General features: G+C 33.5%; 54 protein-coding genes (2 of these 54 cut by a window edge). 31 read left to right on the top strand and 23 right to left on the bottom strand.

Going from position 1 to position 57,671, the window contains the following annotated elements:
• Window positions 1-850, top strand: partial view of a T9SS type B sorting domain-containing protein gene (locus tag IWX84_RS11715; protein WP_196850935.1) — the 3' end only. It extends 1,235 nt beyond the left edge of the window; only the last 850 of its 2,085 coding nucleotides appear in the window; its start codon lies off the left edge, out of view; it ends in the stop codon at window positions 848-850.
• Between the two features lie 141 nt (window positions 851-991).
• On the opposite strand, the gene IWX84_RS11710 is transcribed toward IWX84_RS11715, so the two are convergent.
• From IWX84_RS11710 to IWX84_RS11700, 3 genes are read right to left on the bottom strand one after another with little or no spacing between them, the layout of a single operon-like run.
• Entirely contained in the window at window positions 992-1,846 is an 855-nt protein-coding gene (locus tag IWX84_RS11710) for a PfkB family carbohydrate kinase (RefSeq protein ID WP_196850934.1), read from the bottom strand.
• Window positions 1,843-3,324 (bottom strand): glycosyl hydrolase family 32, encoded by a 1,482-nt coding sequence (locus IWX84_RS11705; RefSeq protein WP_196850933.1) that lies wholly within the window; start codon window positions 3,322-3,324, stop codon window positions 1,843-1,845. The genes IWX84_RS11710 and IWX84_RS11705 overlap by 4 nt, the downstream gene beginning before the upstream one ends.
• A 1-nt stretch (window position 3,325) precedes the next feature.
• Window positions 3,326-5,524, bottom strand: a complete 2,199-nt coding sequence (locus tag IWX84_RS11700; protein ID WP_196850932.1) for an HAD-IIB family hydrolase — start codon at window positions 5,522-5,524, stop codon at window positions 3,326-3,328.
• A 167-nt stretch (window positions 5,525-5,691) separates the two neighbouring features.
• Between IWX84_RS11700 and IWX84_RS11695 the strand changes: the two genes are divergently transcribed.
• Window positions 5,692-6,087, top strand: a complete 396-nt coding sequence (locus IWX84_RS11695) for a T9SS type B sorting domain-containing protein (RefSeq protein ID WP_231385478.1) — start codon at window positions 5,692-5,694, stop codon at window positions 6,085-6,087.
• Between the two features lie 27 nt (window positions 6,088-6,114).
• Here IWX84_RS11695 and IWX84_RS11690 read toward each other — a convergent pair whose 3' ends face one another.
• On the bottom strand, window positions 6,115-6,768 hold the full coding sequence (locus IWX84_RS11690) for an SdpI family protein (RefSeq protein ID WP_196850931.1): 654 nt from the start codon (window positions 6,766-6,768) through the stop codon (window positions 6,115-6,117).
• 4 nt (window positions 6,769-6,772) lie between these two features.
• Window positions 6,773-7,027 carry an autorepressor SdpR family transcription factor gene (locus IWX84_RS11685; protein ID WP_196850930.1) on the bottom strand — a complete coding sequence of 85 codons (255 nt, stop codon included), beginning with the start codon at window positions 7,025-7,027 and terminating at the stop codon, window positions 6,773-6,775.
• A 106-nt stretch (window positions 7,028-7,133) separates the two neighbouring features.
• Here IWX84_RS11685 and bshC point away from each other — a divergent pair, with 106 nt between their 5' ends.
• The 3 genes from bshC (at window position 7,134) to IWX84_RS11670 (ending at window position 10,581) form a co-directional block, all read left to right on the top strand.
• Window positions 7,134-8,726, top strand: coding sequence for a bacillithiol biosynthesis cysteine-adding enzyme BshC (gene bshC, locus IWX84_RS11680; RefSeq protein ID WP_196850929.1), 1,593 nt, complete (start codon window positions 7,134-7,136; stop codon window positions 8,724-8,726).
• A gap of 54 nt (window positions 8,727-8,780) precedes the next feature.
• Entirely contained in the window at window positions 8,781-10,052 is a 1,272-nt protein-coding gene (locus IWX84_RS11675) for an acyltransferase family protein (protein WP_196850928.1), read from the top strand.
• A 109-nt stretch (window positions 10,053-10,161) separates the two neighbouring features.
• Window positions 10,162-10,581, top strand: a complete 420-nt coding sequence (locus IWX84_RS11670; protein ID WP_196850927.1) for a nucleoside-diphosphate kinase — start codon at window positions 10,162-10,164, stop codon at window positions 10,579-10,581.
• Window positions 10,582-10,722: 141 nt separating this feature from the next.
• On the opposite strand, the gene IWX84_RS11665 is transcribed toward IWX84_RS11670, so the two are convergent.
• Window positions 10,723-11,019, bottom strand: a complete 297-nt coding sequence (locus IWX84_RS11665; protein WP_196850926.1) for a DUF721 domain-containing protein — start codon at window positions 11,017-11,019, stop codon at window positions 10,723-10,725.
• The gene (locus tag IWX84_RS11660; protein ID WP_196850925.1) at window positions 11,000-11,443 is read right to left on the bottom strand and encodes a hypothetical protein; all 444 of its coding nucleotides are present in this window, start codon (window positions 11,441-11,443) and stop codon (window positions 11,000-11,002) included. The genes IWX84_RS11665 and IWX84_RS11660 overlap by 20 nt, the downstream gene beginning before the upstream one ends.
• A 263-nt stretch (window positions 11,444-11,706) precedes the next feature.
• Between IWX84_RS11660 and IWX84_RS11655 the strand changes: the two genes are divergently transcribed.
• Window positions 11,707-12,783, top strand: coding sequence for a serine hydrolase domain-containing protein (locus IWX84_RS11655; protein ID WP_196850924.1), 1,077 nt, complete (start codon window positions 11,707-11,709; stop codon window positions 12,781-12,783).
• Between the two features lie 190 nt (window positions 12,784-12,973).
• Here the strand turns inward: IWX84_RS11655 and ftsY are convergent, their stop codons facing one another.
• The 11 genes from ftsY to IWX84_RS11600 form a co-directional block, all read right to left on the bottom strand.
• Window positions 12,974-13,927, bottom strand: a complete 954-nt coding sequence (gene ftsY, locus IWX84_RS11650) for a signal recognition particle-docking protein FtsY (protein ID WP_196850923.1) — start codon at window positions 13,925-13,927, stop codon at window positions 12,974-12,976.
• A 128-nt stretch (window positions 13,928-14,055) separates the two neighbouring features.
• Window positions 14,056-14,208: a DUF4295 domain-containing protein gene (locus tag IWX84_RS11645; protein ID WP_196850922.1), complete on the bottom strand. Its 153-nt coding sequence runs from the start codon at window positions 14,206-14,208 to the stop codon at window positions 14,056-14,058.
• 88 nt (window positions 14,209-14,296) lie between these two features.
• Complete coding sequence (gene rpmG / locus IWX84_RS11640) at window positions 14,297-14,479, bottom strand: 50S ribosomal protein L33 (protein ID WP_017495179.1); 183 nt, start codon at window positions 14,477-14,479, stop codon at window positions 14,297-14,299.
• A 27-nt stretch (window positions 14,480-14,506) separates the two neighbouring features.
• Window positions 14,507-14,743 (bottom strand): 50S ribosomal protein L28, encoded by a 237-nt coding sequence (gene rpmB, locus IWX84_RS11635; RefSeq protein WP_024980263.1) that lies wholly within the window; start codon window positions 14,741-14,743, stop codon window positions 14,507-14,509.
• Between the two features lie 71 nt (window positions 14,744-14,814).
• Window positions 14,815-16,068 carry a competence/damage-inducible protein A gene (locus IWX84_RS11630; protein ID WP_196850921.1) on the bottom strand — a complete coding sequence of 418 codons (1,254 nt, stop codon included), beginning with the start codon at window positions 16,066-16,068 and terminating at the stop codon, window positions 14,815-14,817.
• 185 nt (window positions 16,069-16,253) lie between these two features.
• On the bottom strand, window positions 16,254-16,598 hold the full coding sequence (locus tag IWX84_RS11625; protein ID WP_196850920.1) for an Hpt domain-containing protein: 345 nt from the start codon (window positions 16,596-16,598) through the stop codon (window positions 16,254-16,256).
• Entirely contained in the window at window positions 16,598-17,209 is a 612-nt protein-coding gene (locus IWX84_RS11620; RefSeq protein WP_196850919.1) for a fumarylacetoacetate hydrolase family protein, read from the bottom strand. Before IWX84_RS11620 ends, IWX84_RS11625 begins: the two co-directional genes overlap by 1 nt.
• Before the next feature lie 76 nt (window positions 17,210-17,285).
• On the bottom strand, window positions 17,286-18,056 hold the full coding sequence (locus tag IWX84_RS11615) for a 3'-5' exonuclease (RefSeq protein WP_196850918.1): 771 nt from the start codon (window positions 18,054-18,056) through the stop codon (window positions 17,286-17,288).
• A 173-nt stretch (window positions 18,057-18,229) separates the two neighbouring features.
• Window positions 18,230-19,546 (bottom strand): dihydrolipoamide acetyltransferase family protein, encoded by a 1,317-nt coding sequence (locus IWX84_RS11610; protein ID WP_196850917.1) that lies wholly within the window; start codon window positions 19,544-19,546, stop codon window positions 18,230-18,232.
• 84 nt (window positions 19,547-19,630) lie between these two features.
• Window positions 19,631-20,818, bottom strand: a complete 1,188-nt coding sequence (locus IWX84_RS11605) for a glycosyltransferase family 2 protein (RefSeq protein ID WP_196850916.1) — start codon at window positions 20,816-20,818, stop codon at window positions 19,631-19,633.
• A gap of 196 nt (window positions 20,819-21,014) precedes the next feature.
• Complete coding sequence (locus tag IWX84_RS11600; RefSeq protein WP_196850915.1) at window positions 21,015-21,257, bottom strand: hypothetical protein; 243 nt, start codon at window positions 21,255-21,257, stop codon at window positions 21,015-21,017.
• A 277-nt stretch (window positions 21,258-21,534) separates the two neighbouring features.
• On the opposite strand from IWX84_RS11600, the gene IWX84_RS11595 reads away from it, so the two are divergent.
• The 7 genes from IWX84_RS11595 (at window position 21,535) to IWX84_RS11565 (ending at window position 26,220) form a co-directional block, all read left to right on the top strand.
• On the top strand, window positions 21,535-23,397 hold the full coding sequence (locus IWX84_RS11595) for an ABC-F family ATP-binding cassette domain-containing protein (protein WP_196850947.1): 1,863 nt from the start codon (window positions 21,535-21,537) through the stop codon (window positions 23,395-23,397).
• Window positions 23,398-23,534: 137 nt separating this feature from the next.
• A complete protein-coding gene (locus tag IWX84_RS11590) occupies window positions 23,535-23,798 on the top strand; it encodes a hypothetical protein (RefSeq protein ID WP_196850914.1) in 264 nt (87 codons plus the stop codon).
• A 3-nt stretch (window positions 23,799-23,801) separates the two neighbouring features.
• Window positions 23,802-24,092, top strand: coding sequence for a type II toxin-antitoxin system RelE/ParE family toxin (locus IWX84_RS11585; RefSeq protein ID WP_196850913.1), 291 nt, complete (start codon window positions 23,802-23,804; stop codon window positions 24,090-24,092).
• Window positions 24,093-24,145: 53 nt separating this feature from the next.
• Entirely contained in the window at window positions 24,146-24,607 is a 462-nt protein-coding gene (locus IWX84_RS11580; RefSeq protein ID WP_196850912.1) for an SRPBCC domain-containing protein, read from the top strand.
• A gap of 120 nt (window positions 24,608-24,727) precedes the next feature.
• Window positions 24,728-24,952: a hypothetical protein gene (locus tag IWX84_RS11575; protein ID WP_196850911.1), complete on the top strand. Its 225-nt coding sequence runs from the start codon at window positions 24,728-24,730 to the stop codon at window positions 24,950-24,952.
• Window positions 24,949-25,224, top strand: coding sequence for a type II toxin-antitoxin system YafQ family toxin (locus IWX84_RS11570; protein WP_196850910.1), 276 nt, complete (start codon window positions 24,949-24,951; stop codon window positions 25,222-25,224). The genes IWX84_RS11575 and IWX84_RS11570 overlap by 4 nt, the downstream gene beginning before the upstream one ends.
• Before the next feature lie 183 nt (window positions 25,225-25,407).
• A complete protein-coding gene (locus IWX84_RS11565) occupies window positions 25,408-26,220 on the top strand; it encodes an O-methyltransferase (protein WP_196850946.1) in 813 nt (270 codons plus the stop codon).
• A gap of 58 nt (window positions 26,221-26,278) precedes the next feature.
• Here the strand turns inward: IWX84_RS11565 and IWX84_RS11560 are convergent, their stop codons facing one another.
• Window positions 26,279-26,959, bottom strand: a complete 681-nt coding sequence (locus tag IWX84_RS11560) for a hypothetical protein (protein ID WP_196850909.1) — start codon at window positions 26,957-26,959, stop codon at window positions 26,279-26,281.
• A 347-nt stretch (window positions 26,960-27,306) separates the two neighbouring features.
• On the opposite strand from IWX84_RS11560, the gene IWX84_RS11555 reads away from it, so the two are divergent.
• The 11 genes from IWX84_RS11555 (at window position 27,307) to IWX84_RS11505 (ending at window position 43,743) form a co-directional block, all read left to right on the top strand.
• Window positions 27,307-27,993 (top strand): ABC transporter ATP-binding protein, encoded by a 687-nt coding sequence (locus tag IWX84_RS11555; RefSeq protein ID WP_196850908.1) that lies wholly within the window; start codon window positions 27,307-27,309, stop codon window positions 27,991-27,993.
• 63 nt (window positions 27,994-28,056) lie between these two features.
• Window positions 28,057-30,984: a M16 family metallopeptidase gene (locus tag IWX84_RS11550; protein ID WP_196850907.1), complete on the top strand. Its 2,928-nt coding sequence runs from the start codon at window positions 28,057-28,059 to the stop codon at window positions 30,982-30,984.
• 318 nt (window positions 30,985-31,302) lie between these two features.
• Window positions 31,303-32,160, top strand: a complete 858-nt coding sequence (locus IWX84_RS11545; protein ID WP_196850906.1) for a RimK family alpha-L-glutamate ligase — start codon at window positions 31,303-31,305, stop codon at window positions 32,158-32,160.
• Between the two features lie 105 nt (window positions 32,161-32,265).
• The gene (locus IWX84_RS11540; protein WP_196850905.1) at window positions 32,266-32,835 is read left to right on the top strand and encodes a cob(I)yrinic acid a,c-diamide adenosyltransferase; all 570 of its coding nucleotides are present in this window, start codon (window positions 32,266-32,268) and stop codon (window positions 32,833-32,835) included.
• 163 nt (window positions 32,836-32,998) lie between these two features.
• Window positions 32,999-33,220, top strand: a complete 222-nt coding sequence (locus IWX84_RS11535) for a DUF2795 domain-containing protein (protein ID WP_007138072.1) — start codon at window positions 32,999-33,001, stop codon at window positions 33,218-33,220.
• Between the two features lie 85 nt (window positions 33,221-33,305).
• The gene (secA, locus tag IWX84_RS11530) at window positions 33,306-36,659 is read left to right on the top strand and encodes a preprotein translocase subunit SecA (protein ID WP_196850904.1); all 3,354 of its coding nucleotides are present in this window, start codon (window positions 33,306-33,308) and stop codon (window positions 36,657-36,659) included.
• 445 nt (window positions 36,660-37,104) lie between these two features.
• Complete coding sequence (locus IWX84_RS11525; protein ID WP_196850903.1) at window positions 37,105-39,699, top strand: AAA family ATPase; 2,595 nt, start codon at window positions 37,105-37,107, stop codon at window positions 39,697-39,699.
• Between the two features lie 251 nt (window positions 39,700-39,950).
• Window positions 39,951-40,523 carry a helix-turn-helix domain-containing protein gene (locus IWX84_RS11520; protein WP_196850902.1) on the top strand — a complete coding sequence of 191 codons (573 nt, stop codon included), beginning with the start codon at window positions 39,951-39,953 and terminating at the stop codon, window positions 40,521-40,523.
• A 595-nt stretch (window positions 40,524-41,118) separates the two neighbouring features.
• Complete coding sequence (locus tag IWX84_RS11515) at window positions 41,119-41,925, top strand: hypothetical protein (RefSeq protein ID WP_196850901.1); 807 nt, start codon at window positions 41,119-41,121, stop codon at window positions 41,923-41,925.
• Between the two features lie 576 nt (window positions 41,926-42,501).
• Window positions 42,502-42,954: a hypothetical protein gene (locus IWX84_RS11510; RefSeq protein WP_196850900.1), complete on the top strand. Its 453-nt coding sequence runs from the start codon at window positions 42,502-42,504 to the stop codon at window positions 42,952-42,954.
• A 183-nt stretch (window positions 42,955-43,137) separates the two neighbouring features.
• On the top strand, window positions 43,138-43,743 hold the full coding sequence (locus IWX84_RS11505) for a hypothetical protein (RefSeq protein WP_196850899.1): 606 nt from the start codon (window positions 43,138-43,140) through the stop codon (window positions 43,741-43,743).
• A gap of 379 nt (window positions 43,744-44,122) precedes the next feature.
• On the opposite strand, the gene IWX84_RS11500 is transcribed toward IWX84_RS11505, so the two are convergent.
• Both IWX84_RS11500 and IWX84_RS11495 read right to left on the bottom strand, forming a co-directional pair.
• Complete coding sequence (locus IWX84_RS11500) at window positions 44,123-44,944, bottom strand: SDR family oxidoreductase (RefSeq protein WP_196850898.1); 822 nt, start codon at window positions 44,942-44,944, stop codon at window positions 44,123-44,125.
• Between the two features lie 84 nt (window positions 44,945-45,028).
• Window positions 45,029-45,214: a hypothetical protein gene (locus IWX84_RS11495; RefSeq protein WP_196850897.1), complete on the bottom strand. Its 186-nt coding sequence runs from the start codon at window positions 45,212-45,214 to the stop codon at window positions 45,029-45,031.
• A 615-nt stretch (window positions 45,215-45,829) separates the two neighbouring features.
• Here IWX84_RS11495 and IWX84_RS11490 point away from each other — a divergent pair.
• Window positions 45,830-46,357 carry a MepB family protein gene (locus tag IWX84_RS11490; protein WP_196850896.1) on the top strand — a complete coding sequence of 176 codons (528 nt, stop codon included), beginning with the start codon at window positions 45,830-45,832 and terminating at the stop codon, window positions 46,355-46,357.
• Window positions 46,358-46,660: 303 nt separating this feature from the next.
• On the opposite strand, the gene IWX84_RS11485 is transcribed toward IWX84_RS11490, so the two are convergent.
• Entirely contained in the window at window positions 46,661-47,329 is a 669-nt protein-coding gene (locus tag IWX84_RS11485) for a TrmH family RNA methyltransferase (RefSeq protein WP_196850895.1), read from the bottom strand.
• A 178-nt stretch (window positions 47,330-47,507) separates the two neighbouring features.
• Here IWX84_RS11485 and IWX84_RS11480 point away from each other — a divergent pair, with 178 nt between their 5' ends.
• The 5 genes from IWX84_RS11480 to IWX84_RS11460 all read left to right on the top strand — a co-directional run bounded on the left by IWX84_RS11480 (window position 47,508) and on the right by IWX84_RS11460 (window position 53,661).
• Window positions 47,508-48,203 (top strand): SIR2 family NAD-dependent protein deacylase, encoded by a 696-nt coding sequence (locus IWX84_RS11480; protein WP_196850894.1) that lies wholly within the window; start codon window positions 47,508-47,510, stop codon window positions 48,201-48,203.
• A gap of 144 nt (window positions 48,204-48,347) precedes the next feature.
• Window positions 48,348-49,694 (top strand): adenylosuccinate lyase, encoded by a 1,347-nt coding sequence (gene purB, locus IWX84_RS11475; protein WP_196850893.1) that lies wholly within the window; start codon window positions 48,348-48,350, stop codon window positions 49,692-49,694.
• An 11-nt stretch (window positions 49,695-49,705) separates the two neighbouring features.
• Window positions 49,706-50,314: a hypothetical protein gene (locus tag IWX84_RS11470; RefSeq protein WP_196850892.1), complete on the top strand. Its 609-nt coding sequence runs from the start codon at window positions 49,706-49,708 to the stop codon at window positions 50,312-50,314.
• 85 nt (window positions 50,315-50,399) lie between these two features.
• The gene (locus tag IWX84_RS11465; RefSeq protein ID WP_231385476.1) at window positions 50,400-51,200 is read left to right on the top strand and encodes a polysaccharide deacetylase family protein; all 801 of its coding nucleotides are present in this window, start codon (window positions 50,400-50,402) and stop codon (window positions 51,198-51,200) included.
• A 220-nt stretch (window positions 51,201-51,420) separates the two neighbouring features.
• Window positions 51,421-53,661 carry a cation:proton antiporter gene (locus IWX84_RS11460; RefSeq protein ID WP_196850891.1) on the top strand — a complete coding sequence of 747 codons (2,241 nt, stop codon included), beginning with the start codon at window positions 51,421-51,423 and terminating at the stop codon, window positions 53,659-53,661.
• 145 nt (window positions 53,662-53,806) lie between these two features.
• Here the strand turns inward: IWX84_RS11460 and guaB are convergent, their stop codons facing one another.
• Window positions 53,807-55,279: an IMP dehydrogenase gene (guaB, locus tag IWX84_RS11455; protein WP_196850890.1), complete on the bottom strand. Its 1,473-nt coding sequence runs from the start codon at window positions 55,277-55,279 to the stop codon at window positions 53,807-53,809.
• A 163-nt stretch (window positions 55,280-55,442) separates the two neighbouring features.
• On the opposite strand from guaB, the gene IWX84_RS11450 reads away from it, so the two are divergent.
• Window positions 55,443-57,671, top strand: partial view of a cation-translocating P-type ATPase gene (locus tag IWX84_RS11450; RefSeq protein ID WP_196850889.1) — the 5' portion only. The gene runs 318 nt beyond the window's last position; only the first 2,229 of its 2,547 coding nucleotides appear in the window; the start codon lies at window positions 55,443-55,445; the stop codon falls past the right edge of the window.

The following is a 57,671-nucleotide window of genomic DNA, read 5'->3' as shown; positions in this document are numbered from 1 at the left end:
AGGTTATGTAACAGTAGGCTGGTCACAGTCTGATACATCAGGTGATAAAACAGAAAACAAAAGCGGATTGCAAGACTTTTGGGTTGTAAAACTTAAATTATGTTCTAATGCCCTATCGACTAAAAGTAATTCACCTATTTGTTTGGGAGAAACGATACAACTAACAGCAATTGGTGGTGCCAATTATTCATGGACTGGACCAAATGGATTTACTTCCATAGAACAAAATCCAACAATTTTAAATGCAAATCTATCTAATGATGGCCAATATAGTTGCAGTATTACAGGAACTGGTGGTTGCGATGGTATAATTTCTACAAAAGTCATTATTAATAATACTATGTTACCTGCAGCTTCTTCTCCTCAATTATTTTGTGCAGAACAGAAAGCAACTTTAAGTACTATAGAAATTTCAGGGCAAAATATAAAATGGTATAATTCATTAACAGCTGGTCAAATTTTATCAAGTACTACACTAATTCAAAATGACACCAATTATTATGCATCACAAACCATAAATGGTTGCGAAAGCAGCAGAACTTTAGTAAATGTCCAATATACATTTTGTGAAACTCCAGATGAAAGTTTTTCAACAATAATGTATCCTAAATTCTTCACTCCAAACGGAGATGGATTAAACGATACCTGGAGTATTCATTTTTCTGATTTGGAAGTAGGTTTAACGGTTAAAATATTTGACCGCTATGGTAAACTCCTCAAAGAATTGATACAAAATGCCACGTGGAACGGAATGTATAATGGACAAGAACTTCCTGCAACAGACTATTGGTTTGTGGTTACCAGAGCGAATGGAAAAGAATATCGAGGTCATTTTAGTTTGAAGCGATAATGTTTATAAAAAACTTTTCCTCTTATTTCTAATAGCCAAAAATTGCGAATTACCCTAAATCTCCAGATTCTGAAATAAAACAACACTCTTTGTTCCAATATCTTCAAATTCCTAACGACAAATTTCAATTTTTGATTTACATTATTGATAAATAGTTTTGTTGCTTGGGATTGCTCCAGAAAATTGACAAATCTTGGCTGCAAAAATCAAAGAATTCTTCAATGCCTTTTGCACATCATTTTCTTTGAAATAAGAATTTAAAAAACAAGCCAAAAATCCATCTCCTGCTCCAATTGCGTCTTTGAATAGATTGTCCGAAACCATTTGGGTTGATTCTTGAATAATAGTATTGTCCCAGTAAACCAATGCCCCTTTTTTAGATTGCGTTCGAATAATTTTGATTATACTAAATGAATTTTTCAAGTAATCCAATAGCTGATCGTCTGTAGATTGTTTGAAAATTTCTTTCAGATACATCCATTCATCATCATTAACTTTTAAAATAGTAGTATTTGAAAGACAAAAATTAATTGTAGTTTCTGAATAAAAATCTCCTCTCAAATTCAAGTCACAAACAAAAATAGCTGATGGATTCTCTGTTTTGTATTGCAAAAAAGTGGTTTGGTTCTTTTCAAAATACAATGCCAAACTTCCATAAATAAAAACATCGACGGGCTTATCTATGGCAACATACTCAATATATTGCCATGCTTTTTCTGTTTCAATGGTATAATGTGGCTCATTTTCAATAAATTTAACACTTACAAAACCTGTAGGATGATTTTTATCGAAAGAAATTCCTTGTTCAATATTTTCATTTTTTGCAAAATCAAATATTTCATTACCAAAATCATCTTTTGCAATTTTACTAATAAAAGTTACTTGATTCCCAAAACGTTTTAAATGAATGGCTACATTAAAAGGAGCTCCCCCGATAACATTTTTGTCTGGCAGACAATCCATTAATACTTCGCCAAAAGCTATTATATTCTTCATAATTCGTCGGGGTTAGAAGTTGCATATTCATTTTCTGGTTCAGGAATTACGTGAATTATTGAATCGCTTAATGATATAATAGCGGAACAAACGTAGACGCCTATCTTTCCATCATTATATTTGAAATCTAATAAAGTCAATTTTACAACTTCATTGATTGAAAGTTCATAATAGTTTCCGTAACGAATAATCTTGAAATGGATTTGTTTATTTTCTAGAATTTCAAATTGATTTGTTTGAATATTTTCAAAAATAAAATTATTTTTCACGTCTTTTTCGTTAAATCCCCAAGCTCTAAATTGAACAAAACCATTTACAAAATCAATAGAAATATAATATCCCGTTCCTTCTCCATCACATTCAATTACAAAACCGGTTTTACCCATTCCTTCAACAGTCAATGTTCCTTCCCAAACAAAGTTATTTGCAGGTTTTTCAAAGCAAAAAACTTCGTAACCACTTCGACAGCTGCATTGCCATTTATTATCTTCAAAAAAAGTCAAATTTGCCGTAGGGTTTCCTAAAATAGCGTTTGGAAATGGAAAATTTTCTTGGGAAATTGTTTTTTGATACAGCGTTTCCCAGTAATGATAGGTTTTTAATAAAAGCCTACCATTATCGTCAACATCCAACTGTTTTGGGGGAGGTATCACACGATGAGTATTGACATTTCCACCAACAAAATAAAAATTATATATCAAAAAATGATCTCCTTCTTTTACAATTCTTGCCGCATAATTACCTTGTGGTAACAATACATTATCATGAAAAGCATGATACTCCCCTTTAAATTCTGAAGCAAACCAATAACGAATTTTAATATCTTCACGAATGGAACCCAACAAATAATGATTTCCTTTTATTTCGACCACAGCGGGACATTCAACATCATCGTATACATAAGAAATGTGCAACGGCTTTTGCAGGATGAAGCCATTTGATTCTTTTTTTGCCATACCTATACATCCTCTTCGATAAGTAGGTCCTACTGCACTTCGAGCACAAATCAATAGATAATCTTCTCCTTCAAATCGATATTTAAAAGGATCCCTAAAACTTAACCATTCACGGGGATTATTCTTTGAATTTTCATAATATGGAGCTTGACTTTTAAGAGGCAGGCCATATTTATTTTCTTTCGTCCAATGAATTAAATCTGATGAAACAGCCCTTCCAATTTGTTGCTTAATTCCTTTGTCTCTGCGTTTTAGCCCTGTGTAATACATCTCGTATCCTTCTCCTTCAAAATTTTTGCTAACATGCATTGTCCATAACATATCATCATCCCATTCTCCGGGTTCTCCAACCCACAAAGCATTTTTCACTCTTTTCCAAGAAAGACCATCTTTGGATATTGCATGTGCAATGTAGTCATGATTAGGAATAATCAAATGAAATAAATGATGGACTCCTTTTTCATCTATAAATACATCAACATCTCCTATTTCCCAATTACTAAAACCTGAACCTGAATACATATTATTTTATTATTTTATAATGTTTTAATCCCTCTAGAATACCCGAGGAAGCGGAACTTTTAGCTACATATATTTTTTTAGTTGTTTTATATTCAGCTAATTCTAAACTTCGATTGCCTACAATAATTCCTTTAACCGAACTTCTAAACATATCAATGTCATTTCCTGAATCGCCTGCAGCAATTACACTTGATAAAGGGATTGCCCATTTATGGCATAAAAACTTGATGGCATTTCCTTTTGATGCTCTTTTAGGTAAAAAATCAATAAACTCGCCATGACTTGGAATAATATTTACCTTATACCATCCTGTCCCTAAAACTTTAATTAATTGGTCGTGATTGTATTTTTCCTTATCATAATAATACGAAATTTTAAAAGGATTTTGAGCTACTTCTTCTTGCATTTTTAACCAAGGAATACCTTTTAAACGATTTACAATATCTTCTCTTTTCCAACGACCCGCCAAAAATGTCGACCAACCTTTGTCTAAAATATAATCTTTCCCGTTTGTATAATAAATTTCAGTACCAACTGAACAGATAATAAAATCGGGCAAGGGTAATTGTTCCTCTTCAATAACTTTTTTAACCAAATCTACATTTCGCCCTGATGCAAGAGCAAATGCCATTTTTTCAGTATTATTAGTTAAATACGTTTTCAATTCCTTTAACCCCGGATTATTCAATTTTGGATGAATCAATGTTCCGTCAATATCCGAAACTAATAAATTTTCGACTTTTCTTTTTAATCGTTCAATATTAATATTGGGGTAATGCTGCTTTTTGATTCCTGAACCAGATGAAAGCAATAAATTTTCATTAACTAATGCAACATATTGATTGACGTGACTTAACCAACTATAATGTTTTTGAATATTAATTGCTCCATTATTTGAATAATATTTCCATAGATTTTCGTTGGTTAAAATATTCCTTAATGATTTTTTAATTTCATCTTCATCCAAAGGATTTACTAATTCTCCATTTTGACAAGTAGGAATAATCTCGGATGGACCTCCATTTTTAGTAACAACCACAGGTAAACCAGAACTTGCGGATTCAATTATTGTTAGACCAAAATTTTCATGCAAGGCCAAATTTACAAAGACTCCTCTTTTTTCAGCAGCAAAACGATAAATAATTGAAACCTCATTTTCCACATCATGCTTTTTAGGAATTGCCATTTTTCCATACAAATCATACTTGTCCATCAATAATAATAAATCCGTTAAAACGTCTTTTTCAGAATCTGGCATTTGCGTAATATCTTTACGTATCCCTGCAAAAATTACCAAATTAGCAATACTTTGCAGTTCTTTGTCTTTGCCATAAACATCAATTAATGTATGAAGGTTTTTATGACGATCGGGTCTCGAAAGAGCTAGAATAATAGGTTTGTGCGGATTTGTTAAAAATTTAGAAATTTTTTCTGACACCCAATATTTTCTTTGTTTTTCCTCCATTTGCTTATCAAAATCTTCTTCAAGATGGTAATATGGAACAAATTTCGTGGTGTCAATCCCGGGAGGAATTGCATGGTACTTTCCTAAATTAAAATTTTCATAAGGTTTATATGTTTCGATTTCTTGCTCGGTAGATGTAATAATAAATTCTGATAATTCTAGTGTCTTTTCCTCTGCGGCAATTCGCTCTTTAAACTTAAATTTTCTTTCACGTTCTTCTTCAAGCATACCGCTTTCTTGTAGTTTTTTCTGTTTATAAAAACCCAAAGAATGTCCCGTATGTGCAAATGGAATATTTAAAATTATTGACAATTCACTTGCAACATATCCTGCATCTCCATAATGGGAATGAATCCAATTTGGAAATATATCATGAAGTTTAATATGTTGAACGACACCATTGACATATGTATCCAAACCTGCCCATAATTGTTCTTTTGGCCTGTATTTTTTTCCCAAAAAAGGAATTCGTCTGATGTCAAATTTTTCATTAACGATTTCAATAGGCACTGCATATTCTGAAGAAAGATTTTGATCATCAATTAACCTTGTAAATAAATGAACATACTCTACATCCTTATGTTGTGATAAAAACTCGGCAAGTTCATAAACATACTTTGTTTGTCCGCCATTATCAGCATCTCTCCCAATCTCAAGACCTGTACCTTTAATAAGTCCATGAATATTGATTAATGCAATTCGTAATTTTCTCGTCTTGTTTTCAATTGCTTGCATCTTGTAATATAAGAAAAAATTAAACAATTTAGAGTCCAATTTATAAAAATAACAGGATAATCAACAATTCTGTAATTAATTATAAGAATTATTGAGTTTATGAACGATGATAATGATGCTTCCTAAAAAGCAGTAAAAATCATAGAATACACATATCCGTAACCCTTTTGTCAAACACAATTCCTCTTCAAAACGTTAACACAAATTATGCATCGCAAACTATAGACAATTGTGAAAGCAATCCAATTTTGATAAACGCCCGAATTTCAACAGATGCAGATTGTGATTTAACAATTGATAATTCATCATTGTCATATCCTAAATTTTTCACCCCAAACGGAGACAGTTTCAACGATATTTGGAAAATCAAATTTTCTAATTTGGAAATAGGTTTAACCGTTAAAATATTTGACCGCTATGGTAAACTCCTCAAAGAATTGATACAAAATGCCACTTGGAACGGAATGTATAATGGTCAAGAACTTCCTGCAACTGACTATTGGTTTGTGGTTACCAGAGCCAATGGAAAAGAATACAGAGGCCATTTTAGTTTGAAGCGATAAATATTCATCGCTTCAAACTTCTTAAAATTATACCAGTGTTTCTATTCCTTTAAATTTCACATAAGAATAGACCATCGGAACAATCACAATTAGCCCAATTATAAATAAGAAAACAACTAGATTAATTTCATTTGGAAGAATAAAAGCTCCAACCATAATCAGTAAGCCTCCAATAAACCATAGTTTGCTTGCAAAAGTATGCGTAGATTTCCAAACTTCTTTATTTTCTAAAGTCCATGGCGTGCGAATGCCTAAAAAATAATTCGGTTGAATCACTTTAAAATAATTCCCCATGACTACAATTAAAATTCCAATAAGGGCAAAAATAAAATTGGGTTTAGCGATAGTTTGGCTTTGTGATGAATACACAATAAACATAGCCAGAAAAGACATAAACAAAACAAGGGCAAATTTGAGTTGATAATACTTCCCTCCCATTATATCCATTCGTTTTTTAGGATCGATTTTAGGAATTATAAGCATCAAAAGGTAGGTCAGAACCGGCAAAAGAAATACCATTCCTATCAAAGTATATTTATCTCCCCAATGATCAATTTCTCCTTCGTAATTCCAATGCGTTGGAATTTTTTCCGGTAGTTTATTCCACAAAAATGTCAAATAAATGAAAGGGATTAAAACAATTCCGATAATAGGTAATTCTCTTCTTAAAGTTAAGTTCATGTTTTTATTTTTTAAAAGTTAATATCCATTGCAAAACATCTTCCATTATAGTAGTGTTAATAGAATAAATTACGAATTGCCCTTTTTTCTCTGAAGTAATTAAATCCGCTTGTTTTAAAATATCCAGATGATGCGAAATACTGGGTTTTGAAATATTAAAATGAGCCGCGATTTCACCGGCAGTCAAATCTTTAATTTTCAACAACTCTAATATTTCCCTCCTCGTAGCATCGTTTAAAGCTTTAAAAATGGCATTCATTTTCGTTAGTTAATTATATATTTAGACAAATGTCTAAATACTTTTTTAATTTAGCAAATATTTGTTCCAATATTTTTTGGTAATTTAGCATCAAATAAATTTCAATATGCCAACCGACAGTATCAGCTATCAAAATTCAGGATATTTTTCTTCTTTGATGAATGATTATTTAGATCAAAAAAGTAATTTACACTCTTTATACCACAGATTTCCCAAACTAGAAAATTTTGAAGATCAAATCCTTGAAAAGCAAAGCAACTACGACAATAACAACAGATCCGTTTTAGTTTCCGCTTTGCAAAAACAATATGCTTCTATCTCATCTTCTGTTTTAACGAAACAAAATATCGAAGTTTTAGCGCTTCCCAACACATTCACCGTAACAACGGGCCACCAGCTAAATTTATTCAGCGGACCTTTGTATTTTTTGTACAAAATTATTTCGACCATAAATTTAACAAATGAATTAAAAGCAAAATATCCTTCTTATAATTTTGTTCCCATTTATTGGATGGCAACCGAAGATCACGATTTTGAAGAGATTAATTATTTCAATTTCAAAGGAAAAAAATTCAGATGGAACACCGAAAGCACCGGTCCTGTTGGAAGATTATCGACTAAAGGTTTAGAAGATTTCTTTGACGTATACGCACTCGAATTGGGTTCCAGTACAAACGCAGAAGCGATAAAAAAATTATTTAAAGAATCGTATCTCAATCACGATAATTTAGCGGATGCTACAAGATATTTGGCCAACGCACTATTTGGATCATATGGTTTGGTAATTCTGGATGCAGATAATTCCGACTTAAAACGAGCTTTTATACCTTTTGCAAAAGAAGAATTATTGCATCAAACTTCGCATCAATTAGTCCTTGAAACAGCTGAAAAATTAAAAGAATATACCGTTCAAGTTAATCCCCGCGAGATAAATTTATTTTATATCGAAGATAATATACGAGAACGAATTGTTCTTGAAAATGGAAAATACAAAGTAAACCACACCAAGATTGAATTTTCGGAAACTGAAATTTTAGAATTACTGGAAAATCATCCGGAGAAATTCAGTCCAAATGTGATTATGCGTCCATTGTATCAAGAAGTGATTTTACCCAATTTATGTTACATTGGCGGAGGTGGAGAAATTGCCTATTGGTTAGAATTAAAATCTTTCTTTGATGCTGCAAAAGTGACTTTTCCAATACTTTTATTAAGAAACTCAGCGCTGCTAGCCACCGAAAAACAAGCCAAAAAAGCGGAGAAGTTATATTTAAATTGGACTAATTTATTTTCAAAACAAGCCAATTTAATCAACAGTAAAACCAAAGAATTATCGGAGTTTCCAATAGACTTAACGCCTATAAAAGAGCAGTTACGAAAACAATTTGAAGCGCTTTTTGAAATGGCAAATCATACCGATGAATCATTCATGGGAGCAGTAAAAGCACAAGAAGTAAAACAAACTAAAGGATTGGAAAATCTGGAAAAACGTTTGCTTACAGCACAAAAAAGAAAATTAAGCGATGTTTTGCAACGCATCACCAATTTACAAAATGATTTGTTTCCAAATCAAAGTTTGCAGGAACGCCAAGCAAATTTTTCCGAATTTTATTTAGAAAATGGAGAAAACTTGATTCCGATGATCATTAATCAATTGAAACCTCTGGAACAAAATTTCGATATAATTTTATTGCCATAGACTTTAATTTTCATCAAGACACGGAGTACTATTAACCATAACCAACCAAAAAAGATGACCAAAGAACGTTTAATTTCACTGGATACATTTAGAGGATTTACAATTTTATTTATGACAATTGTAAATAATCCTGGAAGTTGGACTTCGATTTATCCCCCTTTGGAACACGCGGAATGGAATGGTTGCACCCCCACCGATTTGGTCTTTCCTTTCTTTATTTTTATAATGGCGGTAGCCATATCTTTTGCAATGCCAACTAAACAGTTTGACAGCGCTACTTTTAATAAAATAACAATACGTGGATTACGGATTTTTTGTTTGGGATTATTTCTTAATTTTTTTGGTAAAATAGAAATTTTGGGTCTGCAAGGAATTCCATTATTGTTGAGTCGATTAGTAATAACTATTGGAGTAAGTTATGCGCTTTTGGGCAATTTCAGTCTGAAAATCAAGACCTATTTGACACTTTTTGTTTTTGTTGTCTTATTGTTTCTAGCTTACAGCGGTATCGAAGCGTATCAAGAAGTTAGAATTCCCGGAGTATTACAACGAATCGGGATTGTGTATTTTTTTGTTTCTCTTTTGTACTTAAAAACGAATCAAAGAACACAACTTCTAACCGCAGTATCACTATTGCTGCTGTATTGGGGATTAATGGCTTTTGTACCCGTTCCGGGAATTGGAGCAGCAAACTTTGAAAAAGGGACCAACTTAGGTGCTTGGTTAGATAGTGTACTATTAGAAGGACACATGTGGATTTTTTCAAAAACTTGGGATCCCGAAGGCATATTAAGTACAATTCCCGCAATTGCTTCAGGAATAATCGGGCTACTTATTGGACAATTGATCAACAGTTCTTTACCAAAGTTGGAAATTGTCAAAAAGATGGCTATAGTAGGTTTAACAGTTACATTATTGGGGCTACTTTGGAACATCGTGTTTCCTATCAACAAATCACTTTGGACCAGCTCCTATGTTTTATATACTTCTGGATTGGCAATACTGTGTTTAACCGTTTCATTTTATTTAATTGAAGTTGCAAATTATAAAAATTGGACAAAGCTATTTTTAATTTGGGGAGTAAATCCAATGGTTGTATTCTTTTTCTCTGGTATTATTCCGCAAGGATTGAGAATGATTCAATTTCAAAACCCTCAAATACCAACAGAACAAATTAATCTTCAAAAATATCTGTATACTTTTTGGATTGCACCATTTTTCGATAATCCTTTATTGGCATCCTTGGTCGGAGCTTTAATTTATGTTGGAATTTGGTCTTTCATTTTGTGGTTATTTTATAAAAACAAGCTGATTTTTAAAGTATAAATAACAAAAATAGCACTTATAACAAATAAAAGCCTCATAACTGCTGATTTAATAATTTCAATTCAAAAAAAAGTCTATTTTTGCACAAAATTTAAAAAAAGAAAATAAAATGGCTACTAATAGAACTTTTACAATGATTAAGCCTGATGGCGTTGAAAACGGACACATCGGAAATATATTAGCAATGATCACAACTGCTGGTTTCAAAATCGTTTCTTTGAAATTAACTCAATTAACTGTTGCTGATGCACAAGCATTTTATGCTGTTCACGCTGCAAGACCATTCTACGGTGAATTAGTTGAATTCATGACTCGTGGTCCTATTGTTGCTGCTATTTTAGAAAAAGACAACGCTGTTGAAGATTTCAGAACATTAATTGGTGCTACAAACCCAGCTGAAGCTGCTGAAGGAACTATCCGTAAAGCATACGCAACTTCTATTGGAGAAAATGCAGTTCACGGTTCTGATAGCGATGAAAATGCAGCTATCGAAGGTGCTTTCCATTTTGCTGGAAGAGAGCAGTTCTAGATTTTAGAATGTTGATTAACGATTTTTGATTGCAGATTTAAAAATCATCACATAAAAAATTCCCGTTTCCAAAAGAAACGGGAATTTTTTATATCTACTAAAATCTGAAATGAAAAATCTGCATTCTTAAATCAAAAATCTTTATCTCAAAACTACGTCCTTAACCACGTCACGACGCAATTCTTCGTTGATCATCGCGACAATTTTGGATCTTCCATGACTTAATTCTTCTCTCAAAACCGAAGAAGTCAACTCTACATATAAAGTCGAACCTTTCAAAACTACATTTCTGGTATAACTATTAACACCGTTCCCCATCAGGTTTTTCCAAGCATCCTTTACGTCAATCTGGTCCATTCCTGGCTGCAGTTTGTTTACTTGGATGATTTGTTTCAAAACATCCCCTATCGTACTTTGATTATTTAGTCTTTTTGCCATCGCCCAGAAGATTTATTGGTCCAGTTTTCTTATAATGATATTCCTTTTTCTCCGCGTTTTTCAGCACCATTTCTTCATCCGAAAGTGAGACTAATTCCTCGCTCCACTTTGTAAACGGAGTCGAATAATCCAGAAAAACTTGATCCGCTGCAAAACGTACCGTTACATTTTCATAGGTGTTATTTACCAAGAAAGTACCATCTAATTGCGGCATAACTTTCTTCCGCATTCCGCTGTTGTTCTTGCCTATTTGGAAAAAATCATAACTTTCATTCATCCCATAATCCTTATCTTTCCCTTGGTCAAAAACTACTTTTTCGATTTCCCAATACCCATTAATTTTAGAAACATCAGCGGGTTTTATCTTTTGCTGACAAGCAACAAATAACAGTGAAATAAATAAAATTCTAAAGGTATTTTTCATATAATTATTATTTTTAGGAGCAATTTCCTGCTGTCCACTATATCTTTTTCTTGTCATTCTTCCTTCGTCAGAATCTCAAGAAAAAGGATGCCTCCCGACACTTCGGGATCATCAGGGCTAGGAAATTCGAAACAAAATAAAGTTTTCGTTTCGAAGACAAAGTTAAACTTATTAAACGCAAAGAAAACAAAAAAAGTAAAAACGAATTAAACTATTTTATATATTTTTGGTCTTAAACTAATTAGAAAAAAATCATTCGTAAGATGCCAAAAATAATCTATAGTTTTCTAATCCTATTCCTATGTATCAGCTGCAATTCTGAAACGTCAGAACCCACGCCAACTACTGTACCAACAGAAACAATTTATTTTCCACCAGTAACAGGTACTAGTTGGGAAACAAAATCCATAGCTAGTTTGGGATGGAAACAAGCTGCCGTTCAACCGCTTTTGGATTATTTAGAACTAAAACATTCAAAGGGTTTCATTATTCTGGTCAACGGAAGAATTGTATTGGAAAATTATTTCAGTGGCCATTCAGCATCTACCAATTGGTATTGGGCAAGTGCCGGAAAAACATTGACTTCAACAGTTACAGGAATTGCACAACAGGAAAATCTAATAAACATCAACAATAAAGTTTCTCAATATATTGGAACGGGTTGGACAAGTGAGACTTTAGCACAAGAAAACTTAATTACCTGCAAAAACTTACTCACCATGACTTCCGGCATTGAAGATATTGCCAATGGCGATGCTGTTTCTCCTGCAAGTCTTCAATACAAAGCCGATGCAGGAACGCGTTGGGCCTACCATAATGTATATGTAAAATTGCAAGACGTGATTGCTCAAGCTTCGGGACAAACTTGGACGAATTATTTCAATGCCAAATTAAGAGACAAAATAGGAATGGATGGCGCTTGGTTTCAATCTGGAAATAATTCGGTTTATGGAAGCACAACAAGAAGTATGGCTCGTTTTGGATTGTTAATGTACAATAAGGGAAAATGGGAAAACAACGTTATTCTAAATGAAACCTATTTTAACGAAGCAACAAATACCTCACAAACAATAAACCTTGGATACGGCTATTTATGGTGGCTAAACGGAAAAGGCACTTATCATTTACCGCAATCACAAGCAACGTTTCCCGGAAGTATTATTCAGAGTGCTCCTAACGATATGTTTATGGCTTTGGGTAAAAATGACCAAAAAATATATGTCGTTCCCAGCAAAAATATGGTAGTGATTAGAATGGGCGATGCGGCCGATAATGTAAATCTTGCTTTATCAGATTTTGATTCTGTTTTATGGCAAAAAATAAATGCTTTGTATCAATAATAAATTACCTGTTTTTTATTCTTTTTACCATTCCAACAACAAAGAATATCAAACCAAATACCAACAAAAAGTAATAGAGTTCGCGGTTTTTATCTCTAACAAGATTAGCCAAAACAAAAGAAATGATGCTCACTAAATAAAGGTACATCGTTGGTATATTTTTAAAAGAAGAAAAATTCATTGTATTATATTATTTAAAAAAACTATCTACAAATTCGTATTTATTAAAAACCTGCAAATCTTCAATTCCTTCGCCTACGCCAATGTATTTAACAGGAATTTGAAATTGATCCGAAATACCAATTACTACTCCACCTTTCGCAGTTCCATCTAGTTTAGTAACCGCAAGTGAAGTCACTTCGGTAGCGGCAGTAAATTGCTTAGCTTGCTCAAAAGCGTTTTGACCTGTAGAACCATCCAAAACTAATAAAACATCGTGTGGCGCATCACCAACAACTTTTTGCATTACTCGTTTCACTTTGGTTAATTCGTTCATCAAATTAACTTTATTATGCAAACGACCGGCAGTATCTATAATTACTATATCGGCATCTTGAGCAACCGCTGATTGCAAAGTATCAAAAGCGACTGATGCAGGATCACTTCCCATATTTTGTCTTACAATGGGAACACCTACTCTATCTGCCCAAATTTGTAATTGATCAATCGCTGCGGCACGAAAAGTATCTGCAGCACCTAAAACTACTTTGTAACCCGCTTTTTTAAATTGAAATGCTAACTTTCCAATAGTCGTTGTTTTACCAACTCCGTTTACACCAACTACCATTAAAACATAAGGTTTCGTTTGAATTGGAATCACAAATTCAGTTGCTTCACCAGAGTTGGTTTCAGATAATAAACTCGCAATTTCTTCTCTAAGGATTTGATTAAGTTCATCTATCCCTAGATATTTGTCTGCAGCTACACGACTTTCGATTCGAGTAATTATTTTTAATGTGGTGTTTACTCCAACATCCGAAGCCACAAGAATTTCTTCCAGATTATCTAAAACGTCATCATCAACTTTGGTCTTTCCAGCAACCGCTTTGGTCAATTTTGAAAAGAAAGTTGTTTTTGATTTTTCCAGACCTTTGTCTAATGATTCTTTTTTCTCTGGGGAAAATATTCTTTTAAAAAAACTCATTGTATAAATAGTATTAAAAATGAAGTATTTAGACTTAAATAGCCAATACGATTTTCTAACGGTAAATATAGAAAATAAAAAAGCTACTTCCGAATGAAAGTAGCTTTTCTATATACTGCTATTGTAAATTACTTCTTTTTCAAGAACTCATCTACTGCTTCCGGAGTCATAATAGATTCTACGAATGTATATGCTCCTGTTACTGGAGATTTCACCATTTTGATGGCTTTTGATAATCTCTTAGAAGATGTCTGTAACGTTGCTACTGTTTTCTTTGCCATGACTAATTATTTTTTTATTTGAAATTTCTAAAAGTAAAAATCTCTAATTAATGTATTATTTCAAATTTTTAAAAGTAAAAACTTCTAATTATTTAATTTCTTTGTGAACAGTTACACGTTTCAAGATTGGATTAAATTTCTTAATCTCTAATCTGTCTGGAGTATTTTTTTTGTTCTTTGTTGTGATGTATCTTGAAGTCCCTGCAACACCTGATGTCTTGTGTTCAGTACATTCTAAAATTACCTGGATTCTATTACCTTTCTTTGCCATCTTGCTATTTTTTTATTTTGGAAGGGATTATTTGATAAATCCTTCTGACTGAGCTTTTTTCAAAACCGCAGCAATTCCATTTTTATTAATTGTTTTTATCGTAGATGCAGCTACTCTTAGAGTAATCCATCTATCTTCTTCTGGAAGATAAAAACGCTTTTTAACTAAGTTTACAGAAAATTTTCTCTTAGTTTTGTTCATAGCGTGAGAAACGTTATTTCCTACCATCGCTCTTTTACCTGTAAGGTCACAAACTCTTGACATTATACTATCTTTTATCGTTATTCAAATCGAGGGTGCAAAGAAAAGAAAAATAAACCTATAATGCAAAATATTTAATGCACATTTTTCAAAATTTCTTTCTGTAATATTTCTAAACTCTTGATTACAGTTCTATCTATCACTTTTTCACGTGGTTGCCCAAAATTAAATTCTTCAACAATTATATCATTTGGCGTAGCCAATGCGATAAAAACGGTCCCAAGTTCCCTATTTGAGTCTCCTTTTGACGGTCCAGCGTTTCCTGTTGTCGCAATTGCATAATCTGTTTTCATCATTTTTTTTATACTGATTGCCATCGCCGAAACCACCTCTCGGCTCACCACAGAATGTTCTTTTATGAGACTTTCCGGTATACCTAGTACATTGATTTTAGTTTCTGTCGCATAGGAAACTACGCTCCCTTTAAAATACTGAGAGGACCCAGCAACAGAAGTTAAAACTTCAGCAATCTTTCCTCCGGTACAACTTTCGGCCGTTGAAATGGTTTTATTTTGTTTTGTCAGAATTCTACCTACGACAACTTCAATCGTTTCGTCTTCATCAAAACCCACGATAATATCGTGAATGATGGCATCCAAAGTTTTTACATTTTCATCAATAGCCGCTTCTAACTTTTCTTTGTCAGTACCACGTGCTGAAAGACGCAAACGAACCCTTCCCGGAGCAGGCAAATAAGCCAATTTTAAAAATTCAGGAAGGTTATTTTCCCAATCTTCAATTCGCTCTGCAACAAGGCTTTCACCTTGACCGTAGGTAAGAATTGTTTTATGGATAATATAAGGACGCTTGTACTCTCGAACTACTTTCGGGATGATTTCATTTTCTACTAAATACTTCATTTCATAAGGTACTCCTGGAAGTGAAATGAAAACGGTGTTTTCTTTTTTCATCCACATACCGGGCGCTGTGCCAACTTGATTATGAAGCACCGTGCATTTAGATGGCACAAGAGCTTGGTCTTTGTTAACTTGCGAAGCTTTTCTATTCATCACGCGCTCAATTAACTCAATCACGTGGCTTTCGACTTCTTTATTAACTATTAATTCATCTTCGAAATAATCGCAGAATGTTTTTTTGGTAATATCATCTTTTGTTGGCCCAAGACCGCCAGTAATAATCACCAAATCTACCGTATTTTGAAGTTTCGCAAAAGTATCAAGAATGTGTTGTTTATTATCACTTATCGAAATCATTTCGTGAATCTCCACTCCTATTCGATCTAATGATTTTGCAATAAAACCCGAATTAGTATCGACAATTTGTCCTATTAAAATTTCGTCACCTATAGTAATTATGGTTGCTTTCATTTTTTGAAGTTACTGGAGTTTTTTTTTGAGAGTTTAATTTTAAAAAGGAACATCTAAATTAGCACATTCCGTTTTTGCGTGAGGGATAAAAGTGAAAATCCTCTCTCGTCTCGTTCTTAAAACGAGACGAGAGAGATTGTAACGTATAGCCCGACCCGACCTTTTGGGAGGGTCACGCCCAAATTTTACAAATCGAAGTCTTTCTTGATTTCTTTGATAGCATCGTTAATCTGAGTCTTGACGCTTTTAAAAGTCTCTTTTATTTCTTTCTTTTTGCCTTCCGCTTTTGTCCAAGCTTCAATTTGCAGAATTTCTTCAAAAGCGACATTCAAACCTAGCAAATCGAGCGTAGGTTTGATTTTGTGAGCATAAGCATAAGCATGTTTATGATCTTTCTTTTTTATTCCTTCTTTGATTTGCATTAAATCTTCTGGAACTTCGGTTACAAACAAAGTCAGAATTTCATTTACAAATTCTGGATCGTTATCTGAAAGTGCGTACACTTTGGAAAGGTTATATTTTAAAGCCATTATTTTACTTGTATTCTAAAGAGTTGTTGTCCTTCTAAAAATCCTTCTAAAACATCGTCCGGTTTTACCGCAGCAACTCCTTCTGGAGTTCCTGTGAAAATAATATCGCCAATTTTCAGTGTAAAAAACTGAGAAACATAAGAAATCAGTTCGTCAATTTTCCATAACATAAAGCTGGAATTACTTTTTTGTACCGTTTCATTATTGTTCGTTAATTCAAATGTAAGATTTTCTAACGAATTAAATTTATTTTTCGGTAAAAATTCTCCTATAACTGCCGAACCGTCAAATGCCTTAGCTTTTTCCCATGGCAACCCTTTTGCTTTTAATTTATCTTGCAAATCGCGAGCGGTAAAATCGATTCCAACACTAATCTCGTCATAATATTTATGAGCAAATTTAGGTTCTATATATTTTCCAACTTTACTGATTTTTACAATAATTTCGATTTCGTGATGAACATCTTCCGAAAATTCAGGGATTACAAACGGATGCTGCTTCAATAAAACAGCCGAATCCGGTTTCATAAAAACCACAGGTTCTGTTGGTCTTTCGTTCTGTAATTCTTCTATATGGTTGGTATAATTTCTACCGATGCAGATTATTTTCATAAATTTAGTTTTCAGTTTTCAGTCGCAGTTTTCAGTCGCAGCTTAAAAATTGAAAACTGAGACTGCGACTAAAAACTTATTTCGTATTCAATTTTCTAAGCTTAATTGCCGTTAAAACTTTCTTGGTATACAAAGGAAAATCGGCATTTTGAATCCAACTAAAATAACCTGGCTCTGTTTCTAAGACCTTATCAACTTTCACTCCTTTGTGTTTTCCAAATGCGAAAATCTCTTCGTTATCTTTATCAAAAGCGATCATTCCCGCAAAATCAGCAATCTTTTTTCTGGTTGAAAATTCTGAAAGCAATTTCATGTCATTTTCCAATTCTGGATAACGATCTAATTGTGCTTTTAGGATTTCATAAGTTGCCATAGTATCTGCTTCTGCCGAATGTGCATTTTCCAATCCTTTATCACAATAGAATTTTAAAGCTGCTGACAAGGTGCGTTCTTCCATTTTGTGAAAAATAGTTTGAACATCTACCGAAACTTTTCCTTTCATGTCAAAATCTACTCCAGCACGCAATAATTCTTCCGCCAACAACGGAATATCAAAACGATCCGAGTTAAATCCCGCCAAATCACTGTCTTTAATCATGGCATGAACCTGCGAAGCTAATTCAATAAATGTTGGCTCATTGGCTACTTTTTCATCTGTAATTCCATGAACCGCGGTTGTTTGTGCAGGAATAGGAATGGTAGGATTCACTAACCATGTTTTGCTTTCTTTGTTTCCGTTAGGGAAAACTTTGAATATTGAAATTTCCACAATTCTATCTTTTCCGATATCAATTCCTGTAGTTTCCAGGTCGAAAAAACAAATTGGTTTACTAAGTTTGAGTTCCATTTTATATTTTTATAATAGTACAAATGTAAATTTTAAACACGAAATTCACGAATTATGACAAATTAATTTCACTCAAAAAAATAAGGTTTTTTGAGTGATAAAAAAGTTTTAAAAAACAAAACCCGACAGATTTTTTTTCAAAATTTGTCGGGTTTTTACGTGATTATTTATTTTTATAAATCTCTGTTTACATCAAATGCTTCTAGGTATTCCGCTACTCGTTTCACAAAACTTCCTCCCAGCGCACCATCTACAACTCTATGGTCATAACTGTGCGATAGGAACATTTTTTGACGAATTCCTATGAAATCACCTTCCGGAGTTTCAATAACCGCTGGCATTTTACGAATCGCTCCAAGAGCTAAAATCCCAACTTGCGGCTGATTCAAAATTGGCGTACCAAACACACTTCCAAAAGTCCCCACATTAGTAACGGTATAAGTTCCACCTTGCGTATCGTCCGGTTTTAACTTTCCTGCTTTTGCACGACCACCTAAATCGTTTACCGCTTTTGCCATACCAACTAAATTTAATTGATCTGCATTTTTTATTACTGGAACAATTAGATTCCCGTTTGGTAAAGAAGCTGCCATTCCTAGGTTAATATTTTTCTTTTTGATGATAAAATCACCATCAACAGAAATATTCATTCCCGGATAATCTTTGATGGCTTTTGCAACTGCTTCCATGAAAATAGGAGTGTAAGTTAATTTCTCCCCTTCTCTTTTTTCGAAAGCGACTTTATTTTTTTCTCTCCATTTTACAATATTCGTAACATCGACTTCAATAAACGATTGTACATGCGCCGAAGTTTGTACGGAAGCGACCATATAACCCGCGATTAGCTTGCGCATTCTGTCCATTTCAATTACCTCATCACCACCGCTTACGGAAACCGGAGCTGCTTTTTGAGCAACTGGAGCTTGAACAGGTTTTGGAGTTTCAACTGTTTTTACAGGAACAACAACAGGTTGATTACTTCTATTTTTTACGTGTTCTAAAATGTCATTTTTAGTAACTCTTCCTTCTTTTCCAGTTCCAGAAATAGCTTCTAATTCTGCAACAGAAACGCCTTCTTCTTTAGCTATATTTTTCACCAAAGGAGACAAGAACTTTTCAGAATCTGAAAAATTAACTGGTCCCGAAGTTTCGGGAGCAACGCTTTCTTTAGCTGCATCAACCGTTTTTGCTACTTCAGCAACCGGCTCTTGAGCAGCAGCTTGTTTTACAACTGGAACCAACTCACCACCTTCGGTTTCAATGATTGCAATAGTTTGACCAACCTGAACTAAATCATCTTTTCCAAATAATTGCTCAACCAAAATACCGGAAACTTCACTTGGCACTTCACTGTCAACTTTATCAGTTGCTATTTCAAGTACCGCTTCATCAGCTTCAATTTTGTCTCCAACTTCTTTTAACCAGTTTGTAATGGTTGCTTCTGCGACGCTTTCTCCCATTTTAGGAAGTTTTAATTCAAATCTTGCCATATTGTTAACCTAAAAGGTGATTTTTGTTTTCAGTTTGCGAAATTACTAAATATTTTAAATATAAATTACATTTAATGTAATTTTTCACTCTATTTTTACAACCGTTCCTCTTTCTCTGGAATTATCACTTCCTATTAAAAAATTAGCACCTTTAGGAAGAATCTTAAAGGTTAATCCTTTGTTTTTTAATGATTCCATAAAATGGATACTCTCTTTGAAGGAAACAAAATCGTTGTCCAATAGAATTTCAGTTCCTGTGTTACCTAAATTCCATGACGAAATTACCATTTTTTCTGTTTTCAAATCATGAAAAGAAACTTTTTTTTGAAAAATTAAAGCCAGTTTAGTTGCTAATTCGGTATTAGAAGAATAAAAAACAAAAGATTTTGGTCTTGTTCTTATTTTGGCTCGACCTTGAAACATTTTAACAAAAGAAAAAAATACAATTCCTGTTTTCATAAATAAAGAAAAGACAAAGGATCCCGTCCCGAGACTTCGGGATCGAGTACTAAAATGCTTTTTATAAAAAAACTGCATGGCTTCCTGAAACCGTTTTATATAAATCCCGTCCTTAATTGTGCTTTCCCCTTTATAATGTATTACTGAAGTTTCATGGAAATAATAATTCGATTTTCCTTCTTTCAAAACTCGATACGACAAATCAATATCGTCTGAATACATGAAACAATCCTCATCAAATCCACCTATTTCTTGATAAAGATTCCGCTTCATAAACATAAAAGCTCCCACCAAAATATCGACTTTTCCAGTTTCATTTTCCGATAAATGCTGTGCATAGTACTTACCAAACCATTCAAATTTGGGACTTATTTTATACAAACCCAGAACTTTGGTAAATGCTACAAATGGCGTTGGGACACCTCTTTTGCTTTCGGGCAGAAAATTCCCGGTTCCGTCGATGAGTTTCACACCTACAATTCCTAAATCTTTTTGCCGTTGGGCGAAAGCCAAAACTTTAGTAAATGTATCTTCAGCAACAACAGTATCCGGATTTAGAATGCAAATATATTCTCCTTTGGCAACAGCAACGCCAATATTATTGCCTTTTGGGAACCCTAAATTGGACTCGTTTTCAATAAGTTTTATATTGGGAAAACGCATTTTCATCATTTCGCAACTGCCGTCCTGAGAATTATTATCGACGACAATAATTTCACTGTCAATGTCTGAAAGCGCACTTTGCACACTTACAAGACAGAGTTCCAAAAAATAGCGAACGTTGTAGTTGAGAATAATGACGGATAATTGCAAATTCTATTTTTTGAGTTATACTTTATATCGAAAAAGCTTAAATAACAATCAACTATTTTTCGATAAATATTTTAAACTCCAAATCTAACATTATGATTTTTAATAATTCGTTTGATTCAAAATTTTAATTTTAAATCAAACCAATTTACAAAATGGGATGTGTTTATGAAGATTAATTCCCATTCCAACATTTATCTCATTCCAGTTTTTTACTGTTCACTTCAAATGTTGAGTACGTTCCTATATTCCCTTCTCTAAATAAGCGCAATGGTTCTTGATTTTCAATACTGTTTTCATTTTCAAAAATAGGATTCCCCACCAAATCATATCCCACGACATTATTATCGTCTAAAAAGGTTTTAATGCTTTTTAAAATTTTAATATCGTCAATGCTTATAATTCGTTCGATAAGATTCATTTTTAATTTTTCTGGAATCATGACTGTTTAATTTTATTCTCGAATTTACAAATTATTTAAAAAAAGAGAACCAAATATTTTCATAAAAAAATAATAAAAAATTAATTTGCAACTCAAATTAATTCGGTTCCTTTTAAAAGCTTTTTTATTGCGAAACTAAAAATCTGAAACAAAATGAATAAATAAATGACTACAAATATTTATAAATGAACCATTTCCATCAATACTTTTTACACTCACGGTCACAGGATTGCAACAACTTCATTTAAATAGCTTACTTTTGCAAAAAATTACACTTGTGAATTACTTATCTGTTGAAAATATCTCGAAATCTTTTGGGGAAAGAACGCTTTTTGAAAATATTTCTTTTGGGATTAACAAAGACCAAAAAATCGCCTTTATAGCCAAGAATGGCTCGGGAAAAACCACTATTATGAGTATCATCAACGGTTTAGATGAATCTGATACCGGACAAGTCGTTTTGAGAAAAGGAATTAAAATGGCTTTTTTGTCGCAAAACAATAATTTGCAGGAAGAACTGACTATTGAAGAGAGCATTTTCGCATCAGATAATGAGATATTGAAAGTCATTGAAGCCTACGAAAAAGCATTGGAAAATCCCGAAGATGAAGAAGCCTACCAAAAAGCTTTTGATGGAATGGACCAACATAATGCATGGGATTTTGAGACGCAATACAAGCAAATTTTGTTCAAATTGAAGTTGGAAGACTTCAAACTGAAAGTGAAGAATCTTTCGGGTGGACAGAAAAAACGTTTGTCGCTGGCTATCATTTTAATCAATCGCCCTGATTTATTAATCTTGGACGAACCTACGAATCACTTGGATTTGGAGATGATCGAATGGCTGGAAACTTATTTTGCCAAAGAAAATATTACGCTGTTTATGGTGACGCATGACCGTTTCTTCTTGGAGCGTGTTTGCAATGAAATCATTGAACTGGACAACGGAAAACTATATTCCTATAAAGGAAACTATTCGTATTATTTAGAGAAAAAAGAGGAACGCATCGCTTCCGAAAACTCTAGTGTGGATAAAGCGCAGAATCTTTTCGTAAAAGAATTGGAATGGATGCGTCGCCAGCCGAAAGCGAGAACGACCAAATCGAAATCGCGTCAGGACGATTTTTATGACATTAAGGAAAAAGCACAAAGTCGCCGTCGCGAAAACAAGGTGGAGCTTGAAATAAATATGGAGCGCATGGGAAGCAAGATAATCGAGCTTCACAAAATTTCCAAAAAATTCGGGGATCATGTGATTTTGGATAATTTCAGTTTCGACTTTCAGCCGGGAGAACGCATTGGAATCATTGGGAAAAACGGAACCGGAAAATCGACTTTCTTGAATTTATTGACTGGAACGCTTCCGCTTGATGGTGGAAAAGTAGTGATAGGTGAAACGATAAAATTAGGATATTATACCCAAAGCGGGATCAACCCAAAACCGGGACAACGCGTAATTGATGTCATTAAGGAATACGGAGAATTTATTCCATTGATGAAAGGGAGAATGATTTCGGCTTCACAATTGTTGGAACGTTTTCTTTTTGACGCCAAAAAACAATATGATTTTGTCGATAGATTAAGCGGTGGAGAATTAAAGCGTTTGTACTTATGTACGGTTTTGATTCAGAATCCAAACTTTTTGATTCTTGATGAGCCTACAAATGATTTGGATATTGTGACGTTGAACGTTTTGGAAAGCTTCCTTCTGGATTATCCTGGATGTTTGTTAGTGGTGTCGCATGACCGATACTTTATGGATAAAATTGTGGATTACTTATTCATTTTTAGAGGAAATGGTGTGGTTGAAAATTTTCCTGGAAACTATTCTGATTTCAGAGCCTACGAAGACAGTACGGATGTAGCGCAAAAAGAGGAAAACAAAGCCGAAAAGAAAGATTGGAAACAAAATAATCCAACAGGAAACCTAACTTTCAACGAGCAAAAAGAATTTCAGAAAACAGAAAAAGAAATTAAGGATTTGGAATTTCAAAAAATTGCGATAGAGCAATTATTTTCGGACGGAAAAGTACCTGACAATGAAATTGAGAAAAAAGCAAAAGAACTCGAAAACATCATTAACAAAATAGAAGATAAAGAAGAACGCTGGTTTGAATTGAGCGCGAAAATTGAGGCATAGAATTAGTATTCAGTGTTCAGTCACAGTTAGCAGTGACGTATATTAATGCTGTTTAGTTTATAGACCCACAACAGAATTTCGATTTTGTTGTGGGTTTTGTATCTTTGTATATATTTGTAATTACAAAAAAAGAAATCATGACTTTGATATTAGATAGTACTTCTGCCAAAAAAATTTCTTTGCTTAAAGAACTGGCCCTACAATTGGGTGTAAAAGTTACCGAAGCGCCTAATACTAAAATTGTTAAAGCAAAAGCTTCAAAAACAGAATCCGTACTCAGTGCCGAACAAAAAAGAAGTATTGATGCAGGACTTGACGACATCAAATACGGGAGAGTACACACCCACGAGGAAGTGCAAGAATTGACCAAAAATCGTTTTCCGCATTTATTCAACAAGTAAAGCATGCGCACAGTTATTTGGACAGAACAGGCAAAACTTGATTATTGGGAGAATATCGACTATTTACAATACCGCTGGGGACTGAATGTAACGCTTAATTTTATGAATAAAGTAGATGAGGTGATAGCCATTTTAGAAATAGGAAATACTGCTTTTAGACCAACTGTATACAAAGATACTCACGAAGTTCCAATCGTAAAACAAATCAGTCTCATTTACAAAACGGATAATAAAAACCTTAATTTATTACGCTTTTGGAATAATTATCAAGACCCTAAAAAATTAAAATTATAAAAAAAATGTGTATCGTTACTTCAGGACGGGACAGAACTTAAAATATATTCTTGATGGAAAAGCTAATTATTAAACGAAAATTTAATGCTCCAATTGAAAAAATTTGGAACGAGTTTACAACAGCCGAACTGTTGAAAAAATGGTGGTCACCAGATACAATGACTTGTTCCTATATGTCTGTTGAGTTGAGAGTAGGCGGTTTATTCCGATTTTGTTTTAAAGATTCCAATGATAAAGAATTTTGGGGACGAGGAACGTACCAAAAAATTAACGAACCCACATATCTTTCTTACTTAGATACATTTTCTGACGCTGACGGCAATGCTGTACCTCCATCCTACTTTGGAATGGAAGGAGATAAAATAATTGAGTCTCTCGTAGAATTTGAATTTTCAAATGAAGGAGCAACGACTGCTATGAAAGTCACAATGGACAATTATTATGATAGCGCTATGACTGGGGATATGATTAAAGGCTGGAACAGCATGTTTGATAAACTTGCAAATAACCTATAATTTTTTAAAACCTCGCTAAACGACTGTAATAACTTGACAATCGCAATGAGAAGCAAAAAACACAACAAAATCTAATTTTGCTGTTGTTTTTGTATCTTTGTAATTATAAAAAAAGAAATCATGACTTTGATATTAGACAGCACCTCTGCCAAAAAAATTTCTTTGCTAAAAGAACTGGCTCTGCAACTTGGCGTAAAAGTTACAGAAATGCCAAAAAAGAATGTTGGGAAATCAAAAATACCAAATGAAGTGTCTTTAAAATCTATGGCAAAAACGGATAAAGGTATTGGACTGACAAAAGCCAAAAGCCCTAAAGACATGATGCAACAGATTTTTTCTAAATGAGCTACTGTTTAGAATATTCTGGACAATTTAAAAAAGATGCAAAACTTTGTAAAAAAAGAAACTGGAATCTTAACTTACTAGAAAATGTAGTTGAAATTTTGTTGATAAATGGAGAACTCCCTCCTAAAAATAAGCCACATACTTTAAGTGGTAACTATTCGGGATTTTGGGAATGTCATATTAAACCAGATTGGCTATTAATCTGGAAACAAGACGATCAAAATAAAACAATTTACTTAGATAGAACGGGGTCTCACTCGGATTTATTTTAATATATTAAAGATTCATTTCTAAAACTATTTTGAGTTTTTAATTCAACAAGAATAGCAACTTGTTTTTTCGACATATAATATCAGAGTCAAATTCTGTTGTGGTTTTTTGATTTAAAATCCCACATTTGTTAAATGGGTTTGTATCTTCGTGCTTCCGTTTTGAAACTCCGTGTAATCCAAACTATGCTATTCCAAATAAAATCCTACCTACAATTCCGTTGGCATTCTAAGAATGAACACGCCGTACATTCTCCTTTTATATTCACTTTGATAACCAAATGCTTTTACGACAAAAAACCAAAACCGGAATATGCTATTTTAAAAGAATATCGAAATTCACTTTTAGAAAATAAAAACAGTATTGAAGTAACTGATTTTGGTGCGGGATCGAAAGTTTTCAAATCCAATAAAAGAGAAATCTCCAAGATTGCAAAAACTGCAGGAATTACTGGAAAACGCGCTGAATTATTGTTTAGAATAGTCAATTATTTCGAGCTTGACTCGATTTTAGAAATAGGGACTTCGTTAGGATTGGCTACTGCTGCCCTATCTTTAGGTAATACGAACGCAAAAATAACCACACTTGAAGGCTGTCCGGAAACGGCGAAAGTTGCTCAAGAACAATTTAAAAAATTCAATTTCAAGAATATAAATAGTGTAGTTTCTGAATTCACCAGTTATTTAGAAAAGTGGAAGTTACCCTTAAACACTAAAACTGAACACTACAATCTGAACACTGAACACTTTTCCTTAATCTACTTCGACGGCAACCACCAAAAACAAGCAACATTAGATTATTTTGAATTATTACTTCCAACTATTACGAACGAAACGGTTTGGATTTTCGATGACATTCATTGGTCAAAAGAAATGGAAGAAGCTTGGGAAATTATTAAAAATCATCAAAAAGTAACGGTAACCATTGATACGTTTCAATGGGGATTGGTTTTCTTTAGACGAGAGCAGCCTAAAGAACATTTTATTATTCGAGTGTAATACAAAAAAAAATGACAGCCATCCCTGACTGTCATTTTTCACTCTAATTAACAATTATTTATTGTTTTGCATCTCTCATTTCTTCAGATTTGGCTCCCATTCTATTTACTTTCAACATTGGAGCAAATTTAAATTTCAAACCAGCAATTTTTCTGTTGTCACTAGAAGAAAGACCTTCTTTTTCAACTGTATTTTTTCTGCTGTCTAATGCTTCATACATTACTTTAATCTCATCCCAATCCTCACGAGAATAGCTGTCCTTATTATCTTCGGCGGTATGAATAAATTGTTGATAAACACTATGGATATTATCCTTATTTACCCAACTAAAATTCATATCATCTCCAATTTTTCCTTGACCAAACAAAGCATTTCTCAATTTTTGTTTTGAATTAACTGGAGCAGGTGTTGCAGCTTCTGTTACAGCATTCATATCGGCTTGCATTTTAGCTTTTAATGCTTCATACTTCGCTTTACTTGCATCTATTCTTTCTTGTGCTTTTTCTTTATCTTTTAAATTTTCCAAAGCAGCTTCTGCATCACTAATTCTCATTTGGTATGAAGCATCAATTGCTTCCCAATTTGTTTTAGCGTCAGCTTCCGCAACATTTCCTAATGAATCAACATATACAACATATGTATCTACTTTTTTCTCTGCTTGTTCCGCTTTTTCATCCTTACATGATGTAAATCCTAATGCGATTACCATTGCTCCTAATAATAAATTTTTACCTTTCATATTTTCTTGATTTGATTTAATAATTAACATTTCTTACACAAATATAAATAAAATTAAACAATACTCAACAAATAACCAAAAATTATGTAAATATCAAAATAAATTGTGAAATAAAAACAGATTAAGTGTAAATTATATAACTTTTAACTAAAATTTTATAAAGCTTTTAGCCGGCATTCTATATATTGAAAAACCGCAATTTTTTATTTATTTACTGTTAAGCTATTTTAATTCTTCTTATTTGAAATCAAAATGTAACAAATTGTAAAAAACAACTACTTATTTGTAATCCAAAAGTCTTTTGTACTTTTAAAATCTAAATTGCATCTCTAAAATCTAAATTCTCAATGGCCAACCCATTAATTAAAATATCCAATATAAAGCGGGATTTTGTTCTCGGAAACGAAATCGTATATGTCCTTAAAGGCATTGATTTAGAAATAAACAAAGGTGAATATGTAGCATTGATGGGGCCTTCCGGCTCGGGAAAATCAACTTTAATGAATCTTTTGGGTTGTTTAGACACGCCAACTTCCGGAACTTATATCCTAAACGGAAAAGATGTAAGTAAGATGAAAGATGATGAATTGGCTGAAATTAGAAACAAAGAAATAGGTTTCGTGTTCCAAACTTTCAATCTTTTGCCCAGAACAACGGCGCTGGACAATGTAGCTCTACCTATGATTTACGCAGGATTTTCTAAATCCGAAAGAAATAAACGCGCTACCGAAGTGCTGGAGCAAGTAAACCTCGCCGACAGAATGGATCACCAACCCAACCAACTTTCGGGCGGACAACGCCAGCGTGTCGCAATTGCCAGAGCTTTGGTGAATAAACCTTCCATCATCCTTGCCGATGAGCCTACAGGGAATCTGGACAGTAAAACATCGCTAGAAATCATGAAACTTTTTGGAGATATTCATGCGAATGGGAATACCGTAATTCTGGTAACGCACGAGGAAGAAATTGCTGCTTATGCGCACCGAATCATTCGTTTACGAGATGGAATTATAGAAAGCGATACTACTAAATAGAAACAATTGTCAATTACACTTTTATACACTATACCAAATTCAAACTAATTAAAAAACCAAATTATGTCGAAAACAATTAAGATGCTTTTAGCCTTAGTACTGTTTACAACTGTCACTTTTGCTCAAAATCAATTCGGGTGGAAGCAAGCAACAAGTAATGGTTACTCCTACAAGTACGTTACAAATGACCCTGCAAAAGCAAGGTTTTATACTCTTAAAAACGGGTTAACTGTTATTTTGAGCCCAACAAAAAAAGACCCTAGAATTCAAGCTTATGTTGCCGTAAAAGCAGGAAGCAAGAATGACCCTTCTACAAATACAGGATTAGCTCATTATTTAGAGCATATGCTTTTTAAAGGAACCGATAAATATGGTACTTTAAACTGGGCAAAAGAAAAACCAGAGTTAGATAAAATTGATGCATTGTACGAGCAATACAATAAATCGAAAGATTCACTTCAAAGAAAAGCAACTTATAAAAAAATTGACTCCATTTCAGGCGTTGCGAGCAAATATGCAATTGCCAATGAATATGACAAATTAATGAGTGGAATGGGCGCTCAAGGGACTAATGCGTTTACCTCGTTTGAACAAACCGTTTATACTGATGATGTGCCTAGCAGTTCCTTAGACAAATATATAACAGTGCAAGCAGAACGTTTCAGAAACCCAATATTAAGAATCTTTCACACCGAGCTTGAGGCAGTTTACGAAGAGAAAAATAGAGGTTTAGACAGCGATGGTAATAAAGTTTTTGAAGAATTATTTGCTAACTTATTCAAAAAGCACAATTACGGGATTCAAACAACAATTGGAACTATAGAACATTTAAAAAATCCTTCTTTATTAGAAATTAGAAAGTATTTTAATAAAAATTATGTTCCTAATAATATGGGAGTTATTATGTCTGGTGATTTTAATCCAGATGAAGTAATTGCAAAAATTGAGAAAGCGTTTGCTTATATGCAACCAAAACCAATAGCTAAATATACTTTTGAAAATGAAAGCCCAATAACAGCTCCAATTGTAAAAGAAATTGTGGGACCAGATGCTGAGAATTTAACGATCGGATTTAGACTTCCCGGAAACAAAGACAAAGATGTTATTATTGCTGATTTAGTTGGTCAAGTACTTACGAATGGAAAAGCAGGACTTTTAGATTTGAATCTTGTTAAAAAACAAAGATTACTTAGAGCTAGTGCTTTTACCTATACTTTAATTGACCACGGAGTACTTTATTTATCAGCTGCGCCTACAAGCGGACAAACTTTAGAAGAAGTAAAAACTTTAGTATTAGCTGAAATAGAGAACCTTAAAAAAGGGAATTTTGATGACAACTTGATTAATTCAATTATCAACAACATCAAAAAAAGCAAAATTTACGAAACAGAAAAATATTCAGACAGAGCGAGTTCTTTGATGAATGCTTTTACTTCAGAGCTAGACTGGAAGGATCAAGTTGCCTATGTAAACGATTTATCTAAAATTAAGAAAGAAGATATCGTTGCTTTTGCCAATAAATATTTAGTCGAAAACTATGTTGCGATTTTAAAAAGAAAAGGTGAAAAACAGAATAATGCAAAAATCGAAAAACCACAAATCACTCCTGTAGAAACCAATGCCGACAAACAATCTGCTTTTGTAAAAATGGTTAGCGAAATGCCTAACAATGCCGCTACTCCAGTATTCTTAGATTTCAACAAAGACATTCAAAAATCTAAACTTGGAAAAGCTGAAGTACTTTATGTCGCTAATACTGACAATTCAATCTTTCGCTTAAAATACCGTTATAAAATTGGCTCTTTAAACGACTTGAAACAATCTTTAGCCTCCCAATACATTCAATTTTTAGGAACCGATAAAATGTCTGCTGAAGAAATATCTAAAGCTTTTTACAAAATAGCTTGTAGTTTCAGCATCAATACCGGAGAAGAATTTACAACGGTTTCAATAGAAGGTTTACAAGACAATTTTGAAAAAGCAGTCGCATTATATGAAAATGTAATTCAGAACGTCAAAGCAGATGAAGTCGCTCTAAAAGCACTTAAAGCTAGAATTTCTAAATCAAGAAAAGATGCGAAAGCCAATAAAGGTGCAATTCTTCAAGGGCTAACTAGTTATGCAATGTTTGGTGCTAAAAACAAGTTTAACAACAGTTTAAGTAATGCAGAACTTGAGGCATTAACTTCTAAAGAATTAATGGAAAGAATTAAAAACCTAAATAACTACGAACAAACCGTTATATATTATGGTCCAACTCCGCTTACTGCATTAGTAGGGAAATTAAAAACTTTACATACGGTCCCTGCAACATTTACTGCAACAAGTCCTTTAAAAGAATTTAAACAAACCACGCAAACTCAAAATCAAGTGTTATTTACTGATTATGATATGGTTCAAGCCGAAACGAGATGGATTAGAAACACAGAAAACTATGACACAAACAAAAATACTATTGTCAACGTTTTCAACAACTATTTTGGTGGCGGAATGGGTTCTTTAGTATTCCAAACAATCAGAGAAAGCAAAGCATTAGCGTATAGTACTTTTGGATATTATATTGCTCCACAAAAGAAAGAGCAAGAATATTACATGTTAGGTTATGTAGGTAGCCAAGCTGATAAATTCAAAGACGCGACTGTAGCTATGAATGAATTGTTAAATCAATTACCCGAAGTTTCTGGCAACTTAGATTTAGCTAAAAGTCAAGTTAAAAAAGACATTCAAACAGAAAGAATTACACAAGACAACATTATCAACACTTACCTTGCTAACAAGCAACTAGGCGAAACGTCCGATGTAAGAAAAAAACTATACACCTCTGTAGATAACGTTACTATGCAAGATTTGAAAGCTTTTCATAAAAGTTATTTATCTGAAAAACCATATACTTACGCTATCGTAGCTTCAGAGAAAAAAGTATCGATGGATGATATGAAAAAATTAGGTGAGGTAAAGAAAATTTCATTAGAAGAACTTTTCGGTTACTAATCTTTCTATAAACATTACTAAAAAAGACTATTCGTAAAAGAATAGTCTTTTTGTTTTCATAAACTTTTTGCACACGAATAAAACCGCTGTATATTAGCCTCATTAAAACGCAGCTCATAGAAAATGAAAGTGTCAACAATATAGGGTAATAAGGGAACAACAGCACTTTTTGGAGCTTTTTCCGGCTATCCGTTACAATCTTTTCTTAAAGCTTCCAGCCTTCAGAAGGCTGGAAGCTTTAAATAAAGGATTTCCACTGCTATCCGGGCTAGGCAATCCAAATCACAACAACATTTAAAATTCCAAATAATACCTAATATGAAAATCGCTTTACTAACCTGTGAAAAACTCCCCGAATTAACTCCTGCGGACCAACTTTTAATTCCAGAATTAGCCAAACATGATATTGTGGCAAAACCGGTAATTTGGAGCGACAAAACCATCAACTGGAAACAGTATGATTACTTGATCTTTCGCAATACCTGGGATTATTTCGAAAAAGAAACCGAGTTCAACCTTTGGCTTGACCAAATAGAAAAATCAGGGATTAAAACTCTTAATTCGATTGAGATCATCAAGCAAAACAAACACAAGTTTTATTTGCGCGAAATGGAAAACCAGGGAATTTCAATTCTACCAACTGTTTTCATAGACAAAACAAATTCGCTCAACCTTGCTGAACTCATTCCTTCACATTGGAAAAAAGCAGTTATAAAACCAGCCTTTTCAGCCGGCTCTTATCTTACTGAAGTTTTCGATGTTGCTAATATCGAAAAAGTCAATGCTGATTATAAAGATTTAGCACAGGAAAAAGAACTGCTATTACAGGAATTCATGCCCGAAATTCAAATCGTGGGCGAAACCTCTTTTATATTTTTCAATAAAAAATTCTCTCATGCAGTCAATAAAAAACCGGTAGAAGGCGATTTTAGAGTTCAATCACAGTTTGGAGGAAAATATATTTTGGTACAACCCAGCCAAGAATTAATTGAAAAGGCACAAAGAGTTGTGGATACATTTGATGAAAATTTATTGTATGCCAGAGTTGATGGAATCATCATCGATGATGAATTATTCTTAATGGAAATCGAATGCATTGAGCCTGATTTATATTTTGATATCAGTGAAGGCGCTCTGGAACGATTTGTTGCTTCAATAGTCGAATTAATACAGTAAATTTGACATCTAAAGAATTTTGAATATTCAACTTGGAATCTAGAAATTCAATATTAAAAAAACCTCAGAACCTAAAAAACTCAGAATCTAAGTACCTAAAAAAAAATGAAAGTATATACAAAAACGGGAGATAAAGGAACAACGGCACTTTTTGGCGGAACCAGAGTTCCAAAAGACCATGCGCGAATAGAAAGTTATGGAACGGTTGACGAATTAAATTCCCATATTGGATTAATCCGCGATCAGGAAATGAATGTTCATTACAAAGATATTTTAATTGAAATTCAAGATCGATTATTTACTGTTGGAGCAATTCTCGCCACACCACCCGAAAAAGAAGTGATGAAAAACGGAGAACTTCGTTTAAAAAAGTTAGGCATCATAGAAACTGATATTGAATTATTGGAAAATGAAATTGATGCAATGGAAGAGGAACTTCCGCCAATGACTCATTTTGTACTTCCTGGAGGACACACAACTGTGTCATATTGTCATATAGCGCGTTGCGTTTGTCGTCGTGCAGAACGACTAGCGGTACATTTAAGCCATAATGAACCCGTTGCCGAGATTGCAATTAAGTACCTGAACCGACTTTCTGACTATCTTTTTGTGTTGGCACGAAAGTTGTCCCATGATTTGAACGCTGAGGAAGTTCAATGGATTCCGAGAAAGTAGTATTCAGTTTACAGTTGTTAGTTTGCAGTGAAATACTGAACACTAAATCCGGACCACTGACCACTAAATTAAAACGTTCTTAACTTTTTATTAAAATAAATCATTTTTTACTTGTCTTTTTCAGTAAAAAATTTATTTTTGCACAAAACTAAATCGACAACAGATGTATTGGACATTAGAATTAGCCTCATATTTAAGTGACGCACCGTGGCCTGCTAACAAAGACGAACTTATTGACTACGCTATTAGAGCAGGAGCTCCATTAGAAGTAGTAGAAAACCTTCAATCTATCGAGGATGAAGGCGAGATATATGAATCAATGGAAGAAATTTGGCCAGATTATCCTACCGATGAAGATTATCTTTGGAATGAGGATGAATATTAAAAGGTAAACCAATAAAAAAGTCTCAAAAGAGGCTTTTTTTTGGTTTAAATTTACAGAATTACACAAATAGAAATAAAATCATATCATGAGTTTCATAAACAGTATTATTAAAGTCTTTGTTGGGGACAAATCTCAAAAAGATGTAAAAGCTTTACAACCGTATCTTAACAAAATTAAAACTTTTGAAACTAGCTTAATGTCATTATCAAATGATGAATTGAGAGCTCGTACCGCTTTTTTCAAAGAGAAAATAAAAGAAGCTCGCGCTGATAAAGACGCGAAAATTGCTTCATTAAAGCTGGAAGTTGAAACCATTGAAGATATTGATAAAAGAGAAGATATCTACGTTGCAATTGATGCTCTTGAAAAAGAAGCTTACGATATTTCGGAAAAAACATTATTGGAAATTCTTCCTGAGGCTTTTGCAGTTGTAAAAGAAACAGCAAGACGTTTTAAAGATAATACACAAATAGTGGTAACTGCTACTTCCAAAGACAGAGAATTATCAGCTACAAAAAGTTATATCACCCTTGATGGTGAACAAGCTATATGGGCAAATACGTGGAATGCCGCAGGGAAAGAAATTACTTGGGACATGATTCACTATGATGTTCAATTGATTGGTGGAATGGTTTTGCATGAAGGAAAAATTGCTGAAATGCAAACGGGTGAAGGAAAAACATTAGTGGCAACTTTACCGCTGTATTTAAATGCTTTGACTGGAAACGGTGTGCATTTAGTAACCGTGAATGATTATTTGGCTAAACGTGATAGTACTTGGAAAGCGCCTTTATTCGAATTTCATGGTATGTCTGTAGAATGTATTGATAATTATCAACCGAGTTCTGAAGGTAGAAAAAAAGCATACGATGCTGATATCACTTATGGTACCAACAACGAATTTGGTTTTGACTATTTAAGAGATAATATGGCACATTCGCCAGAAGATTTAGTTCAAAGAAAACACAATTATGCGATTGTCGATGAGGTCGATTCTGTTTTAATTGATGATGCAAGAACGCCGCTTATTATTTCTGGTCCGGTTCCACAAGGAGATCGTCATGAATTTAATGAGTTAAAACCAAAAATTGAAAACTTAGTAAGCCTACAACGTCAATTGGCTAACGGCTTTTTATCTGATGCTAAAAAATTAATCAAAGAAGGAAATACCAAAGAAGGTGGATTCAACTTATTAAGAGCATATAGAGCATTACCAAAAAACAAAGCACTTATTAAATTTTTGAGTGAAGAAGGAATTAAACAATTGCTTCAAAAAACCGAAAATCAATACATGCAAGACAACAATCGTGAAATGCACAAGATTGATGAAGCTTTGTATTTTGTAATTGAAGAAAAAAACAACCAAGTAGAATTAACGGATAACGGAATTAAATACTTGTCTTCAGATTCTGATGATACTAACTTTTTTGTTCTTCCAGACATTGGAACTGAAATTGCAACTATCGAAAAGAAAAAATTAGACAAAGATTCTGAAGCAGAAGAAAAAGAAAAATTATTTCAAGATTTTGGTATAAAAAGTGAACGTATTCATACTTTGACACAGCTTTTGAAAGCGTATGCATTATTCGAAAAAGATGTAGAATATGTAATCATGGATAACAAAATCATGATTGTCGATGAGCAAACAGGTCGTATCATGGATGGTCGTCGTTATTCTGATGGATTACACCAAGCAATTGAAGCCAAAGAAAATGTAAAAATCGAAGCAGCTACTCAAACATTTGCTACGGTAACTTTACAGAATTACTTCAGAATGTACAACAAACTGGGCGGTATGACTGGAACAGCTTCAACTGAAGCTGGCGAGTTATGGCAAATCTACAAACTGGATGTGGTAGAAATTCCTACTAACAGAGGAATGGCGAGATTAGACAAAGAAGATTTTATATACAAAACTACTCGTGAAAAATTCAACGCGGTAATTGAAGATGTAACCGAATTGTCAAAAGCAGGAAGACCAGTACTTATTGGAACAACTTCTGTGGAGATTTCGGAATTATTAAGCCGAATGTTAAAAATGAGAGGAGTTGCGCATAATGTATTGAATGCAAAAATGCACAAGCAAGAAGCTCAGATCGTAGAAGAAGCAGGAAAATCAGGGGTGGTAACCATCGCTACTAACATGGCTGGTCGTGGTACCGATATTAAATTATCTCCAGAAGTGAAAGCAGCTGGTGGATTAGCGATTGTAGGTACGGAACGTCACGATTCACGTCGTGTTGACCGTCAGTTACGTGGTCGTGCAGGTCGTCAAGGTGACCCGGGAAGTTCTCAATTTTATGTGTCTCTTGAAGACAACTTAATGCGTTTGTTTGGTTCTGAAAGAGTGGCTAAAGTGATGGACAGAATGGGATTGCAAGAAGGTGAAGTTATTCAACATTCGATGATGACAAAATCTATCGAGCGCGCGCAGAAAAAAGTTGAAGAAAATAACTTTGGTGTTCGTAAACGTTTATTGGAATATGATGATGTTATGAATGCACAACGTGAAGTAGTGTACAAACGTCGTCGTCATGCTTTGTTTGGAGAGCGTTTGAAATTGGACATCGCCAACATGCTTTATGATACTTGTGAATTGATTGTTGACGAGAATAAAGCAAATAACGATTTCAAAAATTTTGAATTCGAATTGATTCGTTATTTCTCTATTACCTCTCCAGTTTCTCAAGCGGAGTTTAGTAAATTGACAGAAATGGAATTGACCGGTAAAATTTATAAAGCAACTTTAGAATTTTATACGGAGAAAACAGAAAGAAGCGCCAGAGAAGCATTTCCAATTATAAAAGATGTTTACGAAGATAAAAACAATCAATTTGAGCGTATTGTAGTTCCATTTACGGATGGTCTAAAAACCTTGAATGTGGTAACTGATTTAAAGAAAGCATACGATACCAAAGGGAATCAATTGGTTGCTGATTTCGAAAAAAATATCACTTTGTCTATTGTTGATGAAGCGTGGAAAAAACACTTACGTAAAATGGACGAGTTGAAACAATCGGTTCAACTAGCCGTTCACGAACAAAAAGATCCATTGCTTATTTACAAACTGGAAGCGTTCAATTTGTTTAGAGCAATGCTTGACAACGTAAATAAAGAAGTTATATCATTCTTGTTCAAAGGTGACTTACCAGCGCAACAGAATCAACAAATTCAAGAAGCTAAAGAAGTTCGTCAGACAGAAGACTATCAATTGAGTAAAGATGAAGTTTTAAATTCCGATGAGTTAGCCGAAAAAAATCGTGAAGCGGGACAAACCCAACAGCGACAAGTAACAGAGACTATCGTGAGAGATATGCCAAAAATTAACCGTAACGATACTGTTAGCATACAAAACGTAGCTAACGGACAAGTACAAGAAATGAAATACAAAAAAGCCGAAAGCTTAATCGCTTCAGGACAATGGGTACTGGTAAACTAACCGTCCTTTATTTCTTAACAAGCAAAACTCCACTGCGCAAGTAGTGGAGTTTTTTTATGCCCTGAATTTTATCCTGAATTTATTTCTGAATCTTTTTCAGAAGCCACTCCCGCCCTACGCTACAAAGCATTTGGCACCCCACCCTTTTTCTAGGTGCTTGCAGGAGCTTCTGTTAGTCGCTCTGCCACCACCAGAAAAAAGTGGTTGGCTACCTGCATGCGTTTTTCGCTACGGTCAGGGCTAGGGGTTTTGTGATGAGTTAATTACTAATTTCAATTTATAAGATTTTTCAGCGAATTATTTATATATTTGAAAATAAATAAAGTCTGACGTTTATCAGACCTATCTACCCAATCTAGGGGTGATAAGTCGCATTTCAAGACTTATATACAAGTTAGCGGTAAGCATAAGAACCAAACGTGACCCCAAAACCAGATTTAGAAAAATGTCAGTATATCAAGAAATTTTAAATTGGTCATCAAGTAGACCACTATTCGTTCAAGACGCTTTACGAAGAATAATAACATCGACAACGCTAACTCAGACAGACATTGATGAACTTGTTGAGTTAGTTAAAAAAGATTGCGGAGAAGCAACAATTACTTTAAATTCAATTCCTCTTGACAATACTCATATACCAGCAATAATTACAACTAGTGGAAATTATCCAAAACTTATTGGTCTTAACAATCCAATAAACATTGGTGCTTTACATAATCAAGGAAATTTACAATTTCCAAACACAGGCTTATCTGTTATTTATGGTAACAATGGTTCGGGAAAATCAAGTTATTCACGTATTTTGAGAAAACTTTGTTGGAGTAGAAGTCCAAATATTACATTAAAAAAGAACGTATTCAATCAATCAACAAACCAACAACAAGTTGATTTTATTTTAGAGGATAATGGCTCAAACATTAATTTTACTTGGACTGAAAACAGTCCAAGTAATCCTATTCTCAATTCAATTTTTGTTTTTGATAATGATTGTGGAGACATATACATAAACAACGAAAATCCCACAGAATATAAACCTGTTGGAATTGATGTTTTGGAAAAACTAATTTCAACTTTCGGAAGTATTCATCAAACTTTTGGATCATTGGTTGCTTCTTATAACACTCAAAAGCCAACATTACCACAGAATTTAATTCAGACAATAACATCCCAATGGTATGGAACAATAGAAAATTTGCAACGTGCCAATGTTGATTCTTATATTCAATTTTCACAAACAGAAATTGAAAGAAAGCAAGAGCTTACAAACTTAACAACTGCACAAAACCCTCAACTGAATATTACAAATTTAACCAATCAACGAACACGAATTAACGGCTACATACAGCAATTCTTACAAATTGAAGCTTTATTCAACGAACAAAACATAAACGAAATAAGAGAGTATAGAAATACTTTTGGAAGTGTAAATCAAGCGTATCAAATTGCAACAGCAGAATTACAAAATGTAAACACTTTAGAAGGATTTGGGACAAATCCTTGGCGAACTTTGTGGGAAGCGGCAAGAAATTACGCTCATAGTTCAAATCTTTCAGATGGTCAAAACTTCCCGTCCTTAGTTTCGTTGGAAAAATGTGTTTTGTGTCAACAAGAACTTGACGAAACTGCACAACAAAGATTGTCAACTTTCAATCAATTTGTGTTAAATGATGTTTCTACACAGTTAAATTCAATTAACTCAACAATTCAGCAAAAACTAAATTTATACAATTCATTGGTTGTTCCATCAATCGAAAACTTTGCAGAGCTAGAGCAGTTAAATCCAAATTTCAGAGACAACTATAATCAATTTTCTAATTCTATCGCCACACTCAGAAATTTAGTTACTACGTTTTTACAAAATGGTGGGGAACTAAACCTTAGTTTACAAACTCTGACACCAAGTATAACAAGTTTAATTCCTATAATTGATGCAAGGATTGAGCAGAATAATCAACTTTTACAAAATAGAAATGGATTAGTTTCTGAACTTAATGAACTAACCACAAAAGAATTTTTATTCAACAACAAAACGACAATTCTTAAATATTTTGATGAGTACCACTATAAGTCTTGGATATCTCGTTGCCAATCGCAACTTACAACTAATACTATCTCACGTAAAATTGGCGAACTAATGGAAAATCAAGCTGTGAGTTTACAACATCAAGAATTTATTTCTCATCTCAATTTTTTCAATCGTGATTTAGCAAGTAAAGTTTTAATTTCAAGAACAAGAACAAGCCAAGGAAATACATTTCAAAAATGTGGTTTAAACGGCATTACAGATTCAATAAATGTTATTCTAAGTGAAGGCGAACAAAAAATTATTGCATTATCAAATTTTTTAGCAGAATGTACGATTGATAATCGCTTGAATACAATAATCTTCGATGACCCTGTTACATCTTTAGATATGGACTATAGAGAATTAATTGCAAATAAATTTGTTCAGTTGTCAGAAAACCGACAAATAGTCGTTTTTACTCACGACTTGTCATTTTTACGTTTGCTTATTGACACGCATAAAGCAAATACGACAACAGATTGCACAATAATCGGAATTGACAAATACAACGGAATTAGTGGAATTGTAACAGACGAAATACCATACTTAGCTAAAAACGTTCAAGAAAGAGTTGATTCAATCAGAAGAATTTTGAACGAACACGATACTCTAACTTTAACAGATGCCCACGGTAGAGAAACAAAACTTGATTCAGCACGGAAAAGATTTAGAATGTTACTGGAGCGTTCCGTTGAAGAAGTCTTGTCAAACAAAACTTACGAACGTTTTTCAAAAAATATACATTTAAAAAAAGGCAACTTATCAAGTTACATTGTTACCGAAAAATCAGATGTAGATTTTCTTTTGAATCTATTTGGCAGATATTCCATAACCGAACACGATGGCGGAACTTCAACAATTCCTCAATTACGAAGTAAAGTAGAAATTGAACAAGATATAACAGACTACTCTAATTGGAAAAACGATTTTAAAACAAAGCAAAGGACATTTCAAACTACAAATGCCTACAGCTAACACGATGTTTTGCGAGATTTGGGTATTTGGCTTAATTTAAAGTTGGTTTTGCACTTGGAAAACTTGTGTTTAACCGAAAAATAAATCTTAATTTAGTCCCAAACCTCGCAAAGACCCAAAACGTTGTGCAATATTTGTAACGAACTAAAAAAATTTACAATGACAAACTTAATGTCGTAAAAAAGACGTAAAAAAACCGCTACAAATTAAACATTAATATCATAATTTTGAATAATAATTAAAAATAAATTATGAACTCAATAGGAAAAAAAATTAGCGAAGAAAGAAAACTTAAAGGTTACACTCAAGAAGATTTAGCTGAATTTTCAAAAATTAACTTACGTACAATTCAAAGAATTGAGAATAACAAAAATGAACCTCGAGGAAAAACTTTAAACTTAATTTGTGATGTATTAGGAATTGATATAAATGAGTTAAAAAAAATAAAAGTAGATTCAAATAATAAAAATATTTTTGACATTACAATAAATTTAGTTTTTTATATTCTTTTGAATTTGATAATAATGTTTATGATAGGTTACTTAACATTAGATTCCGAAGCAAATTTTAATAGTAGAATTGGAGCATTTCTATTAAGTTTTTTTGTGCCAATTTTTATTGTTTTTTTGACACCCTTAATGAGTAAAAAAGAAAGAGTATTGAAGTTTGGTATAGGCTATTTTTCATATATAGTGATGCTTTTGTCAATACAAGGTATAAGACAAGGTCTTCAAAGTGGAATTAGAACAGGTTTATTCTTTTGCCTATTAATAGCTATTGGTGTTTTATATTATGGAAATGTATTTATTAAAACAGAAAAATAAAACGTCGCACAACAGCGAAAGGTTCGTTGGGCTTGAAAAGCTAACAATGAACCCGATCGCGCTGATATACCACAGTCGTTAGCGCAGTTTTGCAAACTGTGCCCGCAAAGTTGAGCAAACAATAAAAATAACACAAAAAATGTCTAAAAAGGATAAAGCAACAACAACCGCAGATGCTTATTTTAGTCCTTTAGGAAATTATGCTGCATTAGAAAATGAATTAGAGGTAGTTTTATTAGATTTATTTTAGTTGCCAATTGAAATGGGAACAGTTTGCAAAACTGCGCGAACGAATGTCTGTAAATAATAGCGATTGGAAATCTTCAACTTGATTGATCCAAATGAGTTAAACCAGTACCTAAAAGTATTGACCGTGTTTTCAAACTGTATTAAAGCCTATTTAAAGGCCTTTTGCCACTTGAAATTATTCACGAATCATTGTCAGCCTCTTTTTAAAGAGACTTTTTTTTGTACGACAAATCAACTATATTTACAAACTCACAACGCAGTTTGAGAAACTTAGAAGGTTTTTAGACGAACTGACGTTACAGGCAAGTTGAACCAAAAAACCGCATAGAAAACACAAATATTTAAAATGAAAAAAATCATTGCTACTTTACTAATATTAAGTTTTAATTTAACTTTTTCTCAAGATTACTTCGAAGGTAAAAACTTGTATTGTAAATCTGAAAATCCCGAAGCAATGAAGCTTTTTAATTTAGGCATTGAAACTTTATATTTAAATAAATCATTAGACCCGAAATATCTCAAAATAACTTCAAATATTTTCTTTAAAGCATACAAAACTGATAAGACATTTTGTGATGCGATTTTTTTTACAGGATACACTTTGAGATTATTAAATGACGAAAAGGCAATAGCTTGCTATATAATGGCAGACAGTTTATCAAATAAAACATTAGAGTTTAAAATTAATTTAGCTTCCGAAGGATTAAGATTAGGTCGAGATAAATCATTAAAAATTGCTCGAAAAAAGTATAATGAAATAATTACTTTATTTCCTGAAAATCCAGAAGGTTATTATGGTTTTGCATTAACTTCTCCCGTTTTCGGAGATGTAGATAAAGGTTTAGAAAATATAAATATCGCAATTGAAAAATATAATTTATTAACTCCTAAATTAAAAGATGAAGTAATATTTTTAAAAGCCATTTTATTATCTCAAAACAAAAAATATGATGAAGGTTTAGAATATTTAGAAAAATGTTATTCAACTTATAAAAAAGATGAAAACTTTAAAATTCATTATTCCTTATGTTTACTCAAAGTTTCTGAAACTAAAAATGACGAAAAAATGAAACAAAAAGCTTTTAAATTTTATCAACAAATAGAAAATAAAGAGCAAATTCCAGAAGACATAAAAATCTTATTGAAGTTTTAAAAAAACTGAAAGCTAAAACTGAAAATCAGAACCCGATCGCGCTGATATACCACATTCGTTAGCGCAGTTTTGCAAACTGTGCCCGCAAAGTTGAGCAAACAATAAAAATAACACAAAAAATGTCTAAAAAGGATAAAGCAACAACAACCGCAGATGCTTATTTTAGTCCTTTAGGAAATTATGCTGCATTAGAAAATGAATTAGAGGTAGTTTTATTAGATTTATTTTAGTTGCCAATTGAAATGGGCACAGTTTGCAAAACTGCGCTAACGAATGTCTGTAAATAATAGCGATTGGAAATCTTCAACTTGATTGATCCAAATGAGTTAAACCAGTACCTAAAAGTATTGACCGTGTTTTTAAACTGTATTAAAGCATTATTAAAGGCATTTTGCCACTTGAAATTATTCACGAATTATTGTCAGCCTCTTTCTAAAGAGACTTTCTTTTGTACGACAAATCAACTATATTTACAAACTCACAACGCAGTTTGAGAAACTTTGAAGGTTTTTAGACGAACTGTCGTTGGCAGCAAGCGCAAAACCAAACTGGCGAAAACAATAACCTAACCGACAAATGAAAAACTATTTATTAATATTAATCTTGTTACTAACTGGAAATCTGATTGCCCAGAATGTCAAGAAAGAAGATTTAAGATTAGTAACAGAAAAATCAATTTATTTCAAGAATAATGCAGCCAAAATAAAAGTCAGGTTGTGGAATAAATCAAAAGACACTTTGAATTATTTATGCATGAGCTGTTCTTGGCAAGAATTCTATAAGATGAGTAATAAAAATATAACAATTAGAATAAATGAATGTGATAAAAATATTCCTCAAATTTTAATATTGAAGCCTGGAGAAAGTCGGACAGTTGAAATTTATGTATTAAGATCGAATGGAACAAAAGATGATTTCAAATTAGGAATGTCAATAATTCAAACAAAAGAATTGAAAATACCGAGCGCAGATTATATTTTAACAGAAGCAAAAGTTATTTGGTCAAGTAGCATTTATCCCAAAAATTAAAGCGCCAGCAGGTAACACGATGTTTTGCGAGATTTGGGTATTTGGCTTAATTTAAAGTTGGTTTTGTACTTGGAAAACTTGTGTTTAACCGAAAAATCTCGCATCTTTATTCCCCAACCACGTCAAGCGCCAAGACATTATCGGTAATGCGCCGAAAATACCGAAAACATTGACAGTTATAATATGAAACAACTTATTCTAATAGCTTTAATTTTATTTGAATTTAATGGTTTTGCACAGACAAAAACAGAAAATTACAATTTCAGTCATAAAATTATAGAGGTTACTGGTGACTTAAACAAAGACAATTTATTAGACAAAGTAATTGTAACACAAGACACTGTAAATGAAAATGCTCCGTATAGAATTCAAGTATTTTTTAAACAACAAAATGGAAAATCAAAACTAATAGTAACTTCTATTAAAATTATCGAACCTCAATATCCAGATGGAAGAAATGGTTACAAAACAGGAAACGGATTTTCAGATGTAACAATAAAGAAAGGAATTTTGAGTGTAAATTTTGAATTACTACGTGGTCATTTTGAACATAAATTTCGATTTCAAAATGGAAATTTTGAATTAATTGGTTATACAGAAGGTCAATCGAACGGAAGAGGTGAAATGTATTATGTCGATTTCAACTTATCAACAGGAATTAAAATTGTTAAAGTAGAAAATTATGAAATAGATACTATAGTTAGCAATAAAAAAACAAAATTAATTATTCGTCCATTACCTAAATTACAAGATATTCAACCATTTGAAAATGACGATTACTTGCGATGATAAAGCACTACTCCACTGGTGCTCGTTTGCAACGAGTACCTAACTACTTTTAAGCACTTAATAAAGCGTTTGCAACGCGACTAATTATCCAAAATTGATTCCTATTTATTTTAAAAATTAAATACTATCCGATTGCGCAGATTTGCAATTCGTGCCCACAACAATAAGCACGCAATCAAAATAAAATACTAAATGTGATTGCTTCGTTCCTCGCAATGACTTAACAACCCTGACTTCGTGAATATGCAATCCGTGCCCATTCCAAATGGGTTTCCCAGTATTTTAACGGTACCGTTTTCAATTAAAAAAGTGTTTGCATCAAAGACGATTTCTTAGAGCTAAACACTTTTGTTTCTATAAAATAATTAGGTAATTCTACTTATTTTTTAGATTTATCGATGGTATCGGTTTTAATTTCAAATTGTCGGTTTTGATACTCTTGGCACATTGGCACCATTTTTTCAGGACAAACGGTACGGAAATTATGTTCTTGTTGCGGAATAATTTCTACCATTTTATCAATCATTTCTTGGGGATCAAACTGGTTTTCGGCCATTTTGGTCGCTGCTTTCTCAATTTCTTTTTTTGAGGTAAAATGTTCGTCTTCATCAAACCATTGTTTGTAAGAATCGTACATTCGGTCGTTAAAACCCGTATCAAATGGACCTGGATTGATCGTGGCCACTGTAATTCCAAGCGGTTGTAACTCGTCTCTTAAACATTGAGCAATCGCTTCAAGAGCGTGTTTCGAAGCATTGTACGGCCCTAAAAATCCACTTGTGGTAAAACCTGCTATTGATGATACAAATATGACTTTACCTTTCCCTTTTTGCACCATTTTTTTGATAAAAGGCTGCGAAAATTCGAGCGTTGAAAATACATTGGTTTCCATAACCTCTCGCAAGTAATCTACAGGAATTTCTGCTAGGGGTCCAGTGTATCCCATTCCAGCATTATTTACTAAAATGTCAACGTCGTATTTCAAGGCATTTTCGCAGTCGATCGCATCGCAGATATCTAGTTTAATTAATTCGATATTTTGTTTGTAATCGGCCTCTTTAAGTTCTTGGATAAACCGCGACATTTGCTCGAAGGTATGAACCGCTGCAATGACTTTATGTCCTACTTTTGCCAGACCAATCGCTGTCCCTTTTCCCAGTCCTGAGCCTGCACCCGTAATTAAAATGGTTTGCTTTTTCATCTTTTTAAAATTTTAAATTTCAAATTGAAGATACCATTTTTTAAGTTTTATGTTCCTTATTTTAAGACGGTTTTAACTTTTTTTTTATATTTTTTGATTTTTAAAATTGCCATTTCTAGGCTCGATTAGTTTACAAGAAGCAAATATAAGTGTTACTATTTCCATGTGATTGTTTGAATATTGATCTAGTCGGAAATTAATAATTCCTTTTTCAGAATAAGCTTTCGCTTGTTTCAAATATTCTAAAGTGTGATAATAATCTAAAGGCATTCTTTTTCACATTGGAAGAGTCAATACCTGTAGTTGATAAATCAATTTTGTCTGTAGAATTCAGTTCAGAACTTAAAATCAAGAAAGTTTTAGCGGTTTACTAATTTCTTAGTAATAAAGCTTCTAAACTTTGCTCATCGCTTTGCAAAACAGTTCCCGACTGGATTTTTCCAAATTATTTTAAGCTTTTTACTGCTTCAAGTTATCTATCATCATTTAGAGCATTTTATAAAATCCATTTTTACTATAAAACAAATCAACTATATTTAATAAGTAGTTAGTATGTTTTGAAAACTTTTGAAGTTTAGACGAACTGACGTTAGTAGCAAGAAACTTACACCAAAACGACAAATATTAAAAAGAGAAATAATTATGAGTACTAAGTTAATTTTCTGGACAGGAAACCATCCGCAATGACCATGTAACTATCAAACAAGTTGCTACCGGTAAAACAGAAAGCATGAAATACAAAAAAGCAGAAAGTCTATTATCCTCTGGAGAATGGGTGATTGTGAATGAATACTATTTCAGATTTAATCTGATAATTTAGACCCTCAATTACGAAAGTAGTTGGGGATTTTTTTTATATTTGAAAAGACCTTAAAACCAAACCAAATGTTTTGGACAACTTTTAATACAATTCATAGCGACTTGCTTGCCATCAAAGAACTTATTTATGATGCCAATGACTATCGCTATACTTTTCCAATAAAAGAAGCAGAAAGTTCTGAATATGGAGCATGCACTTTTGAACTTAATGGTTTGTCTATTAAATTTCGTACCGCTAAGATTACACCAACTAAAATTGGCCAATTCGTTACTTTATGGAAGAGAATCGAAAAAGGTCCTATTCAACCATTTGACATCACGGACTCTATTGATCGATTTGTTATCAGCACCCGAAAAGACAACCGTTTTGGACAATTTATATTCCCAAAATCGGTACTTTGTGAGCAGGGAGTGATTTCAACGAACAACAAAGAAGGGAAAAGAGCGATACGAGTGTATCCGCCTTGGGATAAAACTACGAACAAACAGGCGCAAAAAACCCAAAAATGGCAATTGGATTTTTTCTTAGAGATTCCCAGTGATAAACCAATAGACATGGAACGTGCAAAAATACTTTACGGCTTAAAAAGCTGATTTGATTCCATAATATTTAGCCTCTGATTTTTCACCAACCTAAATTCGATTGTTATTTAAAAATCAATTTGCTCTAATTAACACGTTTGTCCTTTATTCTGGTTATCCTGCAAGGTTTTTTTTAACCTTGTAGGTTTGAAAAATTAAAAACAGACCTAAAAGGTTAAAAAAAACCTTGCAGGAATAGCAAAAAACAAGTTAAAAACACTGTAATTCAATAGTTTACGAATCTAATTAAGATTACCTACAGTATGAAAATCTTCACAGATAATAGAAATTAAAATTAATAATTATCTTAAAAACCTATCGTGATTCGTTTTTTTCCAAAAAATACCGTTCTTCTATTCGTTTAATATCTTTTATGGAATTTTTGGCCCAAGCCAATCTTTTTTCTAAAATTTCTTCCTCAGATAAATGCCAATCGATGTTGGAATTCCGCAATCGGCTGGTTAGGTTTTGAATGATGATGGCCGCTGAAACCGAGATATTCAGACTCTCTGTAAAACCGACCATCGGAATTTTCAAGAAACCATCAGCACGTTGCAAAATTTCTTCAGATAATCCGTCTCTTTCTGTTCCAAAAAATAAAGCACTTGGTTTTGTAATATCAAAATCATCCATCAAACAATCATTCTCGTGAGGTGTAGTGGCAATGATTTGGTACCCTTTATTTTTTAAAGTATCCACACAGTTCGTAATACTGTCGAAGGTATTGATGTCGACCCATTTTTGAGCGCCCATCGCAATTTCCTTGTCGATACTTTTGCCATACCGCTGCTCGATCACATTCAATTCCTGAATTCCAAAGATCTCACAACTGCGCATCACCGCACTAGTATTGTGCATTTGAAAAATATCTTCAACGGCAATGGTAAAATGATTGGTTCTATTTTCCAATACTTTTAGAAATTTTTCTTTTCGGTTATCAGTCAGGATATTTTCAAGAAAATTAAGATAATCAATATCAATCATTGGAATATATTTTTTTGGCAAAAATACTAAAAAAGAGTAGCTTTATTTTCTACTAAATTCTAAAAATATAGGTTCAGATAATTATTCTATTAAGCAGAAAAATTTAAACACAAATTTCACTAATTCACACTAATTAATTCGTGGAAATTAGTGAAATTTGTGTTTGAAAATAAAACCAATGAAAAAGAAACTAGTCGTTTTAACAGGAGCAGGAATCAGTGCCGAAAGTGGTATCAAAACCTTTCGCGACAGCGATGGACTTTGGGAAGGTCATAACGTCATGGATGTCGCCACACCTGAAGGTTGGTATAAAAATCCCGCGTTGGTTCTTGATTTTTATAACAAAAGAAGACAACAACTTAAGGAAGTAGAACCTAATTTAGGGCACCAAATCCTGGCCGAATTAGAGAAGGAATTCGACGTTTATGTAATCACCCAAAATGTAGATGATTTGCATGAACGTGCAGGCAGTACTAATGTATTGCATCTTCATGGCGAGTTATTGAAAGTCAGAAGTTCAATAAACTCAGATTATATTTTGGATTGGTCAGATGATTTGAATTTTGGTGATTTAGATGAAAACAATAATCAATTGCGTCCGCATATTGTTTGGTTTGGCGAGGATGTTCCAGCGCTAGATGAAGCGATCACCATCACTCAAAGCGCAGATTATTTTGCAGTCATTGGAACATCTTTGCAAGTGTATCCTGCGGCTGGACTCATTGATTTTACACCTCGTGAAACGCCCATTTTTTATATTGATCCAAAACCCATAAAGATTCCAAACCTTCGAAATCCATTGGAAGTCATTCCAGAAGTAGCCTCAAAAGGAGTTGAAATCATGAGAAATAAATTGCAAAATCAATTGCAATGACAAAAACAATTGCAAAATCAATGGCAAATCAATAGCGATGAAAAAAATAGTTTTAATAAAGAATTCCTTCAAAAAATCTAAACTTATAACTCATAACTTATAACTTATAACTATTTTTGTGCTTCTCGAACAAACAACACTAAAATGACTACTTTAAACGAATTGAATGCTATATCACCAATCGACGGAAGATATAGAAACAAGACTATTTCGCTGGCTCCATTTTTCTCTGAAGAAGCCTTAATCAAATACCGCGTATTAGTTGAAATTGAATATTTTATTGCTTTGTGCGAAGTGCCTTTGCCACAACTTAAAAACGTAAACCCAGATTTATTCGAAAGCTTGCGCAACATTTATAAAAACTTCTCTACTGAAGATGCGCTTTGGATCAAAGAAACGGAGAAAGTGACCAACCACGATGTAAAAGCGGTGGAATACTTCATCAAAGATGCTTTTGAAAAACTAGGTTTATCTGAATATAAAGAGTTTATCCACTTTGGATTGACTTCTCAAGATATTAATAACACAGCGATTCCGCTTTCTACAAAAGACGCTTTCGAGAAAGTATATATGCCTTCATTGATTACTTTGACTTCAAAATTGAAAGATTTAAGTGTTGAATGGGCGGCCATCCCAATGCTGGCTCGTACGCATGGTCAACCGGCTTCTCCTACTCGTTTGGGTAAAGAAATTGGTGTTTTTGTAGAACGTTTAGAAGAGCAAATGCGTTTGTTATTCAACATTCCATTTGCAGCCAAATTTGGCGGAGCAACAGGAAATTACAATGCACATCACGTGGCATATCCGCAAATCGACTGGAGAAAATTTGGAGGGAAATTTGTGGAGGAAAATCTAGGTTTACATCACTCTTTCCCTACTACACAAATTGAACATTACGATCATTTCGCAGCATTTTTTGATGCTTTGAAACGAATTAATACCATCATCATCGATTTAGACCGAGATATTTGGACGTATGTTTCGATGGAATATTTCAAACAAAAAATTAAAGCGGGAGAAATAGGATCTTCAGCGATGCCGCATAAAGTGAACCCGATTGATTTTGAAAATTCAGAAGGAAATTTAGGAATTGCCAATGCGATTTTCGAACATTTATCAGCCAAATTACCGTTGTCAAGATTGCAACGCGATTTGACGGACAGTACGGTTTTGAGAAACATTGGTGTACCAATTGGACACACTTTAATAGCTTTTGAAGCTACTTTGAAAGGATTGAACAAATTGTTATTGAACGAACCTAAATTTCACGAAGATTTAGAGAAAAACTGGGCTGTAGTTGCCGAGGCGATTCAAACGATTTTACGTCGTGAAGGATATCCTAATCCTTACGAAGCGTTGAAGGGATTGACCAGAACCAATGAAGCGATTGATAAAAAAGCAATTCATGGTTTTATCGCTACCTTAGAGGTTTCGGATGAAATTAAAGCAGAATTAATGCAAATCACTCCAAGTAATTTCTTGGGTATTTAATTATATGATATATGAAAACAGGGCTTACTTTTTTGTTGTTATTTTATTTTATTTTTTCATTTTCTCAAAAAAAAATCATTGAAAATTTTGAAATTGAGATTGATAAGGCAAAGGAGCCATCTAGTTTTTCAAATGCTCTTTTGAGAAGTGTGAAATTTGATGAAGCGAAATTAAAATTCATCATGGTCAAATGTAAAATTAAATCACTCGACAAAGATTTCGCTGAAATTAGTGCGTTTTCATTATTAGATACCGTAAACAAAGTTAGATATAGAGTTGGTGATTATTTAGGATATGCTTCTATTGTTGGGTTCCCTGAAGTAAATCCTTATAGGAAAAGTGAATCTAATGATAAAAAATACACTTACAATTCACCAAAATATGATTCAAACGAAATTGATCAATTTGACAAATTTAATTTTGAAGGCTATAAAAATTTCGAAATCCCTATAGAATTTGGTTCAGATAAAAAACCTGATCAAAGTGTAATATATTTTGGAAAAACTGCTTACAAGAATTTTAAAGCTGAAATGTTTTTTATTACTTTGAGAGAAATGAAAGAAGCCGTTTTTGAACTATATTACAAGAATAATAAGATTAGTTCTTTTCAAATAGAATAATTTGATAAATTTATTATTTGAATTTATCTAACTTAAAAGGGCGGAAAAATAGATAAAAAACACAATCTTAAAGTACAAAGTAATCTTGAAAAAAAATTTACCTCTAATCATTTTACTTTGTACTTTTTTTTTATTTTCCTTTCAAAGTAAAAAAATTGTCAAATCAAGCAAAGCGGATGATCCTAATGTCACTGCTGGTGTTGCCTTAACATTTGATGATACTTTTGTGAATGAATGGTATGATACTGACAAACAACTTCGAAAATATTCTTGGAAAGCAACTTTTTGTGTTTCTGAAATAAATACACTAAATAGTTCTGAAATAACTAAATTGCTGGCTTTACAAAAAGAAGGAAATGAAATTGCCGGACATGGTTTCAATCACTATGATGCAAAAAAGTTTGTTGCGCAATATGGAATTGATGCCTACCTCAATCAGGAAATCGATCCAATGCTGGCTTTGATGAATTTTTATTCTTTAAATGTTACCTCATTTGCCTATCCTTTCGGTTTTAGAAATGCAATACTTGACGCTGCACTTTTAAAAAAATTTAAAATAATCAGGGCAACAACTTATGGTGCAGAAGCTCCTTATGAGCAAAATTGCTACTATAATAACACCCGAGTTTTATATGGCATTGGCATGGATACCACGCATCCCTCTTTTAGCACAGCCTATCTTAAAAAACTTTTAAATTACACTCGAGAACATCATAAAATTCTAATTTTATTTGGTCATAAAACGGTAAATAAAAAAGCACCGGCAAATTATGAAACTGAAATGAATACATTAAAGTTGATTTGTAACTTTGTGAAACAAAATAACATGAAGTTTTATACTTTATCAGAATTGAGCAAATCAAAATCTTCTCCTTTTCTAAAATAAGGTTGGAATTGAAATTATTTATTGAACGAAATTCCATTTCGATGTTATAGCCCCGACAATAGTGGAAAGCCTCAAGGGAAAAAAGTTGTTTTTTGTTGTACTGACAGATCGATCAAAGGAAACTCCTACCAATGAAATGGAAAAAAAGATTTTTGACCGAGTCCCGAACCGTTGGGTTGAAACGAATGGCGGGAATAGCTCCTAAATAAAAGCAAAAACTATGGATACGACAGCAATAGTTACAGAAACGACCCATCACTTACAGCCATTGATAAGCGATTTAGGATTAATACTTATGACCGCCGGAGTTGCAGTATTGCTGTTTAAAAAAATCAAACAACCGCTGGTTTTGGGGTATTTAATTGCGGGCTTTTTGGCTGGAAATCATTTTGATTTTTTCCCATCGGTGACTGATATTAAAAGTGTTGAAGTTTGGGCAGAAATTGGCGTAATATTTTTGTTGTTCAGTCTTGGTCTAGAATTCAGTTTTAAAAAACTGATGAAAGTGGGTGGAACGGCTTCCATTACTGCAGTTACACAAATTTTTTCGATGACCGTCATAGGTTATTTGGTTGGGCAATGGATGGATTGGACCAAGATGGATAGTGTTTTTTTAGGCGTGATTCTTTCGATTTCATCGACCACTATTATTCTGAAAACATTTGAAGAATTAGGCGTAAAAGCTCAAAATTTTGCCGGAATCGTTATTGGTTCTCTCATTGTTCAGGATATTGTTGCTATTTTAATGATGGTTTTGCTATCAACTATTGCTGTCAGCAACCAATTTTCGGGAGGTGAATTGATGCAATCAGTCTTAAAACTGGTGTTTTTCTTAACTATTTGGTTTGTTGGAGGCATCTTTTTTATTCCCACTTTGCTCAAAAAAGCAAAACATTTATTATCAGATGAAATGCTGCTTATTATTTCGCTGGCGCTTTGCTTGATGATGGTGATTCTTGCCGCAGATGTGGGGTTTTCTCCAGCCCTAGGTGCGTTTATAATGGGTTCAATAATTGCTGAGACTACACAAGCGGAACACATTGAACATTTAGTAAAACCAGTAAAAGATCTATTTGGGGCCGTTTTCTTTGTGTCTGTCGGAATGCTAATTGATCCTCAAACCTTGTATGAGCATACGATTCCCGTCGTTATTCTATCCCTTATTACTATTTTTGGGCAATCTATAAGTTCGACGGCAGGCGCGTTACTTTCAGGAAAACCGTTGAAAGAATCTGTTCAAACGGGAATGAGTTTATCTCAAATTGGGGAATTCTCCTTTATCATTGCCTCACTTGGAATGACGCTTCATGTTACGAGTTCGTTCTTGTATCCTATTGTCGTTGCGGTTTCGGCGGTGACTACATTCACTACTCCGTTCATGATAAAATTATCGACTCCATTTTCGGAATTCCTGGCGAATAATTTACCGAGAAAATGGACCAAAAACATTGAGCGTTACAGTGCAAATACTCAGGCTATAAAATCAGTAACCAACTGGCAAATTGTATTGCATGCTTACCTGCTGCAAGTTGTCTTGGTGTCGGTAATAATTATTGCTGTAATTTTACTTTCGTCTAAATTTATTTTGCCATTGGTCCAAGAATATGAATATGGAAATACACTAGGGGCATTTATTACATTGGTATTTCTTTCGCCTTTTTTATGGGCACTTTCCTTGCGTCGTGTGGCTATAAATGAGGTCGAAAAATTAATGTCAGAGCGCAAATACCGTGGTCCTATGGCTATGATGTTTTTATTTAGATTGTTATTGACGACTTTTTTCATAGGTTTTTTATTGAATATATTTTTCTCCCCAAAAATTGCATTAATTGCATTGATAGGAGCTACGGTTATCTATTTTATTTTCAGTAAAAAATTAAATGCGCAATATCATAAAATTGAGCATCATTTTTTATCCAACTTAAACGCTAGAGAATTAGCAACACCAAAGCGAAGTCAAAGTGATTTATCTCCTTGGGACGGGCATATGGCATATTTTGATATTTCAGCAAGCTCGACTATTGCAGGGACGACATTACAAAAATTACAACTTCGAGAACTAATGGGAATTAATATCGCCTCTATAAAAAGAGGTGAGGTTATGATTAACATTCCTAAGAAAAATCACCGTTTATTTCCAGGAGATGAAATATGTGTGATTGGCACGGACACTCAGGTAAAAGAATTCAAAAACTATCTAGACCAGCATGAGACTGAAGTTCCGGATGTAACTACTGAACCAGAAATTGTGTTGCGCCAAATAGAATTGAAAAACGAATCCTACATTGGCAAAAGCATTAAAGATTCGAAATTGAGGGAAAAAACAAGTGGTTTGGTTGTAGGTATCGAAAAAAAGGGAAAACGAATCTTAAATCCCGAATCGGACATATTATTAGAGAAAGATGATATTCTTTGGATTGTTGGAAACAAAAAACTATTGGCAGAGTTAGTCCATAATTAATATATTGAGTCTAAAGTCGAATGTCATAAAGTTTAAAAGTCCTTTAAAACTTTATTTAGATTTATGTAATGCACTTGTTTCTGTATAAAAAAAGGTGCACTTTTATGTACACCTTATGACTTTTGACTTTATGACTTTTGACCAATTATCTTGAATAATTCGGAGCTTCTTTCGTAATCGTTACATTATGAGGATGACTTTCGTTGATCCCACTTGCCGTGATACGAACAAAACGACCTGTTTCCTGTAAAGTTGGAATATCTTTTGATCCGCAATATCCCATTCCGGCACGAAGACCGCCAATGAATTGTTGCATACTTTCGTTTAATTCTCCTTTGTAAGGTACACGACCTACAATTCCTTCCGGAACCAGTTTCTTTACATCATCTTCCACATCTTGGAAATAACGGTCTTTTGACCCTTCCTGCATGGCTTCAACAGAACCCATCCCGCGGTAAGATTTAAATTTTCTTCCTTCGAAAATAATGGTTTCTCCTGGAGATTCCATTGTTCCAGCTAGTAAGGAACCTAACATTACACAGTCAGCACCGGCAGCAATAGCTTTTGGAATATCACCAGTGTAACGTATTCCACCATCTGCAATTACCGGAACACCCGATCCTTTAATCGCTGCGGCTACTTCAAGTACAGCAGAAAACTGAGGAAAACCAACACCTGCAACAATACGAGTAGTACAGATTGAACCTGGACCAATTCCGACTTTCACACCATCAGCGCCATTTTCAACAAGATATATGGCTGCCTCAGCAGTGGCAATATTACCTACAATAACGTCTAACTCAGGAAATTTAGCTTTCACTAATTTTAGTACATCTACCACTCCTTTCGTATGTCCGTGAGCAGTATCGATTATTACGGCATCAACTCCAGCATTGACCAACGCAGTAGCTCTTTCGACAGCATCAGCGGTAACGCCTAATGCAGCAGCAACACGCAAACGTCCAAATTTGTCTTTGTTGGCATTTGGTTTTTGAGTCAATTTAGTAATATCTCTAAACGTAATTAAACCTACTAATTTATAATCCGCATTAACAACGGGAAGTTTTTCGATTTTATATCCTTGCAAGACTACCTCTGCTTGTTCCAATGAAGTTCCTTCAGCAACAGTTACCAAGTTTTCACTGGTCATTACCTCAACAATAGGTCTTGTATTGTTTTTTTCGAAACGTAAATCACGATTTGTCACAATACCTTTTAGTATTTTATTGTCATCCACAATTGGGATTCCACCAATACCATATTCTTTCATTGCGTTTTTAGCATCGGCAACGGTAGAAGTCAACGGCAAAGTAACCGGATCGATAATCATACCTGATTCGGCACGTTTTACTTTTCGAACTTTAGCAGCTTGTTGCTCGATAGTCATATTTTTGTGCAAAACACCAATACCACCTTCTTGCGCCATAGCAATTGCCATAGAACTTTCGGTGACAGTATCCATAGCAGCAGACACTATTGGAACGTTAAGCGTTATATTTCTTGAAAATTTTGATTGAATACTCACTTCGCGTGGAAGAACATTTGAGTAATTAGGAACTAATAGTACATCATCGTAAGTTAATCCTTCACCGATAATCTTAGAGTTGTGTGCGATCATTGCAATTTGTAGTTGTAGTTAAATTGCGTGCAAATATAGACAATCTTAAGCAAAAAAACCACAATTTTTAACAATAAATTGATTAAATTGCATTACAAAGGTATTCCGCCCAATTATAGCCTTTGTTGTTTCCAAGCTATAAATTTTGATTAATTTCATTTCAATGGTAGAATCAGAAGCACCTATTACAGGACTTTCAAACGATCAGGTAATAGAATCAAGGACTCTTAATGGTTCCAATTCTTTAGACCATCAGGATAAAAATAATTTTCTGACTTCCTTAATCGAGATGGTTAAGGAGCCGATGTTTTTATTACTGGTAACTGCAACAGGTATTTATTTCATTACTGGTGATTATGGAAATGGAATTTTTATGGCGCTAGCCATCCTTTTGGTTTCTGCAATTTCGCTTTATCAGGAATCTAAAAGTCGAAATGCCATTGAATCCCTAAAAAAATTATCTCAACCCAAAAGCAAAGTCATTCGCAATAGTGAGATTATAGAAATAGCAAGCGAGGAAATTGTTTTGGGTGATTTCATTCAGATTGAAGAAGGGACCTTTGTTCCGGCTGACGGAACAATTATTCAATCTAATGATTTTTCTGCAAACGAATCAATACTTACCGGAGAATCACTTGCGGTTTTCAAAAATGAAAAATCCGAAAATAATGAGGTATATCGGGGAACAATTGTTGCCAGCGGATTGGCAATTTGTGAGGTGACAGCCATTGGAAGCAAAACAAAATTGGGAAAAATAGGTAAAAGTCTGGAAACGATTGTTGAAGAAAAAACACCGTTACAAATACAGATTGGAAATTTTGTAAAGAAAATGTCTCTTGTGGGCCTCGTGATTTTTGGAATTGTTTGGGGTATTAATTATTATAATTCTAAAAACCTTTTAGATAGTTTGTTAAAAGCATTGACGCTCGCAATGAGTATTATTCCTGAAGAAATTCCCGTTGCTTTCACCACTTTTATGGCTTTAGGTGCGTGGCGATTAATGAAGATGGGAATTATTGTAAAGCAAACCAAAACTGTAGAAACTTTAGGCAGTGCCACCGTAATTTGTAGCGATAAAACGGGAACTATTACCGAAAACAAAATGAGTTTAGCACAATGGTATACTTTTCCTGATGACACCTTAAATAACAATGGCAATGACAAAGGCAACAGTAATAACAATCATACACTTAATCCAATAGAACAAGAGCTTCTAAGTCTCGCCATGTGGGCAAGTGAACCCATTCCGTTTGACGGCATGGAGATTGCGCTGCACGAAACGTACGGAAATTTAAAAATTAATGATGAACGGACTAATTTCAAATTAGTACATGAGTATCCACTGGATGGAAAACCACCTATGATGACACATGTTTTTGAAAATCAAGATGGAACGCGAATCATTGCAGCCAAAGGCGCTCCCGAAGCTTTAATTGCAAGTTCTAATTTATCGGAGAAGGAAACGACACAAATTTTAAAAGCTGTAGAAACGATGGCTAATAAGGGTTTTCGAGTTTTGGGTGTTGGCGTGACCGAATTTCAAGGAAATGATTACCCGAAAAAACAACAAGATTTCCCTTTTCATTTTAAGGGATTAATTGCTTTTTATGACCCACCAAAAGAGAATATTAAAACCGTTTTTGAAACATTTTATAATGCCGGTATTCTGGTAAAAATTGTAACAGGGGACAATTCAGTAACAACATCAACCATTGCAAAACAAGTGGGTTTCAGAAACCCTGAAAAAGTTCTAAATGGCGATGAATTGATGGCAATGGACGAAGCTACTTTAAAAGAAAAAGTAATGGAAACAACTATTTTTACCCGCATGTTTCCCGAGGCCAAACTTAAAATCATAAAAGCATTAAAAGACAATAACCAAATTGTAGCCATGACCGGTGATGGTGTTAATGATGGTCCCGCTTTAAAATCAGCACATATAGGAATTGCTATGGGTAAAAAAGGGACCGAAATTGCCAAAGAAGCAGCAAATTTAATCCTGATTGATGACGATTTCTCTAAAATGACCGACGCCATCGCTATGGGAAGAAAAATTTATATCAATCTAAAAAAAGCCATTCAATATATCATTTCCATACATATTCCCATTATCTTGATTGTCTTTATTCCATTGGCACTAGGCTGGGTTTATCCTAATATTTTCTCGCCGGTTCATATTATTTTTCTCGAAATAATTATGGGTCCGACTTGTTCCATTATTTACGAAAATGAGCCTATGGAGCGAAATCTGATGTTGCTAGAACCAAGACCTTTTACAACTACTTTTTTTAACTTGAAAGAAATTACAATTAGCATCATTCAGGGACTTATAATTACTTTTGGACTATTATTTGTGTATCAATATTGCGTAGTGACTAATTGTATCGAAAGC

The organism is Flavobacterium sp. CG_9.10 (genome assembly GCF_015752245.1).
Lineage (GTDB): Bacteria > Bacteroidota > Bacteroidia > Flavobacteriales > Flavobacteriaceae > Flavobacterium.
This window is presented reverse-complemented; position numbering and strand designations above follow the sequence as displayed.

What these genes read in the sequence shown, in the direction of transcription:
- IWX84_RS11710 (WP_196850934.1), bottom strand. Translation starts at nt 1,846, where the DNA reads ATGAAGAATATAATAGCTTTTGGCGAAGTATTAATGGATTGTCTGCCA.
- IWX84_RS11705 (WP_196850933.1), bottom strand. Translation starts at nt 3,324, where the DNA reads ATGTATTCAGGTTCAGGTTTTAGTAATTGGGAAATAGGAGATGTTGAT.
- IWX84_RS11700 (WP_196850932.1), bottom strand. Translation starts at nt 5,524, where the DNA reads ATGCAAGCAATTGAAAACAAGACGAGAAAATTACGAATTGCATTAATC.
- IWX84_RS11690 (WP_196850931.1), bottom strand. Translation starts at nt 6,768, where the DNA reads ATGAACTTAACTTTAAGAAGAGAATTACCTATTATCGGAATTGTTTTA.
- IWX84_RS11685 (WP_196850930.1), bottom strand. Translation starts at nt 7,027, where the DNA reads ATGAATGCCATTTTTAAAGCTTTAAACGATGCTACGAGGAGGGAAATA.
- bshC (WP_196850929.1), top strand. Translation starts at nt 7,134, where the DNA reads ATGCCAACCGACAGTATCAGCTATCAAAATTCAGGATATTTTTCTTCT.
- IWX84_RS11675 (WP_196850928.1), top strand. Translation starts at nt 8,781, where the DNA reads ATGACCAAAGAACGTTTAATTTCACTGGATACATTTAGAGGATTTACA.
- IWX84_RS11670 (WP_196850927.1), top strand. Translation starts at nt 10,162, where the DNA reads ATGGCTACTAATAGAACTTTTACAATGATTAAGCCTGATGGCGTTGAA.
- IWX84_RS11665 (WP_196850926.1), bottom strand. Translation starts at nt 11,019, where the DNA reads ATGGCAAAAAGACTAAATAATCAAAGTACGATAGGGGATGTTTTGAAA.
- IWX84_RS11660 (WP_196850925.1), bottom strand. Translation starts at nt 11,443, where the DNA reads ATGAAAAATACCTTTAGAATTTTATTTATTTCACTGTTATTTGTTGCT.
- IWX84_RS11655 (WP_196850924.1), top strand. Translation starts at nt 11,707, where the DNA reads ATGCCAAAAATAATCTATAGTTTTCTAATCCTATTCCTATGTATCAGC.
- ftsY (WP_196850923.1), bottom strand. Translation starts at nt 13,927, where the DNA reads ATGAGTTTTTTTAAAAGAATATTTTCCCCAGAGAAAAAAGAATCATTA.
- IWX84_RS11645 (WP_196850922.1), bottom strand. Translation starts at nt 14,208, where the DNA reads ATGGCAAAGAAAACAGTAGCAACGTTACAGACATCTTCTAAGAGATTA.
- rpmG (WP_017495179.1), bottom strand. Translation starts at nt 14,479, where the DNA reads ATGGCAAAGAAAGGTAATAGAATCCAGGTAATTTTAGAATGTACTGAA.
- rpmB (WP_024980263.1), bottom strand. Translation starts at nt 14,743, where the DNA reads ATGTCAAGAGTTTGTGACCTTACAGGTAAAAGAGCGATGGTAGGAAAT.
- IWX84_RS11630 (WP_196850921.1), bottom strand. Translation starts at nt 16,068, where the DNA reads ATGAAAGCAACCATAATTACTATAGGTGACGAAATTTTAATAGGACAA.
- IWX84_RS11625 (WP_196850920.1), bottom strand. Translation starts at nt 16,598, where the DNA reads ATGGCTTTAAAATATAACCTTTCCAAAGTGTACGCACTTTCAGATAAC.
- IWX84_RS11620 (WP_196850919.1), bottom strand. Translation starts at nt 17,209, where the DNA reads ATGAAAATAATCTGCATCGGTAGAAATTATACCAACCATATAGAAGAA.
- IWX84_RS11615 (WP_196850918.1), bottom strand. Translation starts at nt 18,056, where the DNA reads ATGGAACTCAAACTTAGTAAACCAATTTGTTTTTTCGACCTGGAAACT.
- IWX84_RS11610 (WP_196850917.1), bottom strand. Translation starts at nt 19,546, where the DNA reads ATGGCAAGATTTGAATTAAAACTTCCTAAAATGGGAGAAAGCGTCGCA.
- IWX84_RS11600 (WP_196850915.1), bottom strand. Translation starts at nt 21,257, where the DNA reads ATGATTCCAGAAAAATTAAAAATGAATCTTATCGAACGAATTATAAGC.
- IWX84_RS11590 (WP_196850914.1), top strand. Translation starts at nt 23,535, where the DNA reads ATGACTTTGATATTAGATAGTACTTCTGCCAAAAAAATTTCTTTGCTT.
- IWX84_RS11585 (WP_196850913.1), top strand. Translation starts at nt 23,802, where the DNA reads ATGCGCACAGTTATTTGGACAGAACAGGCAAAACTTGATTATTGGGAG.
- IWX84_RS11580 (WP_196850912.1), top strand. Translation starts at nt 24,146, where the DNA reads ATGGAAAAGCTAATTATTAAACGAAAATTTAATGCTCCAATTGAAAAA.
- IWX84_RS11575 (WP_196850911.1), top strand. Translation starts at nt 24,728, where the DNA reads ATGACTTTGATATTAGACAGCACCTCTGCCAAAAAAATTTCTTTGCTA.
- IWX84_RS11570 (WP_196850910.1), top strand. Translation starts at nt 24,949, where the DNA reads ATGAGCTACTGTTTAGAATATTCTGGACAATTTAAAAAAGATGCAAAA.
- IWX84_RS11565 (WP_196850946.1), top strand. Translation starts at nt 25,408, where the DNA reads ATGCTATTCCAAATAAAATCCTACCTACAATTCCGTTGGCATTCTAAG.
- IWX84_RS11560 (WP_196850909.1), bottom strand. Translation starts at nt 26,959, where the DNA reads ATGAAAGGTAAAAATTTATTATTAGGAGCAATGGTAATCGCATTAGGA.
- IWX84_RS11555 (WP_196850908.1), top strand. Translation starts at nt 27,307, where the DNA reads ATGGCCAACCCATTAATTAAAATATCCAATATAAAGCGGGATTTTGTT.
- IWX84_RS11550 (WP_196850907.1), top strand. Translation starts at nt 28,057, where the DNA reads ATGTCGAAAACAATTAAGATGCTTTTAGCCTTAGTACTGTTTACAACT.
- IWX84_RS11545 (WP_196850906.1), top strand. Translation starts at nt 31,303, where the DNA reads ATGAAAATCGCTTTACTAACCTGTGAAAAACTCCCCGAATTAACTCCT.
- IWX84_RS11540 (WP_196850905.1), top strand. Translation starts at nt 32,266, where the DNA reads ATGAAAGTATATACAAAAACGGGAGATAAAGGAACAACGGCACTTTTT.
- IWX84_RS11535 (WP_007138072.1), top strand. Translation starts at nt 32,999, where the DNA reads ATGTATTGGACATTAGAATTAGCCTCATATTTAAGTGACGCACCGTGG.
- secA (WP_196850904.1), top strand. Translation starts at nt 33,306, where the DNA reads ATGAGTTTCATAAACAGTATTATTAAAGTCTTTGTTGGGGACAAATCT.
- IWX84_RS11525 (WP_196850903.1), top strand. Translation starts at nt 37,105, where the DNA reads ATGTCAGTATATCAAGAAATTTTAAATTGGTCATCAAGTAGACCACTA.
- IWX84_RS11520 (WP_196850902.1), top strand. Translation starts at nt 39,951, where the DNA reads ATGAACTCAATAGGAAAAAAAATTAGCGAAGAAAGAAAACTTAAAGGT.
- IWX84_RS11515 (WP_196850901.1), top strand. Translation starts at nt 41,119, where the DNA reads ATGAAAAAAATCATTGCTACTTTACTAATATTAAGTTTTAATTTAACT.
- IWX84_RS11510 (WP_196850900.1), top strand. Translation starts at nt 42,502, where the DNA reads ATGAAAAACTATTTATTAATATTAATCTTGTTACTAACTGGAAATCTG.
- IWX84_RS11505 (WP_196850899.1), top strand. Translation starts at nt 43,138, where the DNA reads ATGAAACAACTTATTCTAATAGCTTTAATTTTATTTGAATTTAATGGT.
- IWX84_RS11500 (WP_196850898.1), bottom strand. Translation starts at nt 44,944, where the DNA reads ATGAAAAAGCAAACCATTTTAATTACGGGTGCAGGCTCAGGACTGGGA.
- IWX84_RS11495 (WP_196850897.1), bottom strand. Translation starts at nt 45,214, where the DNA reads ATGCCTTTAGATTATTATCACACTTTAGAATATTTGAAACAAGCGAAA.
- IWX84_RS11490 (WP_196850896.1), top strand. Translation starts at nt 45,830, where the DNA reads ATGTTTTGGACAACTTTTAATACAATTCATAGCGACTTGCTTGCCATC.
- IWX84_RS11485 (WP_196850895.1), bottom strand. Translation starts at nt 47,329, where the DNA reads ATGATTGATATTGATTATCTTAATTTTCTTGAAAATATCCTGACTGAT.
- IWX84_RS11480 (WP_196850894.1), top strand. Translation starts at nt 47,508, where the DNA reads ATGAAAAAGAAACTAGTCGTTTTAACAGGAGCAGGAATCAGTGCCGAA.
- purB (WP_196850893.1), top strand. Translation starts at nt 48,348, where the DNA reads ATGACTACTTTAAACGAATTGAATGCTATATCACCAATCGACGGAAGA.
- IWX84_RS11470 (WP_196850892.1), top strand. Translation starts at nt 49,706, where the DNA reads ATGAAAACAGGGCTTACTTTTTTGTTGTTATTTTATTTTATTTTTTCA.
- IWX84_RS11460 (WP_196850891.1), top strand. Translation starts at nt 51,421, where the DNA reads ATGGATACGACAGCAATAGTTACAGAAACGACCCATCACTTACAGCCA.
- guaB (WP_196850890.1), bottom strand. Translation starts at nt 55,279, where the DNA reads ATGATCGCACACAACTCTAAGATTATCGGTGAAGGATTAACTTACGAT.